Annotated in this window: 52 protein-coding genes, 1 tRNA gene and 1 pseudogene (2 of these 54 cut by a window edge); 30 read left to right on the plus strand and 24 right to left on the minus strand. The window is 69.5% G+C overall.

Going from position 1 to position 56917, the window contains the following annotated elements; genetic code table 11:
• From KEC57_RS01325 to nrdH, 7 genes are all read right to left on the minus strand, one after another.
• Window positions 1–835, minus strand: partial view of an RHS repeat-associated core domain-containing protein gene (locus KEC57_RS01325; RefSeq protein WP_229382715.1) — the 5' end (the start) only. 1274 nt of this gene lie to the left of the window's left edge; only the first 835 of its 2109 coding nucleotides appear in the window; the start codon lies at window positions 833–835; the stop codon falls past the left edge of the window.
• A 153-nt stretch (window positions 836–988) separates the two neighbouring features.
• Window positions 989–1471 (minus strand): hypothetical protein, encoded by a 483-nt coding sequence (locus tag KEC57_RS01330; RefSeq protein ID WP_229382716.1) that lies wholly within the window; start codon window positions 1469–1471, stop codon window positions 989–991.
• A gap of 668 nt (window positions 1472–2139) precedes the next feature.
• Window positions 2140–2391: a hypothetical protein gene (locus tag KEC57_RS19265; RefSeq protein ID WP_504753765.1), complete on the minus strand. Its 252-nt coding sequence runs from the start codon at window positions 2389–2391 to the stop codon at window positions 2140–2142.
• 363 nt (window positions 2392–2754) lie between these two features.
• Entirely contained in the window at window positions 2755–3732 is a 978-nt protein-coding gene (gene nrdF, locus KEC57_RS01335; RefSeq protein WP_229382717.1) for a class 1b ribonucleoside-diphosphate reductase subunit beta, read from the minus strand.
• 37 nt (window positions 3733–3769) lie between these two features.
• The gene (gene nrdE, locus KEC57_RS01340; RefSeq protein ID WP_229382718.1) at window positions 3770–5923 is read right to left on the minus strand and encodes a class 1b ribonucleoside-diphosphate reductase subunit alpha; all 2154 of its coding nucleotides are present in this window, start codon (window positions 5921–5923) and stop codon (window positions 3770–3772) included.
• Entirely contained in the window at window positions 5917–6381 is a 465-nt protein-coding gene (gene nrdI / locus KEC57_RS01345) for a class Ib ribonucleoside-diphosphate reductase assembly flavoprotein NrdI (protein ID WP_229382719.1), read from the minus strand. The genes nrdE and nrdI overlap by 7 nt, the downstream gene beginning before the upstream one ends.
• Before the next feature lie 4 nt (window positions 6382–6385).
• Window positions 6386–6619: a glutaredoxin-like protein NrdH gene (nrdH, locus tag KEC57_RS01350; RefSeq protein WP_229382720.1), complete on the minus strand. Its 234-nt coding sequence runs from the start codon at window positions 6617–6619 to the stop codon at window positions 6386–6388.
• A gap of 398 nt (window positions 6620–7017) precedes the next feature.
• Between nrdH and KEC57_RS01355 the strand changes: the two genes are divergently transcribed.
• On the plus strand, window positions 7018–8226 hold the full coding sequence (locus tag KEC57_RS01355; RefSeq protein WP_229382721.1) for an MFS transporter: 1209 nt from the start codon (window positions 7018–7020) through the stop codon (window positions 8224–8226).
• A 168-nt stretch (window positions 8227–8394) separates the two neighbouring features.
• On the opposite strand, the gene KEC57_RS01360 is transcribed toward KEC57_RS01355, so the two are convergent.
• The gene (locus tag KEC57_RS01360; RefSeq protein WP_229382722.1) at window positions 8395–8832 is read right to left on the minus strand and encodes a pilus assembly protein CpaE; all 438 of its coding nucleotides are present in this window, start codon (window positions 8830–8832) and stop codon (window positions 8395–8397) included.
• Window positions 8833–8898: 66 nt separating this feature from the next.
• Here KEC57_RS01360 and KEC57_RS01365 point away from each other — a divergent pair, with 66 nt between their 5' ends.
• Window positions 8899–9657 (plus strand): alpha/beta fold hydrolase, encoded by a 759-nt coding sequence (locus KEC57_RS01365; RefSeq protein ID WP_229382723.1) that lies wholly within the window; start codon window positions 8899–8901, stop codon window positions 9655–9657.
• A gap of 67 nt (window positions 9658–9724) precedes the next feature.
• Here KEC57_RS01365 and KEC57_RS01370 read toward each other — a convergent pair whose 3' ends face one another.
• Complete coding sequence (locus KEC57_RS01370) at window positions 9725–10723, minus strand: TIGR00341 family protein (protein WP_229382724.1); 999 nt, start codon at window positions 10721–10723, stop codon at window positions 9725–9727.
• 33 nt (window positions 10724–10756) lie between these two features.
• On the opposite strand from KEC57_RS01370, the gene KEC57_RS01375 reads away from it, so the two are divergent.
• The 5 genes from KEC57_RS01375 (at window position 10757) to KEC57_RS01395 (ending at window position 15635) form a co-directional block, all read left to right on the plus strand.
• On the plus strand, window positions 10757–11944 hold the full coding sequence (locus KEC57_RS01375) for an acyl-CoA dehydrogenase family protein (RefSeq protein WP_229382725.1): 1188 nt from the start codon (window positions 10757–10759) through the stop codon (window positions 11942–11944).
• A gap of 231 nt (window positions 11945–12175) precedes the next feature.
• Entirely contained in the window at window positions 12176–13381 is a 1206-nt protein-coding gene (locus KEC57_RS01380) for a DUF445 domain-containing protein (RefSeq protein WP_229383658.1), read from the plus strand.
• Between the two features lie 192 nt (window positions 13382–13573).
• Window positions 13574–13924, plus strand: coding sequence for a gamma-glutamylcyclotransferase family protein (locus KEC57_RS01385; protein WP_229382726.1), 351 nt, complete (start codon window positions 13574–13576; stop codon window positions 13922–13924).
• A 273-nt stretch (window positions 13925–14197) separates the two neighbouring features.
• On the plus strand, window positions 14198–15094 hold the full coding sequence (locus KEC57_RS01390; RefSeq protein WP_229382727.1) for an arginase family protein: 897 nt from the start codon (window positions 14198–14200) through the stop codon (window positions 15092–15094).
• A gap of 70 nt (window positions 15095–15164) precedes the next feature.
• Window positions 15165–15635, plus strand: coding sequence for a SixA phosphatase family protein (locus KEC57_RS01395; RefSeq protein WP_229382728.1), 471 nt, complete (start codon window positions 15165–15167; stop codon window positions 15633–15635).
• Between the two features lie 399 nt (window positions 15636–16034).
• Here the strand turns inward: KEC57_RS01395 and hutI are convergent, their stop codons facing one another.
• The 3 genes and pseudogenes from hutI to hutH all read right to left on the minus strand — a co-directional run bounded on the left by hutI (window position 16035) and on the right by hutH (window position 21157).
• A complete protein-coding gene (gene hutI, locus KEC57_RS01400) occupies window positions 16035–17327 on the minus strand; it encodes an imidazolonepropionase (RefSeq protein ID WP_229382729.1) in 1293 nt (430 codons plus the stop codon).
• A 99-nt stretch (window positions 17328–17426) separates the two neighbouring features.
• A pseudogene (hutU, locus tag KEC57_RS01405) lies at window positions 17427–19094 on the minus strand (urocanate hydratase); the annotation flags it as partial.
• Window positions 19095–19396: 302 nt separating this feature from the next.
• Window positions 19397–21157 carry a histidine ammonia-lyase gene (hutH, locus tag KEC57_RS01410; RefSeq protein WP_229382731.1) on the minus strand — a complete coding sequence of 587 codons (1761 nt, stop codon included), beginning with the start codon at window positions 21155–21157 and terminating at the stop codon, window positions 19397–19399.
• Window positions 21158–21218: 61 nt separating this feature from the next.
• Between hutH and KEC57_RS01415 the strand changes: the two genes are divergently transcribed.
• Window positions 21219–22043 (plus strand): IclR family transcriptional regulator, encoded by an 825-nt coding sequence (locus KEC57_RS01415; RefSeq protein WP_267492025.1) that lies wholly within the window; start codon window positions 21219–21221, stop codon window positions 22041–22043.
• Window positions 22044–22222: 179 nt separating this feature from the next.
• On the opposite strand, the gene KEC57_RS01420 is transcribed toward KEC57_RS01415, so the two are convergent.
• Window positions 22223–22699 carry a YbaK/EbsC family protein gene (locus tag KEC57_RS01420; protein ID WP_229382732.1) on the minus strand — a complete coding sequence of 159 codons (477 nt, stop codon included), beginning with the start codon at window positions 22697–22699 and terminating at the stop codon, window positions 22223–22225.
• Window positions 22700–22772: 73 nt separating this feature from the next.
• Window positions 22773–23594: a methyltransferase domain-containing protein gene (locus KEC57_RS01425; protein WP_229382733.1), complete on the minus strand. Its 822-nt coding sequence runs from the start codon at window positions 23592–23594 to the stop codon at window positions 22773–22775.
• 327 nt (window positions 23595–23921) lie between these two features.
• Here KEC57_RS01425 and KEC57_RS01430 point away from each other — a divergent pair, with 327 nt between their 5' ends.
• The 3 genes from KEC57_RS01430 to KEC57_RS01440 all read left to right on the plus strand — a co-directional run bounded on the left by KEC57_RS01430 (window position 23922) and on the right by KEC57_RS01440 (window position 28088).
• Window positions 23922–25145, plus strand: a complete 1224-nt coding sequence (locus KEC57_RS01430; protein WP_229382734.1) for a Glu/Leu/Phe/Val dehydrogenase family protein — start codon at window positions 23922–23924, stop codon at window positions 25143–25145.
• A 176-nt stretch (window positions 25146–25321) separates the two neighbouring features.
• Window positions 25322–26914 (plus strand): AMP-binding protein, encoded by a 1593-nt coding sequence (locus KEC57_RS01435; RefSeq protein ID WP_229382735.1) that lies wholly within the window; start codon window positions 25322–25324, stop codon window positions 26912–26914.
• A 412-nt stretch (window positions 26915–27326) separates the two neighbouring features.
• Complete coding sequence (locus tag KEC57_RS01440; protein WP_229382736.1) at window positions 27327–28088, plus strand: ZIP family metal transporter; 762 nt, start codon at window positions 27327–27329, stop codon at window positions 28086–28088.
• A 144-nt stretch (window positions 28089–28232) separates the two neighbouring features.
• Here the strand turns inward: KEC57_RS01440 and KEC57_RS01445 are convergent, their stop codons facing one another.
• Both KEC57_RS01445 and KEC57_RS01450 read right to left on the minus strand, forming a co-directional pair.
• The gene (locus KEC57_RS01445; protein WP_229382737.1) at window positions 28233–29528 is read right to left on the minus strand and encodes an HNH endonuclease signature motif containing protein; all 1296 of its coding nucleotides are present in this window, start codon (window positions 29526–29528) and stop codon (window positions 28233–28235) included.
• A 250-nt stretch (window positions 29529–29778) separates the two neighbouring features.
• Window positions 29779–31035 (minus strand): glutamyl-tRNA reductase, encoded by a 1257-nt coding sequence (locus KEC57_RS01450; RefSeq protein ID WP_229382738.1) that lies wholly within the window; start codon window positions 31033–31035, stop codon window positions 29779–29781.
• Window positions 31036–31109: 74 nt separating this feature from the next.
• On the opposite strand from KEC57_RS01450, the gene hemE reads away from it, so the two are divergent.
• The 7 genes from hemE (at window position 31110) to KEC57_RS01485 (ending at window position 38054) form a co-directional block, all read left to right on the plus strand.
• Window positions 31110–32168, plus strand: a complete 1059-nt coding sequence (gene hemE / locus KEC57_RS01455; protein ID WP_229382739.1) for a uroporphyrinogen decarboxylase — start codon at window positions 31110–31112, stop codon at window positions 32166–32168.
• Window positions 32161–33360, plus strand: coding sequence for a protoporphyrinogen/coproporphyrinogen oxidase (locus tag KEC57_RS01460; protein WP_229382740.1), 1200 nt, complete (start codon window positions 32161–32163; stop codon window positions 33358–33360). Before hemE ends, KEC57_RS01460 begins: the two co-directional genes overlap by 8 nt.
• Before the next feature lie 179 nt (window positions 33361–33539).
• Window positions 33540–34217 carry a hydrogen peroxide-dependent heme synthase gene (hemQ, locus tag KEC57_RS01465; protein WP_229382741.1) on the plus strand — a complete coding sequence of 226 codons (678 nt, stop codon included), beginning with the start codon at window positions 33540–33542 and terminating at the stop codon, window positions 34215–34217.
• Window positions 34214–35143, plus strand: coding sequence for a hydroxymethylbilane synthase (hemC, locus tag KEC57_RS01470; protein ID WP_308187551.1), 930 nt, complete (start codon window positions 34214–34216; stop codon window positions 35141–35143). The genes hemQ and hemC overlap by 4 nt, the downstream gene beginning before the upstream one ends.
• Window positions 35140–36171, plus strand: a complete 1032-nt coding sequence (gene hemB, locus KEC57_RS01475; protein ID WP_267492026.1) for a porphobilinogen synthase — start codon at window positions 35140–35142, stop codon at window positions 36169–36171. Before hemC ends, hemB begins: the two co-directional genes overlap by 4 nt.
• Window positions 36168–37496: a glutamate-1-semialdehyde 2,1-aminomutase gene (gene hemL / locus KEC57_RS01480; protein WP_229382742.1), complete on the plus strand. Its 1329-nt coding sequence runs from the start codon at window positions 36168–36170 to the stop codon at window positions 37494–37496. The genes hemB and hemL overlap by 4 nt, the downstream gene beginning before the upstream one ends.
• Window positions 37497–37559: 63 nt before the next feature.
• A complete protein-coding gene (locus KEC57_RS01485) occupies window positions 37560–38054 on the plus strand; it encodes an O-acetyl-ADP-ribose deacetylase (protein WP_229382743.1) in 495 nt (164 codons plus the stop codon).
• Window positions 38055–38121: 67 nt separating this feature from the next.
• Here the strand turns inward: KEC57_RS01485 and KEC57_RS01490 are convergent.
• Window positions 38122–38194: transfer RNA gene (locus KEC57_RS01490), tRNA-Ala, on the minus strand.
• 83 nt (window positions 38195–38277) lie between these two features.
• On the opposite strand from KEC57_RS01490, the gene KEC57_RS01495 reads away from it, so the two are divergent.
• Entirely contained in the window at window positions 38278–39456 is a 1179-nt protein-coding gene (locus KEC57_RS01495; RefSeq protein WP_229382744.1) for an amidohydrolase family protein, read from the plus strand.
• 81 nt (window positions 39457–39537) lie between these two features.
• Here the strand turns inward: KEC57_RS01495 and KEC57_RS01500 are convergent, their stop codons facing one another.
• From KEC57_RS01500 to galU, 3 genes are all read right to left on the minus strand, one after another.
• On the minus strand, window positions 39538–40527 hold the full coding sequence (locus KEC57_RS01500) for a large exoprotein (RefSeq protein ID WP_229382745.1): 990 nt from the start codon (window positions 40525–40527) through the stop codon (window positions 39538–39540).
• Window positions 40528–40616: 89 nt separating this feature from the next.
• The gene (locus KEC57_RS01505) at window positions 40617–41246 is read right to left on the minus strand and encodes a GNAT family N-acetyltransferase (protein WP_229382746.1); all 630 of its coding nucleotides are present in this window, start codon (window positions 41244–41246) and stop codon (window positions 40617–40619) included.
• A gap of 23 nt (window positions 41247–41269) precedes the next feature.
• Window positions 41270–42157: a UTP--glucose-1-phosphate uridylyltransferase GalU gene (galU, locus tag KEC57_RS01510; RefSeq protein ID WP_229382747.1), complete on the minus strand. Its 888-nt coding sequence runs from the start codon at window positions 42155–42157 to the stop codon at window positions 41270–41272.
• Window positions 42158–42250: 93 nt separating this feature from the next.
• On the opposite strand from galU, the gene KEC57_RS01515 reads away from it, so the two are divergent.
• The 3 genes from KEC57_RS01515 to mscL are packed head-to-tail and all read left to right on the plus strand — an operon-like array spanning window position 42251 to window position 43614.
• Complete coding sequence (locus KEC57_RS01515; protein WP_229382748.1) at window positions 42251–42847, plus strand: 5-formyltetrahydrofolate cyclo-ligase; 597 nt, start codon at window positions 42251–42253, stop codon at window positions 42845–42847.
• Window positions 42848–42881: 34 nt separating this feature from the next.
• Window positions 42882–43166, plus strand: a complete 285-nt coding sequence (locus tag KEC57_RS01520; protein ID WP_229382749.1) for an FmdB family zinc ribbon protein — start codon at window positions 42882–42884, stop codon at window positions 43164–43166.
• 31 nt (window positions 43167–43197) lie between these two features.
• Entirely contained in the window at window positions 43198–43614 is a 417-nt protein-coding gene (mscL, locus tag KEC57_RS01525; protein ID WP_229382750.1) for a large conductance mechanosensitive channel protein MscL, read from the plus strand.
• 62 nt (window positions 43615–43676) lie between these two features.
• On the opposite strand, the gene KEC57_RS01530 is transcribed toward mscL, so the two are convergent.
• Both KEC57_RS01530 and KEC57_RS01535 read right to left on the minus strand, forming a co-directional pair.
• On the minus strand, window positions 43677–43883 hold the full coding sequence (locus tag KEC57_RS01530) for a hypothetical protein (protein WP_229382751.1): 207 nt from the start codon (window positions 43881–43883) through the stop codon (window positions 43677–43679).
• Window positions 43870–47562, minus strand: a complete 3693-nt coding sequence (locus KEC57_RS01535) for an AAA family ATPase (protein ID WP_229382752.1) — start codon at window positions 47560–47562, stop codon at window positions 43870–43872. Before KEC57_RS01535 ends, KEC57_RS01530 begins: the two co-directional genes overlap by 14 nt.
• Window positions 47563–47776: 214 nt before the next feature.
• Between KEC57_RS01535 and KEC57_RS01540 the strand changes: the two genes are divergently transcribed.
• The 3 genes from KEC57_RS01540 (at window position 47777) to KEC57_RS01550 (ending at window position 49866) form a co-directional block, all read left to right on the plus strand.
• Complete coding sequence (locus tag KEC57_RS01540) at window positions 47777–48304, plus strand: methylated-DNA--[protein]-cysteine S-methyltransferase (RefSeq protein ID WP_229382753.1); 528 nt, start codon at window positions 47777–47779, stop codon at window positions 48302–48304.
• 208 nt (window positions 48305–48512) lie between these two features.
• Window positions 48513–49367, plus strand: a complete 855-nt coding sequence (locus KEC57_RS01545) for a LuxR C-terminal-related transcriptional regulator (protein WP_229382754.1) — start codon at window positions 48513–48515, stop codon at window positions 49365–49367.
• A gap of 145 nt (window positions 49368–49512) precedes the next feature.
• Window positions 49513–49866, plus strand: a complete 354-nt coding sequence (locus tag KEC57_RS01550; protein WP_229382755.1) for a histone-like nucleoid-structuring protein Lsr2 — start codon at window positions 49513–49515, stop codon at window positions 49864–49866.
• Between the two features lie 21 nt (window positions 49867–49887).
• Here the strand turns inward: KEC57_RS01550 and pntB are convergent, their stop codons facing one another.
• The gene (gene pntB, locus KEC57_RS01555; RefSeq protein WP_229382756.1) at window positions 49888–51303 is read right to left on the minus strand and encodes a Re/Si-specific NAD(P)(+) transhydrogenase subunit beta; all 1416 of its coding nucleotides are present in this window, start codon (window positions 51301–51303) and stop codon (window positions 49888–49890) included.
• The gene (locus KEC57_RS01560; RefSeq protein ID WP_229382757.1) at window positions 51300–52847 is read right to left on the minus strand and encodes a Re/Si-specific NAD(P)(+) transhydrogenase subunit alpha; all 1548 of its coding nucleotides are present in this window, start codon (window positions 52845–52847) and stop codon (window positions 51300–51302) included. The genes pntB and KEC57_RS01560 overlap by 4 nt, the downstream gene beginning before the upstream one ends.
• Before the next feature lie 260 nt (window positions 52848–53107).
• Here KEC57_RS01560 and KEC57_RS01565 point away from each other — a divergent pair, with 260 nt between their 5' ends.
• The 5 genes in view from KEC57_RS01565 to KEC57_RS01585 are tightly spaced (at most 4 nt apart) and all read left to right on the plus strand, a layout consistent with a single transcriptional unit that may run on beyond the window.
• Window positions 53108–54088: a phosphodiester glycosidase family protein gene (locus KEC57_RS01565; RefSeq protein WP_229382758.1), complete on the plus strand. Its 981-nt coding sequence runs from the start codon at window positions 53108–53110 to the stop codon at window positions 54086–54088.
• A 4-nt stretch (window positions 54089–54092) separates the two neighbouring features.
• Window positions 54093–55253, plus strand: a complete 1161-nt coding sequence (locus tag KEC57_RS01570; RefSeq protein ID WP_229382759.1) for a bifunctional glycosyltransferase family 2/GtrA family protein — start codon at window positions 54093–54095, stop codon at window positions 55251–55253.
• Window positions 55250–55882: a DUF4956 domain-containing protein gene (locus KEC57_RS01575; RefSeq protein ID WP_229382760.1), complete on the plus strand. Its 633-nt coding sequence runs from the start codon at window positions 55250–55252 to the stop codon at window positions 55880–55882. The genes KEC57_RS01570 and KEC57_RS01575 overlap by 4 nt, the downstream gene beginning before the upstream one ends.
• On the plus strand, window positions 55879–56742 hold the full coding sequence (locus KEC57_RS01580; protein ID WP_229382761.1) for a polyphosphate polymerase domain-containing protein: 864 nt from the start codon (window positions 55879–55881) through the stop codon (window positions 56740–56742). Before KEC57_RS01575 ends, KEC57_RS01580 begins: the two co-directional genes overlap by 4 nt.
• Window positions 56724–56917, plus strand: partial view of a carbohydrate-binding domain-containing protein gene (locus KEC57_RS01585; protein ID WP_229382762.1) — the 5' portion only. It continues 1543 nt past the right edge of the window; the window shows 194 of its 1737 coding nt (coding positions 1–194); the start codon lies at window positions 56724–56726; its stop codon lies off the right edge, out of view. Before KEC57_RS01580 ends, KEC57_RS01585 begins: the two co-directional genes overlap by 19 nt.

Consider the following 56917-nt stretch of genomic DNA (forward strand, 5'->3'; position numbering starts at 1 on the left):
CGTAGCCGTATCCACCGGCACCAAGCGTGGGGTCTCCGGTCACCCCTGTCGGGGCGTGCGGACGGACCGCACCCGCGGCGGGGTAAGACAGGGTGGCGGACTTCGCAGCCCCAGCGGGTCCCCGCGTCGTCATCGACAGTCGATTTCCGGACTGGGTGTCGTACCCGTACTCGTTCCAGAACGGTGCGATGCCGGTCAGGCCCGCTTGCGAAGGCGCCACTGTGCAGGCCGTCGCGGCCGCCGGCGTCCACGCCTGGGTCAGCTGCCGCAGGGCGTCATACGAGTAGCAGGTCTTCTGGGTCCCGACTGTCGGCAGCACGGAGCTGATGGTCGAAGAGGTCACGTTTCCGGCATCATCACGGGTGTACACCCGGTCGGCGACGTAGTGGCCGGAGCCATCGAAGACCGCATTGTCCTTAATGCTGAGGAGGGCGCCGGTGACCGAGTCGTAGCCGAAGCTCGAGTACGCCTCGGCCCCAAGGTTCAGCCGGTTGAACTGTGCGAGCTGCCCAGTCGGTGAATAGATGGTGCTGTTGAGGATGCCGCCGTTGCCTCTCACGTTGCCGAGCCGGCCCCACGCATCGTAAGAGTAGAGGATCTGCTCGGAGGGCAAGCCTCCGATGGCGGGCACGTTCCGCACCGAGAGCGTCGAGTCGGGATAGTACCCGGCGGTGGTCGTGTAGGTGGTTCCGCCGAATGCTGGCGCGGATGACGGGATCGACACAGTGGACCTAGTGACGTTTCCTCCAGCGTCGTAACTGACCACAGTGTTCGAGTATTTCGCCCCAGGGGTGCCGGGCACCGACCCGACATAGGACGAGCTCGCAGTGATCATGCCCTTCTTGACGGTGTCGTACGTCCATGATGCGAGCATCGGGCCGCTGGTTGATCCGGCGTAGGACGCGGTGCGCCGGTTGAACTCATCGAAGGTGCTGGCGACGGTTCAGCTTTCAGATGGGTCGGGCGGAGGTGCCGGACACGCCGATCGTCAACCTGCCGCCGCGAGCACCACTGCGGCACCAGATGCGATCCCAGCCAGACCGGCAACCGCCAACAGCCCGCCAGCCATGATGAGCCCGCGGCGTCGTTTGGCGGCGGCACGAATCGCGATGATCGATCCGGCAACGATCATCGCTGGCCCAGTGAAGACCAACGTCGCAGCTCCGAGTCCCGAAGCTCCCGTCTGATTCGTGGCACCAACGATCTGTGGCACGACATTCAACATGATGATGGCGGTGATGAAGATGGACGCAATCGAGAAGAGCACGATCTGCCCTGGCGACATGTTCTTCGCGGCGGCCGTTCGGCCCATAGGAGGCAGCGCAGGATCGGATTCCAGGCGGCGCTGGAACCACGCGGCTACGGGGGCAGTAAAGGGCAAGAAGCCCACCGCGAGCCAGAACATCAACGCCGCGACGAGGAAGCCGAACAACGGACCGGCCACGTTGGGGTCACCGCCATGACTGTTCATAGATCAACCATCCACTCACTCCGGCTCGGACACCGGTAGCAAAGTTCACGCTGCCAGCGGCGACAGGCGTCGGGCCGTTGGTTACGCCGACTTCACCGGTCACTCCAACTCCCCCGACGACTCCGGTCGCGGAGCCGCGAACTGACCAGCCGTCTGGCGTATTTGGGCCACCACCGATGGACACGGTAACACCCACGTCCGGTCCGAGTCCGCCGCCTGCGCTCCACCCACTGGTTCCAACACCTCCCTGGAAACACATATACGCGCAAATCGCGACCGTCACTCCAGCCTCCGCGACTTCGCCGACCTGTCGCCACCCGGCGGCCTGAGGCGTGTCGGTGAATCTCTCCCATGAGCGACCAACCTGCGTGGGGATCCCAGCCATCGAGCGGTGGACGTTACCGGGAGCAGCCGCCCAGGCGTCGTTCCATCGCTTGCCGAACCCGCCCCAGGACTCGTTCCAACGCTGGCCGAACCCGCCCCAGGACTCGTTCCAACGCTCCACGGGGGTCTGCGGCTTTCGCTGGACGGACGACTGCGGCTGGGACGCGGCCGCGCTGCCGGCCGCTGCGCGCACGATCGAGGAGTACTTCTTTGCAGTGGCGACGCCGCACGCGCCGCGTCCACAACCATCGGAGAGCATCATCCCTGGCGCCAGCCCTGATGGGTCAGGCGATGTAAGCGGGTTGTTCCAGCCGTATGCATAGCCGGTGTTCTGTTGCGGGTTCTTCGGGTCGGTGATGGGGTCGACGGAGAGGAACTTGCCAAGCAGCGAGCTGTACGTGCGGCTTGTCGTCCTCCGTGCGTGCCGTATAGGTCTCGCCGTCCGGCGCGGGATAGCGGGCCTGCCAGCGGCCGGAGGGCAGCTTCCGAAGGCTCCCCCATCCCTCCCGCTTCACGGCCGTCCTGGTGAAACTCATCGTGCTCTCCTGTGACCCTGAGTGAACTCACGTGGGCAGTCGTGCCACTCCGTGCGACTGGGAGCACCTAACGGGTGGAATGTTGCTCTCGTCAGGTCTTTTGCATCCCGGAAGACGCGTCCTGTGGCACGCAGTGGCACAACGCCAGTGGCACGCCGATACCGAACTCCGGCCGGTGGACCACCCCGCTTCACCAAGAGAGGTGCGCGCGTGCCACCCGCGTGCCATATCGAACGGCAGTTCCTGTCCACCTGAGTCCTCCCCTGTCTGTCGAGAGAAGGCACGAAAGAGGCCCGGACCCGCAGAATCCTGCGGGTCCGGGCCTCTCAGCAGCCCTTTACGGGCCGGGCGTGATCCGGGACTCTAGAAGTCCCAGTCGTCGTCCTCGGTGGCCTCGGCCTTGCCGATGACGTACGACGAGCCCGACCCTGAGAAGAAGTCGTGGTTCTCGTCGGCGTTGGGCGACAGAGCTGACAGGATCGCGGGGTTCACGTTCGTGACCGTCGCCGGGAACATCGCCTCGTAGCCCAGATTCATGAGGGCTTTGTTGGCGTTGTAGTGCAGGAACTTCTTGACGTCCTCGGTGAGACCGACACCGTCGTAGAGGTCCTGCGTGTACTGGATCTCGTTGTCGTAGAGCTCGTACAGGAGCGAGAACGTGTAGTCCTTGATCTCCGCACGCTCTGCCTCGGTGACCCGCTCGAGACCCTTCTGGAACTTGTAGCCGATGTAGTACCCGTGCACGGCCTCGTCACGGATGATGAGGCGGATGAGGTCGGCGGTGTTCGTGAGCTTCGCCCGCGACGACCAGTGCATCGGCAGATAGAACCCCGAGTAGAACAGGAAGCTCTCCAGCAGGGTCGAGGCGACCTTGCGCTTGAGCGGGCTGTCGCCCTGGTAGTACTCCATGACGATCTGAGCCTTCTTCTGAAGGTTCGGGTTCTCGACCGACCAGCGGAAGGCTTCGTCGATCTCCTTCGTCGAGCACAGCGTCGAGAAGATCGACGAGTAGCTCTTCGCGTGCACCGACTCCATGAACGCGATGTTCGTGTACACCGCCTCTTCGTGGGGCGTGATCGCGTCGGGGATGAGCGAGACCGCACCCACGGTGCCCTGGATCGTGTCGAGGAGCGTGAGACCGGTGAATACGCGCATCGTCAGCGTCTGCTCGTCGGGCGTCAGCGTGTTCCACGACTGGATGTCGTTGGACAGCGGAACCTTCTCCGGCAGCCAGAAGTTGTTGACGAGGCGGTTCCACACCTCGAGGTCCTTGTCGTCCTCGATGCGGTTCCAGTTGATCGCCTGCACGTGCGAGAGCAGTTTGATCGGATCGGGGGTCATTTCTCTTCTTCTTTCGGTCCCTGAACTCGTCGAGGGGCTACAGCGTGCACGAGACGCACATGTCCAGCTCGGTCCCCTCGAGGGCCATCTGGCGGAGGCGAATGTAGTAGATGGTCTTGATGCCCTTCTTCCACGCGTAGATCTGGGCCTTGTTGATGTCGCGGGTGGTCACGGTGTCCTTGAAGAACAGCGTGAGCGACAGTCCCTGATCCACGTGCTGCGTGGCCGCCGCGTACGTGTCGATGACCTTCTCGTAGCCGATCTCGTACGCGTCTTCGTAGTACTCGAGGTTCTCGTTCGACATGAACGGCGCGGGGTAGTAGACGCGGCCGAGCTTGCCTTCCTTGCGGATCTCGATCTTCGACGCGATCGGGTGGATCGACGACGTCGAGTTGTTGATGTACGAGATCGAGCCGGTCGGCGGGACGGCCTGCAGGTTCTGGTTGTAGATGCCGTGCTGCTGGATGCTGGCCTTCAGTGCCTTCCAGTCGTCCTGGGTCGGGATCGGCATGCCGGCGAACAGCTCCGCGACCTTCTCGGTCTGCGGCTCCCACACCTGATCGGTGTACTTGTCGAAGAACTCCCCCGACGCGTACGTGGAGTCCCAGAACCCGTCGAACACCTGTCCGCGTTCGATCGCGATCAGGTTGGACGCGCGCAGCGCGTGGAAGACGACGGTGTAGAAGTAGATGTTGGTGAAGTCCAGGCCCACTTCCGAGCCGTAGTGCACATGCTCGCGCGCCAGGTACCCGTGCAGGTTCATCTGGCCCAGACCGATCGCGTGCGAGCGGTCGTTGCCGTCTTCGATCGAGCGCACCGATGTGATGTGACTCTGGTCGCTGACCGCGGTGAGTGCGCGGATCGCGGTCTCGACGCTGCGACCGAGGTCACGCCCATCCATCGCGAGCGCGATGTTCAGCGAGCCCAGATTGCACGAGATGTCTTTGCCGATCTCGTTGTACGAGAGGTCCTCGTTGTACGTGGTCGGCGTGTTCACCTGAAGGATCTCGCTGCAGAGATTCGACATGTTGATCCGGCCCTTGATCGGGTTGGCCTTGTTCACCGTGTCTTCGAACATGATGTACGGGTAGCCCGACTCGAACTGGATCTCGGCGAGGGTCTGGAAGAACTCGCGCGCGTTGATCTTGGTCTTCTTGATCCGCGCGTCATCGACCATCTCGCGATACTTCTCGGTGACCGAGATGTCTCCGAACGGCACTCCGTAGACGCGCTCGACGTCGTAGGGCGAGAAGAGGTACATGTCCTCGCCGTTCTTGGCGAGCTCGAACGTGATGTCGGGGATCACCACACCGAGCGACAGCGTCTTGATGCGGATCTTCTCGTCGGCGTTCTCACGCTTGGTGTCGAGGAAGCGCAGGATGTCGGGGTGGTGGGCGTTGAGGTACACCGCGCCGGCGCCCTGGCGCGCTCCGAGCTGGTTCGCGTACGAGAACGAGTCCTCGAGCAGCTTCATCACCGGGATGATGCCGCTGGACTGGTTCTCGATCTGCTTGATCGGCGCACCCGACTCGCGGATGTTCGACAGCAGCAGCGCGACACCGCCGCCGCGCTTGGACAGTTGCAGCGAGGAGTTGATGCCGCGGGAGATCGACTCCATGTTGTCTTCGATGCGCAGGAGGAAGCACGACACGAGCTCGCCGCGCTGCGCCTTGCCCGTGTTGAGGAACGTCGGCGTGGCCGGCTGGAAGCGGCCCGAGATGATCTCGTCCACGAGCTCGAGCGCGAGCTTCTGGTCGCCGTCGGCGAGGCCGAGCGCCGTCATCACGACGCGGTCCTCGAAGCGCTCGAGGTAGCGCTTGCCGTCGAACGTCTTGAGCGTGTAGCTCGTGTAGTACTTGAACGCGCCGAGGAACGTCTCGAAGCGGAACTTCTTGCCGTAGGCGAAGTCGTTGATCTGCTGGATGAACTCGAACGGGTACTTCTCCAGCACCGCCGGCTCGTAGTACTCCTTCTCGACCAAGTAGTCGAGGCGCTCCTTGAGCGAGTGGAAGAACACCGTGTTCTGGTTCACGTGCTGCAGGAAGTACTCCCGCGCGGCGCGCTTGTCGGCGTCGAACTGAATCTTGCCGTCGGCGTCGTACAGATTCAGCATCGCATTGAGGGCGTGGTAGTCCATGCCCTCGAACAGTGCATTCATCTTGAAGCCGGTCTCCGTGAGTGTCGTCACCATCGTTCCAATCCCGCTTTCACGCGTTCTACGTCTTCAGGCGTGCCGAATACCTCGAGCCGGTACAAGTGCGGCACGTTGCACTTGCGGCTGATGATGTCGCCGGCGATGCAGAAGTGCTCGCCGAAGTTGGTGTTGCCCGCGGAGATCACTCCGCGGATGAGGCTGCGGTTTCGCTCATCGTTGAGGAACCGGATCACCTGCCGGGGGACGGCGCCCTTCTCTTCACCGCGTCCTTGGCCTCCGCCATAGGTCGGGGTGACGAGGATGTAGGGCTCGTCCACGTGTAGAGGGAGATCGCCCGCGCGCTCAGACGAGTGCAGCGGAATCCGCACCGCCCGTGCGCCGAGCTTCTCCACGAAGCGCGCGGTGTTTCCCGAGACGCTGGAGAAATAGACGAGGAGGGGTGTCGCGGTCGCCCGCCCGGCAACCGCGTCTCGCTGTGCGATCGCGGTTGCCATAGCGTCACGCGAGCCGAGAGGCCAGTTCGTCGATCTTGTCGGGACGAAAGCCCGACCAGTGGTCCTCATCGGTGATGACGACCGGCGCCTGGAGGTACCCCAGCGCCTTGACCTGCTCGAGGGCCGACGGGTCCTCCGACAGGTCCAGGATTTCGTATTCGATTCCCTTCGAGTCCAACGCTCGATAGGTTGCCGTGCACTGCACGCACGCGGGCTTCGTGTAGACCGTGATCGCCATAAGAATCCGTCTCTCCCCTCACACTCGGTTCGTTCTCCGGTAGACCCCCCACCGGGAGTCCAATACTACATATGGGTACCGACATTCGAAAGCACCACAAGGGCTAGTAGTTACATCGGTGTGATTCTCCACCGTTCTCCCCATGTACAACACAGGTTCTCCACCGTTTCATCCACAGTCGGGCGAATCGGAAAAGGCCAGGAACACGGGCGTTTCGGACGCCGCGGCCGCATCCATCCACAGATCCGAGGTTAGGAAGGGGCCCCGACATCCGATCCGCCTGTGGAGAGCGGTGACGGCGTGTCGCGGCGTGTCGCGGCATCGCGTCCTGGTCGACGCCCCGCACCCGGTCTCAGCGGCGGCGCACACCTGCTCAGCACACCAAGTACCGTTGATCCGTGGCTGGATACCGGGACCTTCTTCGCATCCCCGGCGTCGGCCGCATGCTTTCGGCGCAGCTGGTCGCACGCTTCCCGAACGGCATGATCAGCCTCGTGATCCTCCTTCACATCGAGGGGATCACCGGTTCCTACGGGGCCGCAGGCCTCGTGCTCGCAGCGGTGTCGATCGGTCAGGCGATCGCGGGACCCGTAACGAGCCGGTGGATGGGCCGCTGGGGCATGCGACGCGTCCTCACGCTCACCACGGCGGTCTCGGCGACGTCCCTCCTCGCGATCGCCTTGCTCACCTCGCCGCTGCCGGTCTACATCGTCTTGGGATTCATCGCCGGCATGTCGACACCGCCGATCGTGTCGGCGGTGAGGACGATCTACCCGAAGCTCGTCAATTCGACGCAGCTGACGGCGCTGTACTCGCTGGACGCATCGCTGCAGGAGCTCATCTGGATCCTCGCACCGGTGCTCATCACCTTCGTCGCCATCCAGGCGGGCACCGTCACCGGCCTCGTCCTCATCGTGGTGATCCTGGTCTGCGGCTGCACGTGGTTCATCCTCTCCCCCCAGGTCGGGCGGGTCCGCATTCCGCGCAGCAAGCGCGCCTTCGGCACGGTGCTCACCCGCCCGCCGATCCTGCTGGCGACGGTCATCGGGTTCCTGCTCGTCGGCTCGTTCGCAGCCGTCGAGGCGAGCGTCGTGGCGACTTTCAGCCACGGCGGCATCGAGGCGGGTCTGGTGCTCGCGGTCTTCTCACTCGGCAGCTTGGCGGGGGGCCTCGCCTTCGGCCATCTGCCGATGGGCCCGTGGGCTCTGGCACGCCGGCTCGCCGTGGTCGCGTTCGGTCTCGCTCTCACGTCGCTGTGGATCAACATGTGGTGGATCGGCGCCACACTGGTGGTCGCCGGCATCGGTATCGCCCCGGCCCTCGCCGTGCTGTCGGCGGTGACCACGGCGAGCGTCAAGTTCAGCGACACCGCCGAGGCCTTCGGCTGGGTCGGCACCGGTCAGCTCATCGGCGCGGCCGTCGGCTCGGCGGTCGCCGGGTTCCTCATCGACGGCCCCGGCGGAGTGGCGGCCTCCTACGGCGCGGCCGCCGGATTCTGCGCCCTCGCCCTTGTGGTCGCGGTCGTCTTCGTCCGCGGACTCCCCGATCTGCGGGTCCGCGGCGCGAGCCCCATCCCGGACACCGAGCCGGTGCAGACGATCGGCTGATCGCACGCCGGCCGTCGCGACCGTGGTCGCGACGGCCCAGCACTCTCACGAGAACTGACCAAGACCTTCACCGGCACTCAAACAAGACGAGCACCCGAGCACCCTCACGGGAGCTGCACCAGCCGACAACCGGCACCGAACACGACCAGCACCCTCACGACCGTGTGCTCACGACGAGCGGCGCAGCAGCTCGAGCAGGGCGAGCGCGTAGGCGTCAGCGGGCTCGGGATGCTCGAACACACGTACCTCTTCGAGTGCGCCGGGCCGGGCCGACCCACCGACCGGCCGCAGGGCGATCTCGACCTCGTGCGTGTCGGGCAGTCGCCGGAGCGCACGGAACGTGCCACGCAGCAGCTCGCGCAGCTGATGCTCGTGCGGCAGCCATAGCGCATCGTCGAGCGCGACGGAGTCCAGCGCCCACTCGGTCGTGCCGTTGAAGGCGAGGATGCGCCCGGTCGGGTACTCCCGCGGCTCGATGGTCATCTCGCTCACCGTGAAGACATCGGCCTCGAACTCGGGCTCGTCGAGCTGGAACCGATCGCCCGAGCGCGGATGCCACACCAGGCCCGCGTCCCGCAGCGCGACTGCCAATTCCGTCGAGATCATGCCAAACCTCCTCTGCCCATCTTCCTCTGCGCGGGGGCGCCTCCGGCGCGCTCCTAGGCTGGACGCATGCCCGCACCCGTACTGCTTCCCCGCCTGTCGTGGGGTGCGCCCGACGCCGAACGCCGCGCCCTCCTGGTGCATGGGCTCGGGTCCAACGGTGCGCTCATGTGGCGCTATGGCGCGGCACTCGCCGATGCCGGGTGGCGAGCGGATGCCGTGGACCTGCGCGGTCACGGCACGGCGCCGCGTGTCCTCGACTACACGATCGCCGCATACGCGGCAGACATCGGGGCGACGCGCCCCGACGGCGGCACCTGGGACCTGGTGATCGGCCACTCGCTCGGTGGTGCGGCATCCGTCGTCGCGGTCGCCGGCGATCCGTCGTGGACACGGCGACTCGTGCTCGTCGACCCCGCGATCGCGCTCACCGACCACGACCGCGACGTCGTTCGCGACAGCCAGACACGGTCGTTCGACGACCCGTCCCCCGCTGCTGTGCGCGCCGAGCATCCCCATTGGCACGAGCAGGACGTCGAGTTGAAAGCGCTCTCGGCGCAGCAGGCCAGTCGCTGGGCGGTCGCACAGACCAGCGCGCAGAACCCCCTCTGGGACGTGCGCGACGCGGCGCTGCACGTCGCGATCCCGACGCACGTGATCGCCTCCGACCCGGACGTGTACTCGATCTTCCGCGGCAAGCCGGCCGAGTCCGTCGTCGAGGCCAACCCGCTGTTCTCCCTGTCGGTCATCACAGGCGCCGGCCACTCCCCGCATCGCGACGATCCTGCAGCGACGATCGCCGCGCTGATGGCCGCGCTCCAGGACTGACGGCGAAGCCTTACCGCCTCGATGCGCCGGGGCGTCGCCGGGCTCCGCACCAGTCCATCCAACGACCTCACCGCACGACGATCTCCACACCCTGCCCGACGTCCACCAGCACGCCGACGTAGCTCGGCAGCTGCGTCGAGAGCGACTCCTGCAGTTCGTCGACGGTCGGCACTGTTCCGTCGTCGGTCGTGACCGAGACGGTCGCCGTCGCACCGCTCCACTGCACCCCGTAGACGCGCGCGCCGTGCTCCTCCTGCAGCCACTGGCCCGTGGCATCCTGGATCGCCACCGACCACCGTGCCAGCGCGACCGCGGCGATCGAGTTGACCGCGAGGGGCACCGCGATCACGACAGCCAGCACCGTCACCACGGTGTAGGCGCGACGACGGTTCGCCACCCGCGACGAGCCCGGCTCGCGCGCGTAGCCGGCGACGGTGAAGACGATGCTCCCCGCGATCACGAGCGCCACGACGTTGGAGAGGAACAGCACGAGCGCGCCGGCGGCATCGGCCCACTGCCCCTGCCCTGCGCACACCCCGACGACGCCGAGCGGCGGCACGAGCGAGATCGCGATCGCCACGCCCGGCAGCACGGCGCTGAGGTCCTTGCGGCACATCGCGAAGCCGCCGGCGAATCCCGTGGCGAGTGCGGCGATGAGGTCCATGAGGCTGGGCGACGTGCGTCCGACCACCTGCGAATTGGTGGCGAGACTCTCGGGAGTCGAGACGAACACCGAGAAGAGCAGCCCCAGCGCGACGACGATCACCAGGCCGCTCAACACCCACAGCATCGAGCGGATGACGAGACTGATGTGGCCCGTCACGAGCCCGAGCGCGATGCCGAGGATCGGCGTGCCGAGCGGCGCGATGATCATGGCGCCGATGACGGTCGCCGTCGAGTCCGTCAGCACACCGGCGATCGCGATGACACCCGCCAGCGTCAGCATGATGAGGAAGCCGCTGCGCTTTCCCACCGTGTCGCCGTGACCGAGGTCCAGCGCATCGTTGAGCGCGTCGACCGGCTGACGCTGGGACGGCGGGATGAGGGAGTTCAGCACGGAGGCCATGCGCACATCATCGCGCACGACGAGAATGGCGTGGTGACTGCTCTGGATGCCGAACCGTTCGACCCCGCCGCGATCCTGCCCGATGAGCTGCTCGAGCGATTTCGAGTCCGCGCTGCCGACACCGACCGCGCGAATGCCTTCCCCGACGCCGACCTCGCGGAGCTGAAGAAGATCGGATACCTCGCCATCCTCGTTCCGGAGGATCTCGGCGGCTCGGGGTGGGGACTTGCCGAGGCGTCGGTGCTGCAGCAGAGGCTCGCGGGTGCCGCGCCCGCCACAGCCCTCGCGATCAACATGCACCTCGTGTGGACAGGAGTCGCGAAGGTGCTCGCCGACCGCGGCATCGACGCGCTGCGGTTCGTGCAGGAGGGCGCTGCGGCCGGCGAGGTCTTCGCCTTCGGCATCAGCGAGGCGGGCAACGACCTCGTGCTGTTCGGGAGCGGGACGGATGCCGTGCCCCACCCCGACGGTGGCTACGCATTCACCGGCACGAAGATCTTCACATCACTCGGCCCGGTCTGGAACCATCTGGGCCTGCACGGGCTCGACACCTCGTCGCCGGATGCGCCGCAGATGGTCTACGCGTTCGTGCCGCGGTCGGAGGTGCAGACCGGACGCGTGGTGGTGCGCGACGACTGGGACACGCTCGGCATGCGCGGGACGCAGTCGCGCACGACCGAACTGCACGGTGCCCTCGCTCCGACCGACCGCATCGTGAGACGGATCGCCCCCGGGCCCAACCCCGACCCGCTCGTGTTCGGCATCTTCAGCGTCTTCGAGCTGCTGCTCGCCTCGGTGTACACCGGAATCGCGCGCCGGGCACTCGATCTGGCGGTGACCGCTGCGCAGAAGCGGACGTCGAAGCGCACCGGAAGGGCATACAGCCAGGACCCCGACATCCGTTGGCGGATCGCCGAGATGGCACTCGCCTACGACGCGCTGCTGCCGCAGCTCGAGACGCTGTGTCGCGACGTGGACGAGCGCGCCGACCACGGCGCCCGGTGGTTCTCTCTGCTCGCCGGGGTGAAGCACCGCGCCGTCACGGCCGCGAAGTCGATCGTCGACGAGGCGATCCTGGTCGCCGGAGGATCGTCCTACTTCTCGGCGAGCGAGCTCAGCCGCCTGTACCGCGACGTGCTCGCGGGCCTGTTCCACCCGTCCGATCCCGAGTCCGCCCACGCGACGGTCGCCACGGCATGGCTCGGTGCGCCCGAGGAGTGACTCTCGCACGTCGAGCGCATCGCCCGACATCGATCCTCGAGCGGCAGAGCGCAGGGCGACCGGGCGGGGACCTCACGGCCCAGCCGCCGGTGCGCGTGCGAGGATGACCCCATGTCGCGCACCCCGACCCACCCGGTCGCCGAGCCCGTCGAGACGGACTCCGCAGATCAGACGAAGCGGCGGGCCCCGCTGAGCCCCGCGGACCAGGAGCGGCGCCGCGCGCTGCGGTTCATGAAAGGCGTGGCACTCGGCGGCCTGGTGTTCATGGCCGTGCTGTTCGCGTTCTCCTTCGCGTTCCAGCAGCAGGTGCCCGCGCTCGCGTACGTGCGGGCGTTCGCGGAGGGCGGCATGGTCGGAGCCCTGGCAGACTGGTTCGCGGTGACGGCGCTGTTCCGCCATCCCCTCGGCATCCCGATCCCCCATACCGCGATCATTCCGAGCCGCAAGGACGAGATCGGCCGCACGCTCGGCGAGTTCGTCGAGACCGAGTTCCTGCGCAGCGACGTGGTGCGCACCAAGCTCGAAGACACCGCGATCGCCACGCGCCTGGGCGAGTGGCTGCAGGTGCCGGAGCACGCCGAACGGGTGGCGGCCGAGGGATCCGTCATGGCCGCGAGCATTCTCCGGGCGCTCAGCGACGATGACGTCCAGGACGTCATCGAAGACCTCGCCCGCGAGCACCTGATCGCGCCGGAGTGGGGACCGCCGCTCGGCGAATGGCTCGGCCGCATCGTGGAGTCCGGCGCGCACCATGGCGCCGTCGATATGGGCCTGGACAGCATCGCCGCCTGGCTCGATGCCAACCATGCCGCGTTCACGGGGCTCGTATCGCGGCGGCTGCCCTCGTGGGTGCCCTCGGTGGCGCACCGCCTCGTCGACGACACGGTCTACAACGAGGCGGTCAAATTCGTCGCCGCGGTGCAGGCCGATCCCGAGCATCCGGCCCGTCATGCAATCGACGGCTACCTCGACCGCCTCGCCGAGAACCTGCAGCACGATCCCGCCACGATCGGCCGGCTCGAGGATGCCAAGCACAAGGTGTTCGACAGCCCGCGCGTGCGGGAGCTCGCCGCAGAGGCATGGAACACCGCCAAGGCGGGCCTGCTGCGCTCGCTCGGCGACCCCGAGAGCGGTCTGCGACGACGCGCCGCGCAGGCGCTCGCCGAGATCGGCGGCCGATTGACGACGGATGCCGCGCTCCAGCGCCGCGTGGACGCGTGGGTCACCGACGCCGCCGTCTTCCTCGTCGACCGCTACCGCCACGACATCGCGTCGATCATCACCGACACGGTCGAGCGATGGGACCCCGCCGAAACCACGGAGAAGATCGAACTGATGGTCGGACGCGACCTGCAGTACATCAGGCTCAACGGCACGATCGTCGGGGCGCTGGCGGGGCTTGCGATCTTCTCGATCGCCCATGCGTTCCTCGGGTGACGCTGCATTCACGACCTGCGCTCACGACCCGCGCTCATGACCTGTGCTGGCGCCCTGCGCTCACGACCCGCGCTCACGACCCGTGCTGCGCCCTGCGCTCAGAACCCGCGTTCACGACCTGTGCTGACGCTGTGTGTTAACACTGGATGACAGCACCGGGACCCCGCCGCCCCCGCGGGCTACCCTGATCCCGTGGCCACGAACCAGTCCACCGAACTCCTCTTCAGCTACGGGACGCTCCAGCATCCCGAAGTGCAGCTCGACACGTTCGGGCGCCTCCTGGAGGGCGACGATGACGTCCTCCCCGGATACACCGTGGACTACGCCGAGATCTCGGATCGCCGGGTGGTGGATCTGTCGGGGACTTCGGTGCACCCGATCGTGCGGGCGACCGGCAATCCGCTCGACAAGGTCGTGGGCAAGGCGCTGCGCGTCAGCGAAGACGAGCTCGACGCCTCGGACGAGTACGAGGTCGTGCTGTACCGGCGCACGTCGGCCGTCCTCGCGAGCGGCCGGAGCGCGTGGGTCTACGTCTCGGCCTGACCGGGACTTCCCCCACGCAGCCAGGGAGATCCCTCAGCCCGACCCGAGACCTCCGCACCGCCGGGCACACCCACCCCGCACCCCGCAGCCCGACGCGAGACCTCCGCACCGCCAAGCACACCCACCCCGCACCCCGCAGCCCGACGCGAGACCTCCGCACCGCCAAGCACACCCACCCCGCACCCCGCAGCCCGACCCGAGACTCCCACGCCTCGCAAGGCACACCCCTCCTCGTGCCACCCCTCGCCCTCGCACGCGGAGTAGTTTCGAGTCGTGACGCTCGCCCATGATCCCCTGTGGCCGCGCGCCGGCGCGTGGCCGAGCCCGGCCGGCACCGGCTGGGATGCCGTCCTCCTCGGGGTCCCGGCGTTTCGCACGGCACTCACGCCGACGGGCGCGCACGCCACCCCTGCGGCCGTCCGCGCGGCACTGCAGCGCTACAGCCCGACCGTTCTCGGTCCGCCGGCCGTCGATCTCGACGAGGCTCTGCAGATCGCCGATGCGGGTGACATCGACGAGCCCGACGGGCAGGTGGGCGAGGCATCCGTCCGCACCGCCGTCGCGGCGCTCCGCGAACGCGCGGCACTGGTCGTCGCCCTCGGCGGAGACAACTCGATCACGTATGCCGTCGCGCAGGGCGCGGCGGCGACAGGTCTCATCACGATCGATGCGCACTTCGACCTGCGCGACGGCGTATCCAACGGCTCACCCGTGCGCCGGCTCGTCGCAGACGGGCTCGACCCGCGCCGGATCGTGCAGCTCGGCATCGCCGACTTCGCGAACTCGGCGGCATACGCGCGCCGCGCAGCCGACCTGGGCATCACGGTGATCTCGATGGACGACGTGCGGCGCCGAGGAGCGGATGCCGTCGCCGAGGCGCTCGAGATCGCCGGCGGTGGCGATGACGGTGGCGGTGGGGCGATCCATCTCGACATCGATGTCGATGTGTGCGACCGCTCGGTCGCGCCGGGATGCCCCGCCTCGGTGCCCGGCGGCCTGCAGGCGTGGGAGCTGCGCGCACTGGTGCGGGCAGCGGCATCCGATCCGCGGGTTCGCAGCGCCGACATCGTCGAGGTCGACGCGACCGCCGACGCCCCCGACGCACGCACGGTGCGCCTCGCAGCCCTCTGCGTGATGGAACTGCTCGCAGGAAAGGCGATCGCCCGATGACCAGACAGAGACCGTGTGAACGGGACACCCTCGCCGTGCGAGACATCACAACCGGAGAGGAGACGACGCGATGATCAGCCTCGTATTGGTGCGGCACGCGAAGTCGGACTGGGGCGACGCGTCGCTCGACGATCACGACCGACCGCTCAACGAGCGTGGCCGGCGCGACGCTCCGGTCATGGCCGCTCGGCTCGCGGCCACGGGTTTCCGCCCGGAGGCGATCGTCTCGAGCACGGCGCTGCGCGCCCGGTCCACGGCAGGGGCGTTCGGCGCCGAGTTCGACGCCGAGGTGTCACTCGATCCCGAGCTGTACGGGGCCTCGCCGCGTACGCTTCTGGCTGCCGCGGCCGCGAGCGGTGCGTCGTCGGTCATCGTGGTCGCGCACGATCCCGGCATGACTGTGCTCGCCGATCGACTGTCGGACGGCGGGATCGCCCATATGCCCACGTGCGCGGTCGCCACCTTCACGTGGAACGAGCAGGACTGGGACGTCGCGAGCGCGCTCGAACCCGACGCCTGGACGATCGACACACCGCGCTGACCCCGTCGGTACGCGACGCCCGTCCGTGCGTGCCTGCGCCACGTCACACCTCCTCGAGCGATCCTTACGACGCGCGATTCAGGAGTTGTGGCACGCGCTGACCCCGTCGGTACGCGACGCCCGTCCGTGCGTGCCTGCGCCGCGTCACACCTCCTCGAGCGATCCTTACGACGCGCGATTCGGGAGTTGTGGCACGCGCGTCTACTCGACGACCGGCGCACATCGTCCGCGTGCGTGCCGCGTCACGACTTCGCGAGCGACAGCCGCGCCGCCCGCGAAGCGCCGGATCCGCGCGGAAACCGGCCACGCCCTGAGGAGTTGCAGCGCACTCGTCGCCTCGATCAGCGGCGCCCACCCCTCGCGAAGACCCCCCGATGAGGGGCACACGCGTCGCCTCGATCAGCGGCGCGCATCCCCCGCGAAGACTCCCCTGATGAGGGGCACGCCCGGCCGATAGGCGAGATGCACACGGGTCGGGGCGTCGAGCATCACGAGGTCGGCCCGCATGCCGGGGGCGATCGCGCCGACGTCGGCGCGACGGAGGGCTCGCGCACCGCCGAGGGTGGCCGCCCATACGGCCTCGGCCGGAGTCATCCCCATCTCGCGCACAGCCAGGGCGATCATGAGCGGCATCGAGCTGGTGAAGCTCGAGCCGGGATTGCAGTCGCTCGCGAGCGCCACCGTGACACCCGCATCGATCAGGCGACGCGCATCGGGGTACGGCTGGCGCGTCGAGAACTCGACGCCGGGCAGCAGCGTCGCCACGGTCGAGCTCGACGCGAGCGCGGCGACGTCGGCGTCACTCAGATAGGTGCAGTGATCGACGGATGCCGCTCCCATCGCGACCGCGAGGCTCACGCCCTCCCCGGGCCCCAGCTGGTTGCCGTGCACCCGCGCCTCGAGACCGTGAGCGATCCCGGCAGCGAGGATCTGCCGGGCTTCGTCGGGCGTGAATGCGCCGCGCTCGCAGAACACATCGATCCAGCGGCTGTGCGGTGCGCACGCTTGCAGCATCGGCCCCGTGACGAGCTCGACGTACTCGCCGCGCCGCTCGGCATACTCTGTCGGCACGACGTGGGCGCCGAGGAACGTCACCTCGGCCGTCACCTCGGCTGCCAGGCGTGCGAGCCGGGCCTCGTCGTGCACGGTGAGGCCGTATCCGGTCTTGATCTCGAACGTCGTCGTTCCCTGAGCATGCAGTTCGGCGACGAGTCGCGCGAGGCGCGTCCGCAGTTCCTCGTCGCTCGCGCCGCGGGTCGCCTCGACCGTCCGCCGTATGCCACCGGCCGCATACGGCGTCCCCGTCATGCGCGCCTCGAACTCGTCGGCGCGGTCTCCGCCGAACACGAGATGCGTGTGGCTGTCGACGAAGCCCGGGATGACGGCGCGACCCTCGGCGTCGACGACCTCGAGGCCGTGATGTCTGATCTCGGGACCACCCGCATAGCCCCGGGGCCGATCGTGCACGTCGGGGCGTGATTTCCCCGCCCCGACGTGATGAATCCACCCCGGGGCGGCGCTGGCTGCGGCGCTGGCTGCGGCGACGGCCGAGGCATCCGCCGCAGCACCCACCCACATGATGCGCGATCCCTCGATCAGCACGGCGGCGTCGCGCAGCGTGCCGAGCCGGTCGCCGCGCTGCGGGACGTTGGTCGTCAACTCGCCGATGTTGGTCAGCAGCGTAGTGCCCACGGCATCGCTCCCTTCGTGTCCCGCATTCTCGCCTCCATGTCCCGAGATCCGCCACTCAGCCGGTCCGGAACGGAGGAACTCGGAACATGGATGATGTGATCACCCGTCCAGCATCGGAATGTTGAGGCCGCGCTCGCGCGCGACCTCCTTCGCCCGTTCGTATCCGGCGTCGACGTGGCGCATGACTCCGCTCCCCGGGTCATTCGTGAGCACGCGCTCGATCTTCTCGGCCGCGAGAGTGGTGCCGTCGGCGACCGTGACCTGACCGGCATGGATGCTGCGGCCGATGCCGACACCTCCGCCGTGGTGGATCGACACCCACGATGCGCCGCTCGAGGTGTTGAGCAGCGCGTTCAGCAGCGGCCAGTCGGCGATCGCGTCCGACCCGTCCGCCATGGCCTCGGTCTCGCGGTACGGACTCGCCACCGAGCCCGCGTCGAGATGGTCGCGGCCGATGACGATGGGACCGGCGAGCTCGCCCGACGCGACCATCTCATTGAACCTGAGGCCCGCGAGATGCCGCTCCTTGTAGCCCAGCCAGCAGATGCGTGCCGGAAGCCCCTCGAAATGGACGGTGTCACCCGCCTTGTCGAGCCACCGCACCAGCCCCGCGTTTTCGGGGAAGAGCTCTCTGACGGCCTGGTCGGTCTTGGCGATGTCTGCGGGGTCGCCTGACAGCGCCACCCACCGGAACGGTCCTCGTCCTTCTGCGAACTGCGGGCGGATGTAGGCCGGCACGAATCCGGGGAACGCGAAGGCCCGCTCGAAACCGCCGAGCTCCGCCTCTCGCCGGATCGAATTGCCGTAGTCGAAGACCTCGGCTCCGGCATCCTGGAATCCGACCATCGCGGCCACGTGCGCGGCCATCGATTCGCGCGCGCGTCGCGTGAACTCTTCAGGATCGGCGGATGCCTCGACCTTCCAGTCCGCGAACGCGACGCCGACGGGCAGATACGCCAGCGGATCGTGTGCGCTGGTCTGATCCGTCACGATGTCGATCGGGACGCCCCGCCGCAGCAGCTCGGGGAAGATGTCGGCGGCGTTGCCGACGACTCCGACGCTGAGCGCCGCGCCGGCTCTCTTCGCGGCGACGACCCAGTCGACTGCCGCGTCGAGGTTGGTCGTGTACTCGTCGAGGTAGCCGTGCTCGACACGTCGCGCGAGGCGCGACTCGTCGACATCGACGATCAGCACCACGCCGCCGTTGAGCGTCACGGCGAGCGGCTGCGCACCGCCCATCCCTCCGCATCCCGCGGTGAGCGTCAGGGTGCCGGCGAGGTCGGCGTTCGACTCGTCCGCGCCCGTGCGTGCGGCGAGCGACCGGGCGACGGCGGCGAACGTCTCGTACGTCCCTTGCAGGATGCCCTGCGTGCCGATGTAGATCCACGACCCGGCGGTCATCTGGCCGTACATCGTCAGGCCCAGGGCTTCGAGCCTGCGGAACTCCGGCCAGGTCGCCCAGTCCCCCACGAGGTTGGAGTTGGCGATGAGCACGCGCGGCGCCCATTCGTGCGTGCGGAACACGCCCACGGGCTTACCCGACTGCACGAGCAGCGTCTCGTCGGGTTCGAGCTCGTCGAGCGTGCGCACGATGGCATCGAACGCCTCCCAGCTGCGCGCCGCTTTGCCGGTGCCGCCGTAGACGACGAGGTCTTCCGGATGCTCGGCGACCTCGGGGTCGAGGTTGTTCATCAGCATGCGCTTGGCGGCCTCGGCGCCCCAGCTCTTGGCAGTGCGCACCGGCCCCCTCGGCGCGCGAACCGTGCGCGGGGCGTTCGCAGCGGCCCCGCTGCGCGCGACACCCTCGGCGCTCCCGGCACCCCCAGCGACCCCCGCACTCCCAGCGCCCGCTGTGCCCGCTGCGCCCGTTGTGCCCGCTGTGCCCGCGCTGCTCTTAGCATCCCCGGTGCTGGAGACATCCCCGATTCTGGATACATCCCCGGTGCTCTCGGCATCCCCGGTGCGGGAGACATCCTCGGTATTGGCCTCCCCGGTGCCCCCGGTACGGGAATCCGGAACTGCCGAGGCCGAGCCTGCTCCGGTCGCTGAGCCAGTCGAAATGGTCATCGTCACTCCTTCGTGGACGGGTCGAGTGCGGCGGAAGCGACGGCGCCCGATGCGACGAGCGAGGTCACCGCCTCCATGTCGGGTGAGAGGAATCGGTCGGCGCCGGGGCCGGCGGCCACCGTGCGCACCAGGTCGCGCACGGCACCGGTCACAGGTCCGGGCTGCAGCGGAGCACGCAGGTCGAGCGCGCGGGCACCGGTGAGCACCTCGATCGCGAGCACCCGCGAGAGCCCGTCGATGGCGCGGCGGAGCTTGCGAGCGGCCGCCCATCCCATCGACACGTGGTCCTCCTGCATGGCCGACGAAGGGATCGAGTCGACGGATGCCGGCACCGCGAGGCGCTTGAGCTCCGAGACGATCCCCGCCGCCGCGTACTGCGCGATCATGAGGCCCGAGTCGACGCCGACTTCATGCGCGAGGAACGGCGGAAGCCCGTTGCTGCGGGCCGGGTCGAGTGCGCGGTCAGTGCGGCGCTCCGATATCGAAGCGACGTCGGCCACAGCGATGGCGAGGAAGTCGAGCACGTACGCGATGGGCGCACCGTGGAAGTTGCCGTTCGATTCCACGCGGCCGTCGTCCGTGATCACCGGATTGTCGACGGCGGACGCAAGCTCACGGGCGGCGATGAGGCGGGCGTGCTCGACGGTGTCGCGGGCGGCGCCATGGACCTGCGGCGAGCACCGCAGCGAGTAGGCGTCCTGCACCCGCGTACAGACGGCGGGATCCCGGTGCGAGGCGACGATCGGCGAGCCGGCGAGCGCCGTCCGCAGGTTCGCCGCCGACGCGGCCTGGCCGACGTGGGGGCGGAGAGCCTGCAGGTCGGCCGCGAACACGGCGTCGGTGCCGAGTTGCGACTCCACCGACATCGCGGCGGCGACGTCGGCCGTGTCGAGCAGCATCGACAGATCGTGGATCGCGAGCAGCAGCATCCCGAGCATCCCGTCGGTGCCGTTGATCAGGGCGAGGCCCTCCTTCTCGCGCAGGACGAGTGGGGCGATTCCCCCCACGCTCTCCCCCGGCGCAGCACCCACGCCCCCACCAGACGCAGCAGCCCCCACGCCCTCCCCAGGCGCAACTCCCACGTCCTCGCCAGGCGCAGGCCCCACGCTCTCCCCGGGCGCAACCCCCACGCCGTCCCCCGGTGTCGCTGGCGTGTCGCCCGCAGCCTCGGGGTGCGTGGGCCGAGCGGCGGCGAGCGCCTCGAGGGCATCGCGTTCGTTCCCCTCCGCGTCGCGCACGCGACCCTCGCCCATCGCGGCGAGCGCGACGTGCGAGAGCGGGGCGAGATCGCCCGAGCAGCCGAGCGAACCAAACTCCCGCACGATCGGGGTGATTCCCGCATTCAGCATCGCTGCGTAGGTGTCGACGACGACCGGCCGCACGCCGGTGTGCCCGGTGGCGAGGGTCTGGAGCCGCAGCACCATGAGCGCGCGGATGACTTCGCGCTCGACCTCCGCTCCGGTGCCGGCGGCATGCGAGCGGATCAGGCTCGCCTGCAGCTGCAGACGTCGCTCGGGAGCGATGAAGGTGGTGGCCAGGGCGCCGAATCCCGTCGAGATGCCATAGTGCGGCTCGGGGTCGTCGGCGAGACTCTCGACCAGTCCTCGGGTCGCTGCGACCCGTGCGCGGGCCGCCGGCGCGATGTCGACGCGAGCGCCGTGCCGCGCGACGGCGACGACCTCTTCTGGGCGCAGGGGGGCGGCGCCGACCGTGACGACATCGCCGGGCGTATCGACCGCGAGGTGTGCGGCAAGGTGTGTCATGCTCCGATTCCACACCGCCGGGGTGTCGCGCGACAGGCGGTCATGGCATCCTGTGTCTGTCATGCCAGACAGTTCCGGATCGGTGCCGCCGCGCCACGCGTCCTCTCCGACGTCCGATGAGACGCTGCGGCCCCAGGTGCCGGCAGCGGATCAGACGTTGCGCATTCTGACCTTCCTGGCGCGCCAGCGCGGACCTGTTCCCGCCCGGACGATCGCCACGTCACTCGGGCTCGCACGGTCGAGCCTCTACCACCTGCTCGCGACGCTCGAGGAGCACCAGTTCGTCGTGCACCTGCCCGAAGAGCGGCGCTGGGGCCTGGGTATCTCCGCGTTCGAGCTCGCCGGCGGTTACGCCCGGCAAGAGCCCCTCGCCCGGCTCGGCCGACCCGTGCTCGCCGATCTCGTCGACCGCGGCCACGAGAGCGCCCACCTCGCCGTGATGCACGGCCGTGATGTGCTCTACATCGTCGAGGAGCGCGCCGCCCACCGTCCCGCACTGGTCACCGACGTCGGCGTCCGTCTCCCCGCACATCTGACTGCGACGGGCCGGGCCATGCTCGCCGCCCTGCCGCGCGAGCAGGTGCGAGCGCTCTTTCCGGATGCCGGAGCGTTCGCCGACCGAACGGGTCGCGGTCCTCGACGCCCAGGGGAACTGCGCGATCTGCTGCGTGAAGCCCGCGCGCGGGGGTTCGCGGTCGAGGACGGCGAGGTGACACTCGGTCTGCGATCGATCGGGACGGTGGTGCGCGACCACACCGGATGGCCGGCCGCCGCGATCGCGCTCACCTGGCCCGCCGACACAGAACGTGATGCGGCGGAAATGGCGTCGCTGACGGCGTCGGCCGCGCGCGAGCTCGAGCGGCGGATCGGCCGGTCGCGCGGCTGAGCATCAGGCGAGAGCGCGATCCCGCGAGCTCGCCCAACCAGGACGCGACCGCCGCGATGGTCCGCTGTTGGCAGCGCGCGCTCAGTCAGTAGGCGCTCAGTCGGCGCTCAATCCTGGGCGCTCCGTCGGTCCGCGCTCCGTCAGTCCGCGCTCAGCTTCCGCGCTCGGTCGGTCCGCGGTCAGTCGACCTTCGCGACCGTCCCGCCGGTGAGGCGCACGAGTTCGTCGAACGTCAGCGGGAACACCGTGTGCGGAGTCCCGCCGGCGGCCCAGATCTCGTCGTATGTCGCGAGATCCTCGTCCACGATGGTCGTGAGCGGCGCAGGATGCCCCGTCGGTGCGACCCCGCCGATGGCCTGACCCGTCGCCTCCCGTACCTGCTCGACGCTCGCCCGCTGAATCCTCCCGCGACCGAGACGGTCGGCCAGGGCTGCGGTGTCCACGCGGTGCGCACCGCTCGTCATGACGAGGAGTGGCTCGTCGTCGCACCAGAAGACGAGGCTGTTCGCGATCGCACCGACCTCGATGTCGAGGGCCGCGGCCGCCAGCACGGCGGTGGACGCGGCATCCGGGAGCACGACGATGTCGCCGGCGATCCCCGCGGTGCGGAGGGACTCATGGACGAGGCGGCTGCGGGTGGGAAGGTGCGCGGTCACCCGGACAGCCTACTTATCGGTGCCGCCGTACCCGACGCGCGTGCAGCGGCCCGGAGCAAAGGCGCTGCGATCGCTATGCGGGGGAATCGTCGGCTGTGCCACGCGCGAGAATCTCGGCGTGCGGCATGAGCAGCCAGCCGTCTTCCGATGCCGCCCACTCGTTCCAGCCGGACGCCATGCGCTCGAGCGCCGCGCGATCCGCGAACCCGAGATCGACGGCATGACGGGCGAAGTCGGATGAGACGGCGCGCTCGGCCCAGGCCCCGCCCCACCACGCCCGGTCCTCGGGCGACTCGAAGAGCCAGGTCGACACGCTCGAGGTGACGTCGGCGAATCCCGCTGCGCGCGCCCATGCCTTCAGTCGCCGGCCTGCGGCGGGATCGCCGCTGACTGCCCGATGCACGCGAAGGTAGACATCGCGCCACTCGTCCAGCCCAGGCACGAGCGGGTACCAGATGACGCCCTCGTAGTCGACATCGCGTGCCGCCACGATGCCGTCTGGCCGAACCACCCGCCGGAACTCGCGCAGCGCGTCGACCGGCCGATCGAGATGCTGCAGCACCTGATGCGCATGGACCACGTCGTACGTATCGTCGACGGCATCCAACGCGTACGCGTCGTCGACGACGAAATCGACGTTGCCGATCCCTCGCTCCCGCGCGGCGGACGCGGCCTGTTCGACGATCGCGGGCGACGCGTCGATGCCGGTGACGAGACCCGGGGCCACGAGGCCGGCAAGATCGATGGTGATGGTTCCCGGTCCCGATCCGACGTCGAGCACGCGCATGCCCTGCTTGAGATGCGGGAGCAGATAGCCCGCCGAATTCTCGGCGGTACGCCAGCGGTGCGACCGCAGAACGCTCTCGTGATGACCATGGGTATAGGCGCCGGACACCCTGCGACTGTACCGCGGCCGCGACACCCGCGTTCGCGCCCCGTACGGCCACGCAGCGCAGTCTGCCATGCATCATCGCGGATCTGCTGCGAGGACCACGCACTCTGCGCAGCTGCCTTCGACCCGGTTGAACAATCCGTCGCGGCGGTGTGCAATAGGAACGGATGCCGCAACGCAGCGGCATCCGTAGCGCACTGCCCACGAGGCCGCCGAAGGAAGAATGCGATGACGCACACCCCGCCCGCCACACCCGCAACGCATACGCAGAGTGACGAAAGCGCACAGAGCGTGCAGAGCCCTCGGCCCGAACCCTCCGAATCACCTGCGATGACGAACGCCCCGCCCGCCACACCCGCAACGCAGACGCAGACGCAGACGCAGAGCGACGAGAGCACACACGGCACACGGCCCGAACACTCCGAATCACCGGCGATCGTCGCGCCGCCCGCTCCGGCCCGACCGCGATCCGCAGCCGCGGCACCCGCACTGCGCCTGCCCGAATTCACCCATGAGCGCGTAGAGGTGCTCACCGGACGACGCAGCGGCCTGTTCCTCGCGGTCGCGCTGCATTCCTCGGCACTCGGCTCGGCACTGGGCGGTGCGCGCATGTGGACGTATCCGCACTGGAGCGATGCCCTCGGCGACGCCCTGCGCCTGTCGGCCGCCATGACTCTCAAGAATGCCGCGGCGGGTCTCGACGCGGGCGGCGGCAAAGCCGTCATCGCGGTCCCGCCGGGCACGGTGCTCGACACCGAACGGCGCCGCGCCGCGTTCCTCGATCTGGGCGACGCCGTCGAGTCGCTTCACGGTCTGTACCGCACGGCCGAAGACGTCGGCTCGACCTCGAACGACATGCTCATCGTGAGCGAACGCACCGAGCACGTGGTCGGACTCCCCGACGCCGTCGGCGGATCGGGCGAGCCCGCCGGACCCACCAGCCTCGGGGTCTATGAGTCGCTGCGCACCACCCTCGAGCGGGTCACCGGCTCGGCCGACGTCCACGGCCGTCACATCACGATCTCGGGCCTCGGCCAGGTCGGCAGCCGCCTGGCGGTGCGGCTGTCCGCCGAAGGCGCGGTGCTGACGGTGACCGATGTCAACCCCGCCAAGCGCGATCTCGCCCTCGACCTCGGCGCCGTGTGGAGCATGCCGGGCGAGGAGCACCTCGTCCCGGCGGATGTCTTCGTTCCCGCGGGTATCGGCGGGCTTCTCACCGACGACGTCATCGACGCACTGGATGCCCGGGCGGTATGCGGTCCCGCGAACAACCCGCTCGCCGAGCGAGCGGGCGCCGAGCGCCTCGCCGCACGCGGCATCCTGTATGCGCCCGACTTCGTGGTCAACGCCGGCGGAGTGATCTACCTCGACCTCGAGGCGAAGAAGCTGGGCACTCGCGCCGAGATCATGGAGCGCGTCGCGCGCATCGGTGACACGGTGCGCCGCGTCTTCGACGAGTCGGAGGCGCGCAGCGTCACGCCTCTCGAGGCCGCGGAGGGACTCGCCGCCGAAAGACTCGCGAGCGCCGGGCGTCAGCCCGCTCTCGCGCACTGACCGGTTCCCCGGGGCGCCGGTCAGGGTGCGTCCCGGGGGCCGACCTCGGTCGGCCTCGTCCGATCCGACGCTGGGACTGCGTCCCATGCTCTCTGGCATCGCGTGCCACATTTCGAGGTTGCGATGGCATGATGGGGCTCGGCGCAGTGTCGCGTCCCACGATCGAAGGAGATCCGGTGTTCACCAGTCCCCACCCCGATGTCGAGATCCCCGAAGTCAGCATCTACGACTACCTGTTCTCGAGCCTGACCGACGACGATCTCGGCCGCGTCGCGCTCATCGATCCGGCCACCGGCGCCGAGACCTCGTACGGAGCGCTGCGCGCCCAGATCGATGCGTTCGCGGGCGCCCTCGCCGCGCGCGACGTCACGGTCGGCACGGTACTGGGCCTGCTCTGCCCCAACGTCCCCGCATTCGCGACCGTCTTCCACGGGATCCTGCGCGCGGGCGCCACGGTGACGACGATCAATTCTTTGTACACCGCCGGCGAGATCGAGAAGCAGCTGCGGGATGCCGGAGCCACATGGCTCGTGACCGTGAGTCCGCTTCTGCCCCAGGCGTCCACTGCGGCCGAGGCCGTCGGCATCCCCCACGATCGCGTGATCGTGCTGGACGGCGCGCCCGGGCACGCCAATCTGAGAGAACTGCTCACCGAGGGCTCACCCGCGCCCGATGTCTCGTTCGATCCGGCAACGCATGTCGCCGTACTCCCGTACTCGTCGGGCACGACGGGCATCCCGAAGGGCGTGATGCTGTCACACCGCAACCTGGTGGCTAACGTCGAGCAGTGCGGGCCGATCCTCGATCTGCGCACGACGGACCGCGTGCTGGCGGTACTGCCGTTCTTCCACATCTACGGCATGACCGTGCTGCTCAACCTGGCCCTGCACCAGCGCGCGAGCCTGGTCACGATGCCGAAGTTCGATCTTGTCGAGTTCCTCACGAATATCCAGAAGTACCAGTGCACGTATCTCTACATCGCGCCGCCGATCGCGGTCGCCCTCGCGAAGCATCCGGTCGTCGACCAGTTCGACATCTCGAGTGTGCACACCGTGTTCTCGGGCGCCGCTCCCCTTGATGGAGAGACCGCCGAGCTGGCGGGCCGGCGCATCAACGCGCGCATGATGCAGGGTTACGGCATGAGCGAGCTCAGCCCGGTCTCGCACGCGATGCCGCATCAGCGCCACGACGTGCCGGTGAGCTCGGTGGGCACCATGCTGCCGAACACGCTCAACAAGCTCGTCGACACCGAGACAGGTGAAGAGATCACCGAGGTGGGGCCGAATGGGGTGACCCGACCCGGCGAGCTGTGGGTCAAGGGGCCGAACGTCATGCTCGGCTACCTGAACAAGCCAGAGGCGACCGCCGAGACCCTCGACGCCGAGGGCTTCCTCCACACCGGCGACGTCGCGGTGTTCCACGAGGGAGGCTACTTCTCGATCGTCGACCGGGTGAAGGAGCTGATCAAGTACAAGGGTTACCAGATCGCTCCGGCAGAGCTCGAGGCGCTGCTGCTCAGCCATCCGAAGGTGATGGATGCCGCAGTCATCGGCGTGCTCGACGACGACAAGCAAGAGATCCCCAAGGCCTTCATCGTCACCGCGCCCGACAGCGGACTCACCGAGGACGAGGTCATGATCTTCGTCGCCGAGCAGGTCGCGCCGCACAAGAAGGTGCGGCGCGTGGAGTTCATCGACGCGATCCCGAAATCCACCGCCGGCAAGATCCTGCGAAAGGACCTACGCGCCCGCGAAACCGCGAAGGTCTGACGCACGCTGCTCACGCCCTGCTCACGCCCTGCTCGCACCCCGCTCGCACCCCGCTCGCCCTGCCCGCACCCCGCTAGCACCCCGCTAGCACCCCGCTCGCCCTGCTCGCCCCCGCTCGCCCCTGCTCGCACTGCTCGCACCCCGCTCATGTGCCGGCGGGCGCGGCACGATGGGGAGCGGCACACGGCATGTGATCGGGCACGACGCCACGTGTTCCCGTTCCAGCTCCAGCTCCCGTTCCCGTTCTCGTTCCCGTTCCGGTTGGGGCGCACCGGCGGTTCCGGCGGCCACGCGCCTCGGACTCCGGCACCCACGCACCGCCGTGCGAGTCGAATCCGGTGGTCCGCGACGCGTTTCGACTCGCAACGCCTGCCCGACGGCCGCGGACGGTGTCTGCCGCTAAGTTGACCGCATGGAGGGATTGTGGCTCGCGGCGCTGAGCGGCCTGATCGGGGGCGGCACACTGCTCGTCGGTGCCGCCGTCGCGTGGTTCATCGATATTCCGCAACGGGTCGTCGCGGGGATCATGGCGCTCGGCGCCGGCGTGCTCATCTCGACGCTGGCGTTCGAACTCGTCGAAGCGGCCGCCGACGTCGGCGGACTCGTTCCGACCAGCGTGGGGTTCCTGACCGGCGCCGTGCTGTACATCGTGGCGGACTGGCTGGTCACGCGCCCGCAGGCGAAGCCGGCAGCGGTGCCCGCCAACATCGTCGCGCGCCGCGCCCATTCACGGCTCGCCGGAGGTGCGGGCGCGGCGATCGCGATCGGCGCACTGATCGACGGCATTCCCGAGTCGATCGTGATGGGCCTGTCGGTGCTGCAGGGCGGAATCAGCATCCCTATCGTCGCGGCGATCGCGATCAGCAACTTCCCTGAAGGACTGGGCTCGACCGCGGCACTGAAGCGCAGCGGTTCGAGCGCGCGCTCTGTGGCGCTGCTGTGGGGCGGGATCGCATTCATCACCGTCGCGGCATCGGTGCTCGGATACGTGGCGTTCCAGTCGGCGTCGCCGAACCTCGTGGCCCTCATCACGACGATCGCCGCGGGCGGGCTTCTCGCGATGGTGTGCAACACCATGATTCCCGAAGCGTTCGACGAGCAGCGCGCGCTGACGGGCCTCTGGGCGACGATCGGGTTCTTGGGCGCATTCCTGCTGCACGAGCTTGCGGGATGACGGGACCAGCGCAGATCGGACCCTTGGGCGCGCTCCAGCTGCACGAACTTACGGCAGGACAAGACCCGAGCAGATCGGATTCCGGGCGCATTCCTGCTGCACGAACTTACGGCAGGACCGGAGACGAGCCTGAGCGGGTCGCGTTCAGAACGGTGCGTCTCGCGCGGCGGCAGGCCGGAATACCGGAACTCGCCTCTCGGGCTCGACGCGATAACGCCGCCCGGATGGGGACGTCCACTCCAGGGCACCCCCGCTGCCGTCGACCTGTCTCACCGTCCACCCGCCGTGGTGCTTCACGATGTGATGGCCCTTGCAGATCGGTGCGAGGTTGAGGAGAGACGTCGTTCCGCCGACTTCCCACGCGATCGTGTGGTCGATCTCGCATCGCGAGGCAGGCATCCCGCACCCCGGAGCCATGCACCGATCGGCCCGCCACTTGACGAGTCTGCGCAGTCCCGGTGGCGGCCGATACTGGTCGCGCCCCACCGAGAGCACCATGCCGGTCTCAGGGTGCGTGAGGACCCGCATCCATCCGTCTGCTCCGCCGCACAATTCGCGCGCCCTTGCGATGGGGATCGGCCCCATACCTTCGACCGTCGCCGGCTCGGCCCCCGGAACGGCATCGTCGAGCAGTGCGAGCGCGGGGACCGTCACGGCCACCGTCGCTCGAATACCTCGCACGTCGGCCGACTGAGCAGTCGCCTCACCCTCGATGAGCAGATCGGCGATCACATCGGCTCGGATCTGATCGAGCGTGCGAGTTTCACCCTCGCGCGCCGCGATGACTTTGGCCATCGCGGTCGCACGCGCCTGGATCGCACACGCCTCGACAGCGGGAAGGTAGACCATCAGCCACGCCATGGCGTCGTCACCGAACTCCACGCGCACACGGCGCTGATCGAGCGCGACCTCGTGACGCTCCAGCAGGGTCTGTGTACGCTCAGCCTCGATCAGCTTCCGCAGCGATCTGCGGAATGTTCCGACGGACTCGACTTCGGCCAGCTCGATTGCAGCCTCAACGATGCGGTCGTGGAACTCGGGTTCGACGCTCATCATCGCGTCGACGAGGATCTCGGCATGCCGCTCTGTCGTACGTCCGCGGCTCAAAGCATCGAGCATGCGCGGGAAGCGATGGACGAGCGCCTCCGCCCGCGTGATGAGTTCGCCTGCGGCACGCTCGGTCACGCGCAGCGCGGCAGCCAACTCGAGTCGAATGCCCCGCTCGATGACTTCGCGCACGCCGATACCGCGACCGGATGCCTCGGCGAGCAGCTCACGACGCATCGCGTCGACGTGTTCGAACTGGTAGGCAGCGAAGACTGACAGCATGGCGGCAGCCTCGAGCACGAAGTCCATTGCGTCCGGCACCTCGAACCACCCGTCGGCCCCGTCGAGACTCGGGCCTGCGGGAAGACCGTCGAGGTGGTCATCGAGGCTCATGCCTCCAGTTTAGAACATATGTTCGATGGCCACAAGGGTCGAACGTCTGCCCATCGACTGCTTCACGCCAGACGGAGCACGCGCGTATTCACCACGCAGCCCCGAAGAATCGACTACCTAGAATCGCCCCACTTCGAATCAGCCACCTCGCGCCGAGCCGGCCAGCCAGCCAGCCAGGTGACACCGGATCCACGCGTCACACCGCATCCACTCCGTCACGCCCGACGAACGTCGCGCCGGACCGAGTGCGTCAGGCCGAGGCGGTCCAGTCGTCGGCTTCGGCGCCGCCGGCGGCGGATTCGTCGTCGATCGCGAGTCCGTGCAGCAGTTCCAGTGCGGCGCGGGCGTCGTCGATGCGCCCTTCGACGGCGAGTTCACGGATGCGCACCGACGGTTTGTGCAGGAGCACTCCGGCGAGATGGCGCAGGGCGGCCTCGACGTCATCGCCGGCGCCGCGCGAACGGGCACGGGCGATCTCGTCGTCGACGACCTTGAGCACATCCTGGCGGAGCGCGGTGATCGCGGGGCCGGCTTCGCGGTCGGCGGCGAACTCGGTCGCGGCATCGCCGACGATCGCGCGGGCGTCGGCGTGTGCGCTGAACTCCGCGAGCGGCGCGTGCAGGCGGATCGTCTCGAGATCGAGCAGCTCGACGCCCTCGACGCGGCCCACCGCGGGGTCGACGTTGCGCGGCAGCCCGAGGTCGATCACGAGCACGCGGTGCGCCGGCGCGAACATGTCGGCGTGCACGACGGCATCCGCCGTGCACGTGATGACGACGTCAGCGTCCGCCACGGCGGCGCGGAAGTCCGATACGGCGACGAGCCCGTGCTTCACCGCGAATGCGGCCGCGCGCCCGGAAGGGGAGAACACGTGGATGTCACCGGCACCCCGCGCACGCAGCGCGTCGACGGTGCGGGAGGCGTAGCGTCCGGTACCGACGACCACGACGCGGGACGCACTCCAGTCCGCCACGCGGCTGGAGGCGAGTTCGAGCGCGAGACGGACGAGTGAACGGTGGGCGCCGCGCAGCTGGGTGCGGTTGCGCACACCGCGGCTGGTGTGGGTGGCCTTCTGGAAGAGACGTTCCAGCTCGCTGCTGCTCATACCCTCGGCTCGTGCGGTGTCGAGAGCGCGGCGCACCTGGCCCGAGATCTCGTCCTCGCCGACGACCATGGATTCCAGGCCGCTCGTCACGGCGAACAGGTGGGCTGCGGCATCCGCTCCCTGGTGCACTGCCACCGACGAGCGCAGCAGATCGGTGGAGACACCGGATGCTGCCGCCATCGCTTCGACGACGGATTCGAGAGCGACCGCCTCGCCGCCGGTGAGCGGTTCGTCGATGTCGAGGTAGGCCTCGAACCGGTTGCACGTGGCCAGAACCACCGCGCCGGAGACGAAGATCTCGCCGTCCACGAGGGCGCGCGTCGCAGAAGGCGCGCCCACGGAGAGACGCTCCAGGATGTCGAGGCTCGCGTTCCGATGGTTCGCGGTCAGACAGAGGAGCACCCCTCCATGGTAGAGCACCCTCGGAGACCGGGCCGTAGGGGTGACCCCCGGAAGGGGAGCCTAAAGTTGAGGGCGTGCCGCTTCATCCCACACATCCCACCCTGGCCGACGGGTACAGTCCTCCCGCTCTCATCCGCGCGTATCGCGGAGAACGGCCGGCGACGACCCCGGTGTGGTTCATGCGGCAGGCGGGTCGATCCCTGCCCGAATACCGGGCGCTCCGGGTGGGCACCGACATGCTCGACTCGTGCCTGAACCCCGAGCTCGCGAGCGAGATCACCCTGCAGCCCGTGCGCCGTCACGGCGTCGATGCGGGCATCTTCTTCAGCGACATCGTGATTCCGGTCCGCCTGGCCGGCGTCGACGTGCGCATCGTCGCGGGGCGTGGTCCGGTGCTCGAGAATCCGGTGCGCAGCGCTGCAGACGTCCGCGGGCTCCCGCCGCTCGACCCCGCCGCGCTCTCCCCGATCCGTGAGGCGGTCGCGGCCACGGTGGCGCAGCTCGGCCCCACTCCCCTCATCGGTTTCGCCGGGGCTCCGTACACGCTCGCGTCGTATCTCGTCGAGGGCGGGCCTTCGAAGGAGCAGCTCAAGACCCGGGCGCTCATGCATTCCGATCCCGAGACGTGGGCTGCCCTGCTGATCTGGTGCGCCGACATCACGGGCGCCTTCCTCACCGCGCAGATCGAGGCGGGCGCTTCGGCCGGCCAGTTGTTCGACTCGTGGGCCGGCTCGCTGAGTCTCGCCGACTACACCGCGCACGTCGCGCCGTTCTCGGCCCGCGCGCTCGAACCGGTGCGCGAGCTCGGCGTGCCGCTCGTGCACTTCGGCGTCGGCACGGGCGAGCTGCTCGGGGCGATGCGCGACATCGAGGTGGACGCGCTCGGCGTCGACTGGCGCCTGCCGCTCGATGAGGCCGTGCGACGCGTCGGCCCCGACGTGACGCTGCAGGGAAACATCGACCCCGCGCTGCTGCAGGCGCCGTGGCCGGTGCTCGAAGCCCACATCCTCGATGTGCTCGCTCGGGGCCGCGCGGCCCGCGCGCACGTCGTCAATCTCGGTCACGGCGTGCCGCCCGACACCGACCCGGGCGTCCTCACCCGCATCGTGGAGTTCGTCCACTCCCGTGACTGACTTCTCCGTCGTCGGCGGTGGCGTCGCGGGGCTCGTCGTAGCCCGGCGGCTCGCCCTCTCGGGTGCAGAGGTCGTGCTGTTCGAGGCATCCGATCGCCTCGGCGGCACCGTCGCCCGTCACGAGGTCGCGGGAATCGGACTGGATGCCGGCGCCGAGAGCTTCGCCGTACGCGGCGGCGCCGTGGCGTCGCTGCTGGCCGAGTTGGGCATGGCGGGCGATATCGTCGAGCCGCGCCCGGGGCCGGCGTGGCTGCAGCCCGCGCGCGGAGCGGCCGTGCCTTTGCCGGCGACCGCGCTCCTCGGAATTCCGGCGGATCCCCTCGCAGACGACGTTGTGCGCGTGGTCGGACGCGAGGCCGCCCTGCGCGCGGCGTCGCTCGATGCCCTCCCCCTCGGACCGACGCCGACGTCGCTGGGTGCGCTCGTGCGCGAACGCCTCGGCGAGCACATGCTCGACCGACTCGTCGCGCCTGTCGTGCACGGCGTGCACTCCCAGCATCCCGACGATCTTCCGATCGAGCGTGCACATCCTGGGCTTCCCGCGGCCCTGATCGAGGCGGGATCGCTCACCGGGGCCGTCGCGCGCCTGCGGGCGGCTGCGCCTCCGGGATCAGCCGTGGCAGGCATCCGCGGCGGAATCAACCGGCTCGTGCCCGCGCTCGGCGACGACCTCGAGCGTCACGGCGGAAAGGTCCGTCTCGGCATCCGCGTCGAAGACCCCGCCGCGCTGGACGGCACCGTCGTGATCGCCGCCTCCGACCTCGCTGCTGCGCCCCGCCTCGGTCGGCGGATCGACCTCGTCACGCTCGTCGTCGAACAGGACGAATTGGATGCCGCCCCCCGCGGCAGCGGTCTGCTCGTCGCCGCCGGAGCGCCCGTCGCCGCGCGCGCCCTCACACATGCGACGGCGAAATGGGCGTGGCTGCGCGAAGCCGCGGACGGACGCCACGTGCTGCGGCTGTCGTACGACGCCGTGCCCGCCGACCCGATCGCCGCGGCCCGCGCGGACGCGGAGGTGCTGCTCGCAGTGGCGCTGCCCGTCGTCGTCGGATCCGCTCACGTTGCGTGGATCCGGCCGGCGCCCGCCTCCTCGTCGGGCGCGATCGTCGTCGGCGAGACCGTCGCGGGGTCGGGCCTTGCGGGCATCGTCGCGCATGCCGAGCGAACCGCCATCGATCTCCTTGCTCGCTGACCGCGCCCCCGCACCTCTTTCCCCACAATCCGGCCGTCGTGTCCCACAATCGGTCAGCGCCGCCGGATCGACCGAAATCGGGACATCGACAGCGACGCGGCGCTCGAGTCCCGCACGGAGCGGGAGGGAAACGGCGAACCCCGGGGAACACCGCCTTTGGGAGTGAAAGGATGGATGGCATGACGGATGCTCCGGCCACCAGCTCCACTGACACCCTCGGCTTCACCCTCTGGGCCGTGTTCCGCCGCGACCCGAACCGGCCCGCTTCGGCCGGCGATCTGACGTCCGCGGTCGCGGAGGTCGAGGCATCCGGGGTCACCGTCCGCGGGTTCTACGACGTGTCGGGCCTGCGCGCCGACGCCGACCTCATGATCTGGCTGACCGGCGGATCTCCCGATCTGCAGCAGGCGGCGCTGCGAACCCTCCGCCGTGCCGAGCCGCTCGCGTCGCTCCTGCCGGTGTGGAACGCGATGGGCGTGCACCGCGATGCGGAGTTCACCTCGAGCCACCTGCCGGCGTTCATGCGCGGCAAAGAGCCCGAGGCGTGGCTCACGGTCTACCCGTTCGTGCGGTCGTACGACTGGTACATCCTCCCCGACGACGAGCGCCGCCAGATGCTCGCCGACCACGGCCGCAAGGGCTCGCAGCACCGCACCGTGCTCAGCAACACGGTCGCGTCCTTCGCGCTCGGCGACTACGAGTGGATCCTCGCTCTCGAGGCCCCCGAACTCGTCGAGCTCGTCGACCTGATGCGCGACCTCCGCCAGACCGAGGCGCGCCGGCACGTCCGCGAAGAGGTGCCGTTCTACACCGGCCGCCGCATCGGACTCGATGAGATCGCCGAGGTCGTGCGGTGACCGCGTCATCCAAGAGCACTCTGCGCATCGGAACGCGTGGCAGCACGCTCGCCCTCACCCAGACCGGGATGGTCGCGGACGACCTCGCCGATGCGACCGGGGTCACGACGGAGCTCGTGACGATCACCACCGACGGCGACCGTTCGAACGAGCCGCTTTCCCGCGCGGGCGGCACCGGCCTGTTCACGGGCGCGCTGCGCGACGCCCTGCTGGCGGGCGAGTGCGACGTCATCGTCCACTCGCTGAAGGACCTGCCGACGGCGCCGCACGATCAGCTCGTCGTGGCGGCGATGCCCGCACGTGAAGATCCGCGCGATGCGCTCTGCGCGCGCGACGGGCTCACCCTCGAGACTCTCCCCGCGGGAGCCCGCGTGGGCACGGGCTCACCGCGTCGCATGGCGCAGCTGCGTGCTCAGCGCCCCGATCTCGATGTGGTCGACATCCGCGGCAACGTCGAGACGCGCCTCGGCCGCGTGACGGAGGGCGATCTGGATGCCGTGGTCCTCGCCGCCGCCGGACTGAAACGCATCGGCCGCACAGACGTCGTCACCGAATACCTCGACATCGACTCCTGGCCCACCGCGCCCGGGCAGGGCGCCTTGGCGATCGAAGTGCGCCGGGGCGAGGAGCGCCTGGTCCGTGCGCTCGACCACGCCGAGACGCGCACCACCGTCGAGGCGGAGCGTCACGTGCTCGCGCTTCTCGAAGCGGGCTGCTCGGCCCCCGTCGGCGCACATGCCGTGGTCGATGCCGGGCTGCTCCTGCTGTCGGCGAGCGTCTACAGCCTCGACGGCGCGACGATCCTGACGTCGTCGCACGGCGCCGTCTGGCCCGACGACGGCGACCCCGCTCGCGATGTCGCCGAGGCGGTCGCGCGCGAACTGATCGACGCCGGCGCGGCCGGCCTGACCGGAGCCCGTCCATGAACTCTGCACACTCCGACGGGGCGGGCAGCATCAGCCCCCGCTCCGCCGCGAACGCTCCCCGCCCGATCGACCGCCCTCGCCGCCTGCGCGCGACGCCCGCGATGCGCCGGCTCGTCTCCGAGACCCGCCTGCACCCCGCCGACCTCGTGCTGCCGATGTTCGTGCGCGAAGGTGCCGGCGCCCCGATGCCGATCTCGTCCATGCCGGGGGTCGTGCAGCACACGACCGAGTCTTTGAAGTCGGCGATCGCAGAGGCCGCGTCCGCCGGTATCGGCGGCGTGATGCTCTTCGGCGTGCCCGAGCACAAGGACGCGGTCGGCTCCGGCGCGACCGATCCCGACGGCATCCTGAACGTAGCGACACGCATCGCCGTCGCCGAAGCGGGTGATGCGCTCGTGGTGCAGACCGATCTGTGCCTGGACGAGTTCACCGACCACGGCCACTGCGGGGTGCTCGACGAGCGCGGCTACGTCGACAACGACGCCAGCCTGCAGCGCTACCGCGACATGGCGATCGCACAGGTCGAGGCGGGCTCGCAGCTGCTGGGTCTCAGCGGCATGATGGACGGCCAGGTCGCCTCGGTCCGCGATGCGCTCGATGAAGCGGGGCACACCGGCACACCGATCCTCGGCTACGCCGCGAAGTACGCATCGGCCTTCTACGGTCCGTTCCGCGAGGCGGTGCAGTCCTCGCTCGAGGGCGACCGCCGCACCTACCAGCTCGATCCCGCGAACCGCCGCGAGGGCGCCCGCGAGATCGAATTCGACGTGGCCGAGGGCGCGGACATCGTGATGGTCAAGCCCGCGATGAGCTACCTGGATGTGCTGGCCGATGCCGCGGCATCGAGCCCCGTGCCCGTGTGGGCGTATCAGGTGTCGGGCGAGTACGCCATGATCGAGGCCGCCGCCGCGCACGGATGGATCGACCGGCGCCGCGCGATCGAGGAGTCGGTGGTCGGCATCCGTCGCGCCGGCGCCGATGCGGTGCTGACGTACTGGGCTGTGGAACTGGCGGGGTGGATCCGATGAGCGGGCAGACGACGAACGAGCAGGAGTTCGCACGCGCACGCGGTGCGATGCCGGGTGGCGTCAACTCGCCGGTGCGGGCCTTCGGCTCGGTACAGGAGACACCGCGCTTCTTCGTGTCGGCGTCCGGTCCGTACGTCACCGACGTCGAGGGCAGGGAGTACGTCGACCTCGTCGGCTCGTGGGGTCCCGCGATCCTGGGACACGCGCATCCGGCGGTCGTGAAGGCCGTTCAGGATGCCGCGGCCCACGGTCTCGGGTTCGGGGCGAGCACTCCGGGCGAGACGGAGCTCGCCGAGCTGATCGCCGCACGGGTGCGCCGTCCGAACGCGATCGCCGGGCCCGTCGAGCGCGTGCGGCTCGTCTCCACCGGAACCGAGGCGACGATGACCGCGATCCGCCTCGCACGCGGAGCGACCGGGCGCGACCTGATCGTGAAGTTCGCCGGCCACTACCACGGCCATTCCGATGGCCTGCTGGCCGAAGCGGGATCGGGGGTCGCGACCCTCGCGATGCCGGGTTCGGCGGGGGTGCCTGCGCCCATCGCCGCGCAGACGCTCGTGATCGCGTACAACGACCTCGATGCGGTGCGCGAGGTGTTCGCGGCGCGGGGCGGCGACATCGCGGCGATCATCGTCGAGGCGGCGCCGGCCAACATGGGCATCGTCCCGCCGTCGCGCGGCTTCAATGCCGCGATCGCGGACATCGCGCATGCGCACGGCGCGCTCCTGATCCTCGACGAGGTGCTCACGGGCTTCCGCGTCGGCCCGGCCGGCTGGTACGGCATCGACCCCGTGCCGTTCCGCCCCGACCTGATCACCTTCGGCAAGGTCGTCGGCGGCGGACTTCCCCTGGCCGCGCTCGGCGGCCCGGCAGCGCTCATGGAGCTGCTCGCGCCCCTCGGTCCGGTGTATCAGGCGGGCACGTTGAGCGGCAATCCGCTCGCCGTCGCGGCCGGGCGCGCGACGCTGGACCACCTCGACGACGCCGCCTACGCGCGTATCGATGCGGCCGCGGCGACGATCGCGGATGCCGCGGCATCCGCCCTGTCCGAAGCCGGGGTGACGCACGTCGTACAGCGCTCGGGGAGTCTCTTCTCGATCCAGTTCGCGGCCACGCCGCCCGTCGACTACGACACGGTGAAGGCGCAGGAGGCGTTCCGCTATCCCCCGTTCTTCCGGTCGATGCTGCAGCAGGGCGTCTCGCTGCCGCCGTCGGTGTTCGAGGCCTGGTTCGTCTCGGCCTCGCACGACGACGACGCGGTGGCACGGATCCTCGAGGCCTTGCCCGCCGCGGCTCGGGCAGCTGCCGAGGCCTCACCGGGCTGACGTCCGGCAGACGCTCTGCCGACGGCCCTGCCCTCTGAAACCCGGAGTGTGCAGAATGGGCACGTGAGCAGACTCGTCGCCGTCCACGGAGACATCACCGCCGAGACAACGGATGCGATCGTCAACGCCGCAAACACCGCGATGCGCGGAGGGGGCGGGGTGGACGGCGCGATCCACCGCACCGGCGGCCCCGAGATCCTGCGCGACTGCATCGCGCGTTTTCCGCACGGGCTGGCGACAGGCGATGCCGGCTGGACCACGGGCGGCGCGCTCGCCGCGCGGTGGGTGATCCACACCGTCGGACCGAACTACGGCGCCGGGCAGCGCGATCGCGCTCTGCTCGAGTCCTGCTACCGGCGCTCGCTCGAGGTCGCCGACGAACTGGGCGCGCAGAGCATCGCCTTCCCGCTCATCAGCGCCGGGGCGTACGCCTGGCCGCTCGACGACGCCATCAGCGTGGCGATCGACACGCTGACCACGACTCCGACCACCCTGGAGGACATCCGGCTCGTCGCCTTCGATCCGGCGATCCACCGACAGATCAGCGCGTTGCTGTGAAGGCAGCCGGCGGGACATGCCGGGGCGAAAGAAGAGGGCCTCCGCTATGCGGAGACCCTCGTCACGGTGGACCTGAGGGGATTTGAACCCCTGACCTCCTCGATGCGAACGAGGCGCGCTACCAACTGCGCCACAGGCCCGTGAACCTCGTAAACACTATCACGCCGTCTCGGCGCCCTCGAATCGCCGGACACCCCTGAGGCCCTCCCTCGGGAGAGGATGGATGCATGCTCCACACCGCTTTCCCCCGCCTCTCCACCGTCCGCAACGTGCGCCTCGAGGCAGGCGGGCGCGACGGTGCCGCGTACGACATCGGCATCGGCGAGTCCGGCACCCGGCGGGCCCGGGCGAGATCGACGGGCGCGGCCTCCTGGCACTGTCCGGGATCGTCAACACCCATGCCCACGTCGACAAGTCGTGGATCGGCCACTCGTGGCAGTCGTACGGCGGCGAGGGCGGCACCGACGGCCGGATCCGTCACGAGCGCGCCCGGCGCGATGAGCTCGGCATCCCCGGTCTCGACATCACCCGCCGCGTCCTCGCGGAGTTCGTGCGCTTCGGCACGACGGCGCTGCGCACCCACGTAGACGTCGACCTCGGGCTGGGCCTGCGCGGCATCGAGATCGTGCGACAGGCGGTCGACGAGTACGACGGGGCGATCCTGGCCGAGATCGTCGCATTCCCGCAGGACGGCGTGCTGCGGCGCCCGGGCGTGCTCGAACTGCTGCGCGCCGCCGTCGAGGCAGGCGCCCAGCACATCGGCGGGCTCGACCCGGCGAGCATCGACCGCGATCCGGTCGGGCAGCTCGACGCGATCTTCGCCCTCGCCGCCGACACCGGCGCAGGCATCGACATCCACCTCCACGACCCGGCCGAGCTGGGTGCCTTCCAGTTCGACCTCATCCTGGATCGCACCGAGGCGCTGGGTCTGTCGGGCAAGGTCAATATCGCGCACGGCTTCGCGGTGGCACAGGTCGACGCGGTGCGCCGTCGCGACCTGCTCCAGCGCATGGGCGATCTCGATGTGACGATGACGACGGTGGCGCCGCTGCGGCTGCCCCAGCTCCCCCTTCACGAACTGGATGCCGCGGGCGTGCGATTCGGGTTCGGCACCGACGGCATCCGGGACCTGTGGAGCCCCTACGGCACCGGCGACACCCTGGGGATCGCGTGGCAGTATGCGCGCGCGTCGAGTCTGGTCCGCGACGAGGACCTCCGCCGGGTCATCGAACTCGCCACGACCGGCGGGGCGCCGTTCGCGGGGATCGCCGGGCACGGCCTGAATCCCGGCGATCGCGCGGACCTCGTGCTGCTGGACGCCGAGAACGAGATGGATGCCCTCGTCCGCACTCCGCCGCGCGACCTGGTCGTAGGCGGCGGACGGGTGCTCTACGAGCGGTAGGGAAACCGCCGACCCGCAGCGGTGGTCCGGAAACGGCACGCCGCGGCCGGGTGCTTCTCGAACGGTCGCAGTCCCCGCGTGCTACTGGCCGACCGCGCGACGCGCGAGCAGTCCGCGCACGTGCGCCTCGATCTCGGCGTCATCGATGTAGCCCATGCGCGAGTAGTCGGCACTCGTCGCCTGTCCCGCCGCGGTGCCGGGAGTGCGCGCGACGCGTGCGGTGTCGATTGAGGGGGGCCGCTGCGCCTCGGCGCGGGCCCGCATCGCCTCTTCGAGCGCCGCCTGCCGCAGCGCCGCGCGCGCCTCTTCGGCATCGAGCACCGCGGCCGCACGCGAACCCGCCGACGCCGTGAGCGGCCGGGGAAGACCGCGCGGCGCCCACTCGCGCTGCTCCGGCTCGAGTTCGACGTCCTGCACGATCGGTGCACGACGAGGTGCGGCATCCGTCGCCCGCAGCTCTGCCCGAGCGCTCACGCGGGACATGCGGCGAAGGACGAGAGCGGATGCCGCGGCCACCGCGACGCCACTCCACAACAGCAGCTGCGCCCCGCCGGTGACGGCTTCGTACACGCCCCATCCGACCAGTGCGAGTCCTGCGAGGCCGACGAGGGTCGCGGTCAACCGGAAGCGACGCCGCGTGCGCGCCTGGCGTGCCGCGGGAACGGCCCGGGCGGCCGCGAGCTCGCGCCGGGCCGAGGCCTCGGCGGCGGCGCGGTCGGCACGTGCACGTTCGATGTCGACGCGAGCGGCGGATTCTGCCGCAGCGCGCTCGGTGCGGGCGTTCTCGAGGTCGAGCCTGGCGCCTTCGAGCGCCGCCTGCTCGCGCTCGGCCATCGCGCGCTTCGCGAGGCGCTGCTGCGCGGCGGCGGTGCGGGCGTTGAGTTCGAGGCGCACCTCGTGGGGTGTCTCACTCGTCTCGGCCAGCACACGCAGCGCCTGATTGAGACGAACGGCGTTGCGCTCGGCGGCGTCGTACTGCCGTCTGCTGTTCCAGGTCGGCAGCAGGTAGACCAGCCACAGGAGCACGGCGACGAGAACGATCACTCCCCCGCCCAGCACCTGCCCACCCATGAAGTCCACGGTAGGGGACGGGATGCCCCTGCCCCCGCACCTGACCGCGTGTCGGCGAGGTGCGCGGCGGCGGATCGTCGGGAATCGCGCTACGCGTGCAGGCGATCCGCCGGGGGCACGGTGGCGGCGTCCTGTGGAGCACGCCCCGACACCCAGCGCTCGAGCACACCCTCGGGGGCGTCCTCGCGGACGAGGGCGAATGCGTAGTGGTCGCGCCAGTCGCCGTCGATGTGGATGAATCGGCGCCGGAGCCCCTCATAACGGAACCCGAGCTTCTCGACCACGCGAAGACTCGCGCGGTTCTCGGGCCGGATGCAGATCTCCATGCGGTGCAGACGCAGTTCCGAGAAGCAGACGTCGGTCGCGAGCGCCACCGCCACCGGCGTGATCCCCCGGCCGGCGAAGCGCTTGCTCACCCAGTAGCCGATCGTGGCCGACGCGAGCGAGCCCCGCGCGATGCCCCAGACGTTGAGCTGACCGGCGACCTGGCCCTCGTGCTCCATGACGAACGGGATGCCGGTGCCGTCGCGATACTGCTGCAGCAGTCGCCGCACACCGACGCGCATGTCGAAGGAGACGGGTCCGTCCGGACTCGTGGCCTCCCACGGCCGCAGCCATTCGCGGTTGGACAGCAATTCGTTCTGCAGCACGCGCGCGTCGCGCTGCCGGACGAGCCGGATCGATACCGGTCCATGCCTGCGGGGAGCCGTCAGGTCCACATGACCCCCTCGAACGGGCGGCTTCAGAGAGTGGCCGCGAACTCCTTGAACCAGGGACGCAGCTCGGGGCCGAGATCGTCGCGGTCGGCGGCGAGCTGCACGATGGCCTTGATGTAGTCCACCCTATCGCCGGTGTCGTACCGACGACCACGGAAGACCACGCCGTACACGCCGGGGCCGTTCGGGTCCGCCGCGAGCTCTTGGAGCGCATCGGTCAGCTGGATCTCGCCGCCCTTGCCGGGCGGGGTGCGCTCGAGCACCTCGAAGACATCCGGCGAGAGCACGTATCGGCCGATCACGGCGTAGTTGGACGGTGCATCCTCCTTGGCGGGCTTCTCGACCAGGCCGGTGACCTTCACGACCCCGTCGACGTCGGTCGCCTCGACGGCGGCGGCGCCGTAGAGGTGGATCGAGTCCGCCGGCACCTCCAGCAGCGCGATGATCGCAGCGCCGGTGCGCTCGTACTCGGCCAGCATCGTCGTGAGCAGCGGATCGCGCTCGTCGATGAGGTCATCGCCCAGCAGCACGGCGAAGGGGTGGTCGCCCACGTGGGACTTCGCACGCAGAACGGCGTGGCCGAGGCCGCGGGGCTCGCCCTGGCGGACGAAGTGGATGTCGGCGAGCTCGCTCGAACGCTGCACCTTGGCGAGCTTGTCCTGGTCGCCCTTCTTGAGCAGATTGCTCTCGAGCTCGGGCACGGAGTCGAAGTGGTTGGAGAGGTTGTTCTTGTTGCGTCCGATGATGATCAGGATGTCTTCGATCCCGGCCTGCGTGGCCTCTTCGACGACGTACTGGATCGCGGGCTTGTCGACGACCGGGAGCATCTCCTTCGGCATCGCCTTCGTCGCGGGGAGGAAGCGGGTTCCGAGGCCGGCCGCGGGGATGACTGCTTTGAAGGACTTATGGGTCATGCAGGCAACTCTATCCAGGGTCATGCGACTCGAAGATGTCGTGCACGTTACCGGCCGACTCTTGAGCCGGACATACGACTTACAATCGAGGTCATGACCGACGCGATCGCCGATGCGAAGCGGGCGATGCGCGCAGAGCTGAGAGAGCGCCGTCACCTGCTGTCCGATCACGCGCGCGAAACCGCCGAGGCAGGCATCCAGGCCCAGCTCGACGCGTTGATCGCGGAGCGGGACGTGCGATCGATGTCGTGCTTCCTGTCGACCACCACCGAGCCCGGAACCCGGAAGTTCGTGACGGATGCCGTGGCCCGCGGCATCCGGGTGCTCCTTCCCGTGACGCGCAACGACGGGCTGCTCGACTGGGCTGTCGCCACGACCGACGGCGACATCTCCGAAGGGCTGTTCGGTCTTCCCGAGCCTGTCGGCGAACTGCTCGGCCCGATCGCCGTGAACGACGTCGATCTGCTCGTCATCCCCGCCGCCGCAGTGGACGCCAGCGGCATGCGGCTCGGCTGGGGCCGGGGCTTCTTCGACAAGACGCTCGGATCGATGGAGCGGTGCCCGCCCGTCTACGCGGTCGTCTACGACTCCGAGGTCGTGGATGAGGTTCCCCGCGAAGTCCACGACCAGCGCGTGACCGGAGTCGTCACTCCCACGCGCACCCTCACCCTCGCGCCCACCCGGCGCTGAACTCCGCTGCACCGACCGATCCGCCGAGAGAGACATGCCCACTTACGCCTACGCCTGCAAGAATTGCGGACACCGCTTCGACGCGGTCCAGTCCTTCGCCGACCCCACCCTCACCGAGTGCCCCGAATGCGGTGGCGCGCTGCGGAAGGAGTACGGATCGATCGGCGTGACGTTCAACGGGTCCGGCTTCTACCGGACGGACTCCCGCGCGGCGAGCGCATCGAGCGGCGGCTCGGACTCGTCGGCTGGCGCCCCGGCGTCGACTTCGACATCATCGAAGACTGAGGCGAAGGCCTCACCCGCATCGTCGGGAGCCTGACCGGCGCGAGCCGGAGAACGAAGGAGAGACCGTGATCAAGGGCTTCAAAGAGTTCATCCTGCGCGGCAACGTCATCGATCTGGCCGTCGCGGTCGTCATCGGCGCAGCCTTCACCGCGGTCGTCAACGCGATCGTCTCGAGCATCATCAACCCGATCATCGCGCTCTTCTGGAAACCGGACGAGAACGGCGCGATCGGCATCACGGTGAACGGCCTGTGGGGTCCGGTGACGTTCCCCATCAGCGACCTCATCAACGCGATCATCGCCTTCCTCGCCGTCGCGATCGTCGTCTACTTCGTCTTCGTGCACCCGATGAACGTCATGAAGGAGCGCGCCGCTGCCAAGCAGGGCCTTCCCGAAGAGCCCGAGGCTCTTCCGAGCGAAGCCGAGCTTCTCGTCCAGATCCGCGACCTCCTCGAGAAGCAGCAGACGCCGCCCCTCAAGTAGGAGGCGGGATCTTGAAGCGAGCCGCATCAACGCGGGCTTCGCTCGCATTGATCCGGCTCGCTTCAATAGTGCGGGGGGACGTCGCGGCGGAGGCGCTCGTCGTTCGGACCTGACTGATCGGATGCCGTGCCCCCGGTGCTCGCCGGCGGTGCGGCATCCGTCGTCTCGTCGCCGGGCACGGGCTCGGCGGTCGTTCCCGGCGCAGGGGTGAGTTTCGCGCGGCGCGAGCCCGGGACCCGCTCGATGCGCTGACGCCTATTCGACGACATCGATCGGCTGCGTCTCGCTGTCGACGCGCGGAGCGTCCGGCGGAACGCCGAGCATCGCCGCGATGCGCTGAGCGACGTCCGCGGGGTCGCGGTACAGGTCGAACGAGTGCACGCGCACGTAGTGCCATCCCAGACGCCGCAGGATCTGCGGGCGCAGCCGCAGCGACTCGCGCAGCGACTCCCCGATCGTCTCGGGGTCGCTCTCGACGACGACGGCCTTGCCGCCGTATTGCGCGACGAGCGGCAGGAGTCCGCGGTAGTCCACGTCCACGGACAGCCCTGCGCGGCGCAGCTCGCGGGCGAGCGCCAAGGTCAGCGGATCGGCCAGGTCTTCGAGGCGCGCTTCACGCGAGCGCGCCGCGAGCCCGCCGAGGATCGACATGAGCGTCGCCGCGCCGTACTCGAGACGGCCGTCGTCGAATGCCGAGGGCCGAATGGACGAGACGATCACCATCGAGCGTCGCGCGCGCGTCATTCCGACCGTGAGCAGTCGTTCGCCGTCGGGCGTCGACAGGTCGCCGAAGTCGCTGAGCACGCGGCCGTGCTTGGTGAGGCCGAACCCGAGCGAGAAGACGACACGGTCGCGACTCTCGGCGACGGACTCCTCGAGAGTCAGCACCGCGAACGGCTCGGCCGTGTCGCGCGAGACGAAGTCGGCGACGTCGGCGCGGCCTGAGAAGGCGGCCTCGACGGCCGCGCGGATGCGCTCGGCGTGGCGCGTACTCGCCGTCACCACCATCAGCGACTCGCTGCCGCGGTTGATGGCGTGCTCGACCACCAGGGTCACGACGCGGGCGACCTCGGCATCCGGGCTCTCGACCGCGCCGGTCACCGGGTCGGGCGCGCCGTGCCCGCCCTCGACGTAGTCGACGGCGAGGCTGCCGCGGCCGAGGTAGGAACCCGCCCAGGGCAGCGAGACGAGCTCTCCGCCGTAGAACGCGTCGTTGACGAGTTCGGCGAGGTCCTCGCCGCCTGCGCGATAGCTGCGAGTCAACGTCTCGACCGGAAGCAGCTCCGCCAGGCGCTCGAACACGCTCGTCCCGTCGAAGGGGAACTCCTCGTCGTCGGCCAGGTCGATCGAGTGCGCCGAATGCGCGGACGCGACGTGGAACGGCGTCGGCTTCTGGGTCACGGGATCGCCGAACGCCACGACCTGCACACCGCGGCGAAGCGCGGGCGCGGCCTCGGCGAGGCAGAGGGCCCCGGCATCCGCCAGCACCACGACGTCGAACGCGGCGGATTCGGGGATTCGGGGAACGTCGTAGGGAGAGGCGAGCCAGACCGGCGCGAGCGTGCGCGAAAGCGTGGGCGCGACGGCGGCGAGCTCGGCTGCGGTGATCGCCCCGTTCTTGAGCGAGCGCTTGAGCGCGGCCGCCTCGTCGGCGTGGTCGACGATCCCGATGCGCCACTGGGTCGCCAGTTGGGCCGCCAGCAGCGGGCCGGATGCCCCGGCGTGCGCTTCGTCGACGAGCCGGAAGTCGCGCTCGAGCCGGTCCACCACCGCGGTGTTGGCGCCCAGGACCGCACGATCGGTGCGAAGCAGCAGCTCCAGCGCCGACTGCCACCAGGCGAACTCGAGTTCGTCGGCCACCTGCTCTTCGGGCACGTGCCGCACCGACAGCTCGATGAGCAGCGGCTCGAGGCCGAGCGCGGCGAGGTCGCTGCGCAGCGTCGCGCGCTCCTTGAGGTTCGCGAAGACGTCGGAGTCCGCCGCCAGCCCCGCGAGCGTGCGCACGAGGTGCTTCACCGGAAGGGTCGACAGCCGATCGGGACCGGTGCGACCGAGCACCTGGTCGACTTCGGCCAGTTCGGCGTCGACCCGCTGCCAGGCCACGTGCACGTCGCCCAGACCGAGCGGCACCTCCGGGGTCACACCGGCATCGACGTAGTGCTGCCACTCTGTGCGCTGCTGCTGGATGCGCACGAGCGCCTCGTACATGTCGGGCACGTGCACTCCGGGCCGGACGTACTCCCGCGACAGCCGTCGCAGTCGTCGGCGGTTCGCGCCCGTCATGTTCGGGGCATCCCGTCTCGGGGCGTGCGCGAGGATCAGCTCGGCGAGCGGACGATCGTACACCGTCAGGCTGAAGCGGTCGAGCGAATCGCGGATGCCGAGCAGCAGTCGCAGATACGTCCCCAGCTCGGCGATGGTCTGGAACGGACGCATGCGGGTCTGCGCGATGAGCTCGTATCCCCGCTCGAGCAGGGTGGGAACGTCGCTGCGGTGGAGCTTGCCTGCGAGCGCGTGCGATCCGCGCGCCTCTTCGACCGTTGCGAACGACACTCCGTACCAGGGCGAGTCGTCGGGGCCGAAGCGGAACTCGCCCAGGCGCGCCGCGGCGGCGAGCTTGGCCGCGGCATCCCCCCGCGTGTCGGCCAGGCGCGCCAGTGCTGCCGCGTCGAAGCGCGCGGCCGTGGTGGGCGCGCCGCCGTTCTCGGCCAGTCGCGCGAGGGCGCGCAGGATGTCGAGCACCGACACGCCGAGCGACGGATGCCGTGCCGTCACGGCCGAACGATAGTCGCGCAGTACGCCCCGCAGCCGGACGAGTGCGTCGTCGATGTCGGCCACCTTGGGCGGCTGCGCCTTCTCGTTGCGGCCGATGGCGCGGATGAGATCGCGCTGCAGCCGGTCGGGCGAGACCGCGAGACCCGGCAGGCCGATGCCGGTGAGCCGGTGACGCACCCCGTCGAGAGTCGAACGGCGAGCGCTCACCACCAGCACGCGCTTGCCGTCGCGCACCAGGGCGCCGACGGCGTTGATCACCGTCTGCGTGCCGCCGGTGCCCGGCAGGGTGTGGACGACGAGCGACTGACCGGCGGCAATGCGCGCGAGCACCCTCTCCTGCTCGGAGTCGGCGTCGAGCAGGAGCATGTCGGACGCGGGCGGGCGCTCGTCGGGGCTCGTCATCGCGGGCGTGTCGCGGCGGATGGCGAGCGACTCGCGATCCGCGGCGTGGCCGGCGAGGGCGTTGAGGATGGCGTGGTCGAGGTCCGCCGCATCGGCGGCCATCGGTCCGCCGACGTCGGCGAAGCTGGAGACCAGCAGGCGGGGCTTGACGACGAAGGGCTCGATCGCGGAGGTGAGGGCCCGCAGGTGGTCGATGACGGGCTGCGGCTTGAAGACGCCGCCCTCGTAGGCGAGCGCGGCGAGACCGCCGGGGTCGACGATGATGCCGAAGTGCGTGCGCAGCGCCTGCACCAGCTCGGGGTTCACGGAGAAGGTGCCGTGGAGCTTGAGCTCGAAGTCGCCGTGGTGGCGGCGGATCGCGGTGGGGCGCAGCAGGATCGGCGCGGTGCACAGGAGTCCGCCGATGCGCCAGGTCGCAAGGCCCACGGCCAGACGCACGGAGTCCAGGCCTCGGGCCGTGCGCAGCTCGAGGTTCTTGGCGGTGATGCGCTCGGCCGCCAGGCGCGCGCCGCGCATTGCGACCTCGTCGCGGAACAGATTGGACAGCAGGGTCGAACGCCCCGTGATGAACTGGGGCAGGCTGCCGGGGTGGGCCTTGGTGATCTCGATCGCGGCATCTGCGGCATCCGTGAAGTGCAGCAGGGTGGATCGGCCGCCCAGCGCCGCGGACTGCAGTCGTAGCCGGTCGCGCTCGGACTCGGCGATGTGGACCACGGTGACGTCGGGGTCGGCCAGGCCGAGGTCGCCGGGGGTCACTTCGTACCCGGGCACGGCGCCCTCTGCGCCTACCACGGCGCTGCGTTCTCCTCGCCACACACGAGCCACCCTAAGCGCGACGCGCCCGCGGTACTTGCAATGGACCTGAGTTTCGCGGTATTGGCAGGGCGCGGTCGCCCGTTCCTCCCCAGGCGAGGGTCGAATCGCGCTTCCCACACCTCCCCCGGCCTCGCCGCTGCGCCTCCGCCTCGCGGGCCAGGATGGGGGCATGACCTCCGAGCACCCGCCTTCGTACCGCGTGCATCCGTCGCCGATCGGCGACATCCTCATCGTGACGACCGACGACGGGATCGTGACGCTTCATCCCTTCGACGGACCGCTCCGCAGCGAGATCGAGCGCGTGGCGCTGGCGCTGCGAGCGGTCCCAATGCCCGAGGACGGGCCGAACGCCGCGGCCGACGCCGCGGTGAGCCAACTCGACGAGTACTTCGAAGGCGAGCGCCGCGAGTTCGACCTCACTTTCGACTGGCGACTCGTGCGCGGCTTCACGCGCGCGGCGCTCGAAGCGGTGCGCGACATCCCCTACGGCGAGACCGCGGGCTACGGCGAGGTCGCGATCTCGGCGGGCAGCCCGGGCGCCGCTCGCGCTGTCGGCACGGCCTGCGCGAGCACCCCGTTCTCGATCGTCGTACCGGTGCACCGCGTGGTGCGGGCGGACGGCTCGCTCGGCGAGTACGGCGGCCGGCCCGACCTCAAGCGCTACCTCATCGACCTCGAGCAGGCGTCGGGCGTGTAGGCCGCCCGCACGCCGCGCGGCCCGGGCGGATCGCTCCGCCCGGGCCGCGCCCCTTCGCGCAGGCGCCCCCTGCCCCTTCCGGTCGCGTCGCGGGTGTATGGTCGACGCTACGAAAGTCGGCGAAGCAGCCGTCACCCGGAAGTAGGTAGTTGTGGGCGCGCCATCTCGTGATCGCGCACGGGCCCGGGACCGCACACCCTCTGGCACTGTGCCGAGCGACAGCGCGCCGACCGACACCGAGATCCTCGAGCACGCCGTCGCCGAGCTCGTGCGCCGCACCCGGTTCCCCGTCGCCTTCGGCGGCCTCGCGCGTGGCGATTCCATCCACGTCTCCTCGATCGTGGGCGCGCGCACACGCAGCCTCGACGGCCTCGTGGTGGAGGCTTCGCGCGGTCTGGGCGGCCGGGCGCTCGTGGAGAAGCGGCCGCGACTGGCGCTGGACTACCGGTCGGCGCGCAGCATCACGCACGACTACGACCGCGCGGTGCTGGGCGAGGGGATCTCCACGCTGTTCGCGATCCCGGTGCTCGTCGCCGGGCGCACCCGCGGTGTCATCTACTGCGGATCGTGGGCGGAGGCGCCGGTCGGCGACGTCGTGGCACGGCCCGCGTTCGCCGTGGCCGACGAGCTGTCGAGCGAGCTGCGCATCCGCGACGAGGTGCAGCGCCGCCTCACCCGAACGCCCCCTCCGGCCGAGGCGGTCACCATGGCGCCGGCCGCCCGAGAGGAGCTGCGTCAGACGTATGCCGAGCTGCGCAGCATCGCCGCCGTCATCGACGACCCCGCCCTGCGCGATCGGCTCGCACGCCTCGAGCGTCGGCTCGCCGCGCTCTCGCAGGACGCGAGCGAACCTCCCGTCGGCCTCGATGTGCACCTCTCACCGCGCGAGATCGATGTGCTGGCGTGCGCGGCGCTGGGTCTCACCAACGGCGAGATCGCCGCGACCCTGGACCTGCGCGAAGGAACGGTGAAGTCGTACCTGCAGTCCGCGATGGCGAAGCTGGATGCCTCGACCCGCCATGCCGCCGTCGCCACCGCACGTCGGGCGGGGCTGCTGCCTTGAGCACCTCCGGAATTCGGCTATTCGCACCGGATTCGTACTGCTCGTGACTTTTCCTCCGAATTCGGCGCCATTCTCCGAATATCGGGTTGATTGCGAATTCGCGTCGCGATAGTGCTCGGCGACAATCGCGCCTAATGTGACACCTATGGCCCGCAGAATCGTGCATCAGCTCGTCGACGACCTCGACGGCACCCTCCTCGAAGTCGGCGAAGGCGAGACCGTGCTGTTCTCGCTCGACGGCGTCGCGTACGAGATCGACCTCACCGACGGCAATGCCGCGGCGCTGCGCGCGGCGCTCGAGCCGTTCACCCAGGCGGCGCGCAGCATCTCTTCCGGTCGCGCCCCGACCAGCGCGTCGGCCGCAGCCCGCAAGCGTCGGCGCTCGGGCCAGCAGGACTTCAGTGACGTCCGTGAGTGGGCCAGGAAGAACGGCTACACGGTGTCGGATCGTGGCCGGGTTCCGGCATCCGTTCTCGACGCGTACGAGGCGGCGCACTGACGCACGCCGCCTCGCCGGCCCTCATGTCCGCGAGAGCTGGAAGAGGATCTCCTCGACCTTGTCCTTCGCGTCGCCGAACAGCATCTGGGCATTCTCGCGATAGAACAGCGGGTTCTGCACTCCCGCATATCCCGATGCCATCGAGCGCTTGAAGACGATCACGTTCTCGGCCTCCCACGCCCGGATCACCGGCATGCCCGCGATCGGGCTGCTCGGGTCCTCGGCGGCCGCAGGATTGACGGTGTCGTTGGCGCCGATCACCAGCACGACGTCCACCCGCGCCAGGTCGTCGTTGATCTCATCCATCTCGAGCACAATGTCGTAGGGCACCTTCGCCTCAGCGAGAAGGACGTTCATGTGCCCGGGCAGGCGGCCCGCGACGGGATGGATGCCGAAGCGCACGTCCACGCCGCGCTCGCGGAGCTTCTGCACGAGGTCGGCGACGCCGTGCTGCGCCTGCGCGACGGCCATGCCGTACCCGGGAGTGATGACGACGCTCGAGGCGTTCGCCAGCATGTCGGCGGCGCCCTCCGCATCGATCTCGCGGTACTCGCCCTGCTCCTGGTCGGTGGACTTCGGAGCCTCGATGCCGAAGCCGCCCGCGATCACCGAGAGGAACGAACGGTTCATCGCCTTGCACATGATGTAGCTGAGGTACGCACCGGATGAGCCGACGAGCGCGCCCGTGACGATGAGCAGATCGTTGTTCAGCAGGAATCCCGCTGCCGCAGCCGCCCAGCCCGAATAGCTGTTGAGCATCGACACGACCACCGGCATGTCGCCGCCGCCGATCGAGGCGACGAGGTGCCAGCCGAGCGCGAGCGCGAGCACCGTGACGACGACCAGGAGCCACAGGTCGGGCGTGATGACGTACCAGACCGTCAACGCGACGAATGCGACGAGAGCGCCGACGTTGAGCACGTTCTTGCCGGGGAGCACGAGCGGCTTCGACGACATCCGCCCCGAGAGCTTCAGGAACGCGACGATCGAGCCGGTGAAGGTCACGGCGCCGATGAAGACGCCGATGAAGACCTCGGCGTGGTGGATGTCGGCGAGCGCGCCTTCGAGTCCGGCGTCGTAGAGCGCGCCGTTCCAGCCGACGAGGACCGCGGCGAGACCGACGAACGAATGCAGCAGGGCGATGAGCTCCGGCATCCCCGTCATCTCGACGATCCGCGCACGCCAGAGCCCGATCGCACCGCCCACGAGCACCGCGACGACCAGCAGCACCAGTCCGAGCATCGCCTGCGGCTCGCCCCACGCGCCGGCCGCGGTGAGCCACAGCGTCGCGACGAGCGCGATCGCCATGCCGACGATGCCGTACGCGACGCCGCGGCGGCTGGTCTCGTGCTTGCTGAGCCCCGCGAGGCTCAGGATGAAAAGCAGCGCCGCGACGATATATGCGGCGCCTGCCACCTGCCCGGCCACCGCGATCATCGCTCGTCACCCTTCTGGAACATCGCGAGCATGCGCCGCGTGACGGCGAAGCCGCCGAAGATGTTGATGCTGGCCAGCAGCACGGCGACCGCGGCGAGGATCTGCACCGTGAGGTCGGGGGCGGTGATCTGCACCATGGCGCCGACGACGATGATGCCCGAGATGGCGTTGGTGACGCTCATGAGCGGGGTGTGCAGCGCGTGGGCGACGTGGCCGATCACGTAGAAGCCGACGACGACGGCGAGTGTCAGCACGAGGAAGTGCTGTGGCAAGGGCGGCGGGGCGAACGCGCAGATCGCGAACAGCACGGCGATGCCGGCGGCGATGAGGCCCGTCTTCGCCCCGGCCGACATCGGCTTCTTCGGCGCGACGACAGGTGCAGCGGCCGCCGGCTTCGCCGCGGGTGCCGCGGATACCTGCACGGGGGGCGGCGGCCAGGTGACCGCGCCGTCTCGCACGACCGTCACGGCTCGCTGGACGACGTCGTCGAAGTCCAGGCCGAGCACACCGTCCTTGCCCGGGGTGAGGAGCTTCAGCAGATTGACGAGATTCGTCGCGAACAGTTGCGACGCCTGCTGCGGAAGGCGGCCGGGAAGGTCGGTGTAGCCGAGGATGACGACGCCGTTCTCGGTGACGATCTTCTCGCCCGCGACGGATCCCTCGACGTTGCCGCCCTGCCCGGCCGCCATGTCGACGATCACGCTTCCCGGACGCATGGACGCCACATCCGCGGCGGTGATGAGCCGCGGCGCCGGACGGCCCGGGATGAGGGCGGTCGTGATGATGATGTCGACGTCGGCCGCCTGCTCGGAGTAGACCTCGGCGGCACGCCGGTCGTAGGCCTGGCTCGTCGCCTTCGCGTAGCCGTCGGCCGAGACCTCCTTCGCCTCTTCGGGCACGACGACCTCGAGATACGCGCCGCCGATCGAGGCGACCTGGTCGGCCACCTCGGGGCGCGGATCGGTGGCCCGCACGATCGCGCCCATGCTCGACGCGGCACCGATCGCGGCGAGCCCCGCAACGCCGGCACCGGCGACGAGAACCTTCGCGGGTGGGACCTTGCCGGCCGCCGTCACCTGGCCGGTGAAGAATCGCCCGAACTCGTGCGCCGCCTCGACGACGGCGCGATAGCCGGCGATGTTGGCCATCGAGCTCAGCACGTCCATCGACTGCGCGCGCGAGATCCGCGGCACGGCGTCCAGCGCGACCGCCGTGATGCCGCGGGTCGCCAGCGCCTCAACCAGGTCCGGCCGCAGGGCGGGGCTCAGTGTGGCCACGATCGTCGCACCATCGGCGAGCCGGTCGATCTCTGGATCGGTCGGCGCGTTGACCTTGAGCACGATCGGCGACGCCCACGCGGTGGCGGAGTCGACGACCGTCGCACCCGCCGCCGCGTACGCGGGATCGGGGAAGGACGATGCCGCGCCTGCGCCGGCTTCGACGACGACGTCGTAGCCGAGGGCGATGAGCTTTGGGACGGTGGTCGGGGTCGCGGCCACCCGGTTCTCTCCGGGCGCTTCGGCGACGATGCCAATGCGTGTCATGCGTTCCTCTGGATCTGATGCGACATCGAATCTGCGAGCGCGTGCGGCACTCGCGATGACGCCTCCACCTTCTCAGACAGGAACACGAAGGAGTCGTGTGTTGCACTCGACACGATGACAAGATTCGCGAAATCTTCTCGAACTGCGCGGTATCGACGGTTCTTCGATCCCGGGATGCCGGCGCCCTCGCGACCGCTTCGCATCGCCGCTTCATAGCGCACGGCGATGGGCGTCGTAGGTCGGCCGCGTACCCATGAGGAATGACCAGGAAGAGACGAACCCGCAACATCGTCATCGCCTCCGGCCTCGTCGTCGCCCTCTCGGGCGGGGGCGCAGCCGCGTGGGCCGCCGACCGATTCCTCATCGAGCACGTCGAGATCGCCGATGTGTCGGCCTATGAGGCCGAGAACTCCACCGCCGACTCCGCAGACACCACGGAATCGACCGACAGCGCCGAAAGCACCGCCGAGTCGGTCATGACCGACACGTCCTACTCCGACGGCTCGACGTCGGTCACGATCACGACCGTCACCGAGGGCACCGGCGACGACACCGTCACGTACTACGTCGCCGACGTCGTGCTGTCGGATGCGACGGCGCTGCGCAGCGCCTTCGCAAAGGACCAGTTCGGCGAGAACATCACCGAGCTCACCAGCGCCATCGCCGCCGACAACGACGCGGTCTTCGCCATCAACGGCGACTACTACGGTTTCCGCGACACCGGCATCGTGATCCGCAACGGCGTCGTCTACCGCGACGACGGCGCGCGCGACGGACTGGTGTTCTACACCGACGGCACGGTAGCGGTCTACGACGAGACGACCACGACCGCCGAGGAGCTCCTCGCAGACGGTGCATGGAACACGCTCAGCTTCGGTCCCGCGATCGTCGAGTCCGGTGCCGTCGTGGAGGGCATCGAGGACGTCGAGATCGACACGAACATCGGCAATCACTCGATCCAGGGCGATGAGCCGCGCACCGCGGTCGGCGTGATCGATGAGAACCACTTGGTGTTCGTCGTCGTGGATGGCCGGCAGGAGGGCTACAGCGCGGGCGTCACCCTGACGGAGCTCGCCGACATCATGGTCGATCTCGGGGCGACGACGGCGTACAACCTCGACGGCGGCGGCTCCTCGACGATGTACTTCAACGGCGAGGTCGTGAATCAGCCTTCGAACGGCGGCGAGCGCGCGACCAGCGACATCCTGTACGTCGCCTCCCGCCTCGAGACGGCGCAGTGATCCCATGATCGTCCTGATTCCCGCGTACGAGCCCGCCGCGAGCCTCGAGACGGTCGTCGACGGCATCTTCGCGGCCGACCCGGATGTCGAGGTGATCGTCGTCGACGACGGCGGCGGCCCGGCGTACGCTGCGACCTTCGCCCGGATCGCGGCGCACGGCGCGACCGTGCTTCGCCACGAACGCAACCGGGGCAAGGGCGCGGCGCTGAAGACCGGCCTCGATCATGTCCTGGCGGTCCACCCCGGCGATGACGTGGTGACCGCCGACGCGGATGGGCAGCACACCGTGGGCGACATCCTCCGGGTCGCCGAGGGTCTCCGCGAGGATGCCGCGGCCGGCACCTCGACACTGATCCTCGGGTGCCGCGCCTTCAGCGGGAAGGTGCCGGTGCGAAGCCGCGCCGGCAACGCGATGGCTCGCGCGGTGTTCCGGCTGGCGGCGGGCTGGCGCCTGTCCGACACGCAGACGGGGCTGCGCGGCATCCCCGCCGAGCACATCGAGTTCATGCTCGATCAGCAGGGTGATCGCTTCGAATACGAACAGAACGTGCTGCTGCGCTGCCGGAGCGCCGGCGTCCAGACGCGCGAGATCCCGATCGAGACGGTCTATCTCGAGGGCAACGCGTCGAGCCACTTCCGTCCCCTCGCCGACTCGGCGCGCATCGCCCTGCCGCTTCTGCTGTTCGCGGGGTCCTCCCTCATCGCGTTCCTGGTCGACACCATCGCGCTGCTGCTGCTCACGGCGGCGACGGGTGCGCTCGTCCCCTCGATCGTGGCGGCACGGCTGCTGAGCGCGTCGGTCAACTTCGCCGTGAACCGCCGGGTGGTCTTCCGCGGTGCGACGCGCGCATCGACCGGCGGGGGCGGGATGCCGGGACAAGCGCTGCGCTATGCGGTCCTGGCGGTCGCGCTCCTGGCGTCGAACGTCGTGTGGCTCGAGGCGCTCACGGGATTCGGCGTGCCGCTGCTCGTGGCGAAGATCGCCACCGAGGCCGTCCTGTTCGTGACGAGTTACGGCGTGCAGCGCAGTTTCGTCTTCCGCACCCCGGCCACCGCCGCACCGCTCGCCGAACTCGGATCGGGCGCAGGCGCCCGTCATAGAAACCCCATAGCGCCGACGGCTCGAATGGATTCAGACAAATACACCTTCGGGAGGAACACATGACCACCAGCGCTCTGATCCTGATGGGGATCGACCTGGCCGCCGCCCTCGTCCTCAGCTTCGGCATCTATTACCGGCGCCACCACCGCCGGGATCTCGTCGTCGCCTTCCTCGGGGTGAACGTCGGCGTGATGGCGGTGGCCATGGTGCTGGGCACCGCCGAGGTCGCGCTCGGCCTCGGGCTGGGGCTCTTCGGCGTACTCTCCATCATCCGCCTGCGCTCTTCCGAGATCTCGCAGCGCGAGGTCGCGTACTACTTCGCGGCACTCGCGATCGGGCTGCTGTCGGGACTCCCCCAGACCGACCCGTGGCCGGTCGCCGCACTCATCGCCCTCATTCTGGGCGTGCTGTGGGCCGCCGACCACCCCGCGCTGCTCTCACGCAGCCGGCACCAGGTGGTGCGCCTGGACCGTGCGATCGCCGACGAGGAGGTGCTGCGGGCCGAGCTCGACGAGCGCCTCGGCGCCACGGTCACCTCGATGACGGTGCAGGAGCTCGATCTCGTCAACGACACGACGCTCGTCGACGTCCGCTATCGGGTGGCCGGATCCCGGGGGCGCGGCGCACGCCGCACGGCCGCCGCGACCGCCGGTGCTCTCGACGGGCGAGCACTGGAAGGAGCAGTGCGATGAGGGCGCTGGACCGCTTCGACGCCGTCACCCTCGACGATCTCGTGTCCGAGGCCTCGCTGCTCACCCGCGTCGATCGGAAGTACGTCGTTCCCCGCGCCGCTCTCGAGCCGGTGCTGGCCGCTCTCGACGAGCGCACCCGCGTGCTCGAGATCGACGGGGCCCGCGACTTCGCCTACGAGTCGGTGTACTTCGACACCCCCGATCTGCTGAGCTTCCGCATGGCCGCCCAGCCCCGCCGCCGGCGCTTCAAGCTGCGCACTCGCAGCTACCTCGACACGGGCTCGGCGTATCTCGAGATCAAGACGCGCGGGGCTCGTGGCACGACCGTGAAGGACCGCGACGAGTACGACCCCGACCGTAGCGGCGAACTCACCGCGGCCGCCCGTGAAGACGTCGCCGACGCCTTCACCGCGATCGGGGTCGCGTCGGAGCGGGCACACGATCTGGATGCGACGCTCATGACCCGCTACCGCCGCGCCACGCTGCTGCTGCCCGATGACGCCGGACGCGCCACCGTCGACACCGGACTCGAATGGGTCGAGCCCGATGGGCACGGCTTCACGCTCCCCGAGCTCACGATCGTCGAGACCAAGTCGGGGTCGAGCGCCTCCGCCGTAGACCGGCTGCTGTGGCGGGCTGGGCACCGCCCCGCGACCGTGAGCAAATACGCCACGGGCCTCGCGGCCCTGCGCCCCGATCTTCCGCGCAACCGCTGGGCCAGGCTGCTCCGCGGCCCGTTCGCGGCCACGGGGGCGCCTTCCGCCGGCTCGACACTGAATCGCCCCGACCCCAGCCGCACGACACCCACCCGCACGACCCGCACCCGAATGGAGGACCCCTCATGCTTCGTCGCCGCCTGATCCTGGCCGCAGCCCCCCTCACCCTCACCGCGCTCGTCCTCGCGGGATGCGCGACGCAGGCCACGGTCTCGTCCTCATCGTCGTCGAGTGCGACCGACTCCACCTCGACCGTCGAGACGACCGCCGCCATCGACTCGGATCTCGATGCCGACGCCGTGCTCGCCGCGAACGCGGA

Source organism: Microbacterium allomyrinae (genome assembly GCF_020682705.1).
Lineage (GTDB): Bacteria > Actinomycetota > Actinomycetes > Actinomycetales > Microbacteriaceae > Microbacterium > Microbacterium allomyrinae.

What these genes read in the sequence shown, in the direction of transcription:
- KEC57_RS01570 (WP_229382759.1), top strand. Translation starts at nt 54,093, where the DNA reads ATGATCGTCCTGATTCCCGCGTACGAGCCCGCCGCGAGCCTCGAGACG.
- KEC57_RS01515 (WP_229382748.1), top strand. Translation starts at nt 42,251, where the DNA reads ATGACCGACGCGATCGCCGATGCGAAGCGGGCGATGCGCGCAGAGCTG.
- KEC57_RS01550 (WP_229382755.1), top strand. Translation starts at nt 49,513, where the DNA reads ATGGCCCGCAGAATCGTGCATCAGCTCGTCGACGACCTCGACGGCACC.
- KEC57_RS01580 (WP_229382761.1), top strand. Translation starts at nt 55,879, where the DNA reads ATGAGGGCGCTGGACCGCTTCGACGCCGTCACCCTCGACGATCTCGTG.
- KEC57_RS01360 (WP_229382722.1), bottom strand. Translation starts at nt 8,832, where the DNA reads ATGATCTCGACGGAATTGGCAGTCGCGCTGCGGGACGCGGGCCTGGTG.
- pntB (WP_229382756.1), bottom strand. Translation starts at nt 51,303, where the DNA reads ATGATCGCGGTGGCCGGGCAGGTGGCAGGCGCCGCATATATCGTCGCG.
- hemB (WP_267492026.1), top strand. Translation starts at nt 35,140, where the DNA reads ATGAACTCTGCACACTCCGACGGGGCGGGCAGCATCAGCCCCCGCTCC.
- KEC57_RS01575 (WP_229382760.1), top strand. Translation starts at nt 55,250, where the DNA reads ATGACCACCAGCGCTCTGATCCTGATGGGGATCGACCTGGCCGCCGCC.
- hemL (WP_229382742.1), top strand. Translation starts at nt 36,168, where the DNA reads ATGAGCGGGCAGACGACGAACGAGCAGGAGTTCGCACGCGCACGCGGT.
- KEC57_RS01500 (WP_229382745.1), bottom strand. Translation starts at nt 40,527, where the DNA reads ATGGGTGGGCAGGTGCTGGGCGGGGGAGTGATCGTTCTCGTCGCCGTG.
- KEC57_RS01565 (WP_229382758.1), top strand. Translation starts at nt 53,108, where the DNA reads ATGACCAGGAAGAGACGAACCCGCAACATCGTCATCGCCTCCGGCCTC.
- KEC57_RS01330 (WP_229382716.1), bottom strand. Translation starts at nt 1,471, where the DNA reads ATGAACAGTCATGGCGGTGACCCCAACGTGGCCGGTCCGTTGTTCGGC.
- KEC57_RS19265 (WP_504753765.1), bottom strand. Translation starts at nt 2,391, where the DNA reads ATGAGTTTCACCAGGACGGCCGTGAAGCGGGAGGGATGGGGGAGCCTT.
- galU (WP_229382747.1), bottom strand. Translation starts at nt 42,157, where the DNA reads ATGACCCATAAGTCCTTCAAAGCAGTCATCCCCGCGGCCGGCCTCGGA.
- KEC57_RS01520 (WP_229382749.1), top strand. Translation starts at nt 42,882, where the DNA reads ATGCCCACTTACGCCTACGCCTGCAAGAATTGCGGACACCGCTTCGAC.
- KEC57_RS01365 (WP_229382723.1), top strand. Translation starts at nt 8,899, where the DNA reads ATGCCCGCACCCGTACTGCTTCCCCGCCTGTCGTGGGGTGCGCCCGAC.
- nrdI (WP_229382719.1), bottom strand. Translation starts at nt 6,381, where the DNA reads ATGGCAACCGCGATCGCACAGCGAGACGCGGTTGCCGGGCGGGCGACC.
- hemQ (WP_229382741.1), top strand. Translation starts at nt 33,540, where the DNA reads ATGACGGATGCTCCGGCCACCAGCTCCACTGACACCCTCGGCTTCACC.
- nrdH (WP_229382720.1), bottom strand. Translation starts at nt 6,619, where the DNA reads ATGGCGATCACGGTCTACACGAAGCCCGCGTGCGTGCAGTGCACGGCA.
- KEC57_RS01415 (WP_267492025.1), top strand. Translation starts at nt 21,219, where the DNA reads ATGCCAGACAGTTCCGGATCGGTGCCGCCGCGCCACGCGTCCTCTCCG.
- KEC57_RS01370 (WP_229382724.1), bottom strand. Translation starts at nt 10,723, where the DNA reads ATGGCCTCCGTGCTGAACTCCCTCATCCCGCCGTCCCAGCGTCAGCCG.
- KEC57_RS01430 (WP_229382734.1), top strand. Translation starts at nt 23,922, where the DNA reads ATGACGAACGCCCCGCCCGCCACACCCGCAACGCAGACGCAGACGCAG.
- KEC57_RS01495 (WP_229382744.1), top strand. Translation starts at nt 38,278, where the DNA reads ATGCATGCTCCACACCGCTTTCCCCCGCCTCTCCACCGTCCGCAACGT.
- KEC57_RS01440 (WP_229382736.1), top strand. Translation starts at nt 27,327, where the DNA reads ATGGAGGGATTGTGGCTCGCGGCGCTGAGCGGCCTGATCGGGGGCGGC.
- nrdF (WP_229382717.1), bottom strand. Translation starts at nt 3,732, where the DNA reads ATGACCCCCGATCCGATCAAACTGCTCTCGCACGTGCAGGCGATCAAC.
- KEC57_RS01395 (WP_229382728.1), top strand. Translation starts at nt 15,165, where the DNA reads ATGATCAGCCTCGTATTGGTGCGGCACGCGAAGTCGGACTGGGGCGAC.
- KEC57_RS01540 (WP_229382753.1), top strand. Translation starts at nt 47,777, where the DNA reads ATGACCTCCGAGCACCCGCCTTCGTACCGCGTGCATCCGTCGCCGATC.
- KEC57_RS01380 (WP_229383658.1), top strand. Translation starts at nt 12,176, where the DNA reads ATGAAAGGCGTGGCACTCGGCGGCCTGGTGTTCATGGCCGTGCTGTTC.
- nrdE (WP_229382718.1), bottom strand. Translation starts at nt 5,923, where the DNA reads ATGGTGACGACACTCACGGAGACCGGCTTCAAGATGAATGCACTGTTC.
- KEC57_RS01445 (WP_229382737.1), bottom strand. Translation starts at nt 29,528, where the DNA reads ATGAGCCTCGATGACCACCTCGACGGTCTTCCCGCAGGCCCGAGTCTC.
- KEC57_RS01530 (WP_229382751.1), bottom strand. Translation starts at nt 43,883, where the DNA reads ATGTCGTCGAATAGGCGTCAGCGCATCGAGCGGGTCCCGGGCTCGCGC.
- hutH (WP_229382731.1), bottom strand. Translation starts at nt 21,157, where the DNA reads ATGACACACCTTGCCGCACACCTCGCGGTCGATACGCCCGGCGATGTC.
- KEC57_RS01560 (WP_229382757.1), bottom strand. Translation starts at nt 52,847, where the DNA reads ATGACACGCATTGGCATCGTCGCCGAAGCGCCCGGAGAGAACCGGGTG.